This window comes from Thauera sp. ZXT1-4, assembly GCF_052598215.2.
Map to the genome: position 1 here is coordinate 1 of NZ_JBQWSN020000002.1, position 54,744 is coordinate 54,744.

Sequence of the window (54,744 nt, forward strand, 5' to 3'; positions counted from 1 at the left end):
TCTGCGTGGTCATCAACTGGTGGTTCTACCTGCGCAAGGACGCGTATATCAAGAACCCCTGATTCATTCTTCGATTCACGATTTCCGTTTTTCACTTACGGGTTTTACCGATCGCGCTTGACGAACGAAGCGACGACTTGAGAGGAGCAAACCATGAGTCATTTTCTCGATCGCCTGAGGTTTTTCGACAAGGTCAAGGACACCTTCTCGAATGGGCATGGCATCGTCACCAATGAAGACCGCAACTGGGAGGATGCCTACCGCAACCGCTGGCGCCACGACAAGGTGGTGCGCTCCACCCATGGTGTGAACTGCACCGGCGGCTGTTCGTGGAAGATCTTCGTCAAGAACGGCCTGGTTTCGTTCGAGATGCAGCAGACCGACTATCCGCGCACCCGCGAGGATCTGCCTAACCACGAGCCGCGCGGCTGCCAGCGTGGCGCCTCGTTCTCGTGGTACCTGTACTCGCCGCACCGCATCAAGTACCCGATGATCCGCGGTCGCCTGCTCGAGTTGTACCGTGCAGAGCGCAAGGCGGGTCGTGACCCGGTCGAGGCCTGGGAGGCGATCCAGAAGGATCCCGCCAAGCGCGACCGCTACGTCCACGTGCGTGGCCTGGGCGGCTTCGTGCGCACCAACTGGGACGAGGTCACCGAGATCGTGGCGGCAGCCAACGTCTACACCATCAAGAAGTGGGGTCCGGACCGCATCTATGGTTTCTCGCCGATTCCCGCGATGTCGATGATCTCGTACGCCGCCGGCGCGCGTTACCTGTCGCTGATCGGCGCCGCTTGCGGCTCGTTCTACGACTGGTACTGTGACCTGCCTGCAGCCTCGCCGCAGACCTGGGGCGAGCAGACCGACGTGCCCGAGGCCGCCGACTGGTACAACTCGACCTACCTGATCATCACCGGCGCCAACCTGCCGATGACCCGTACCCCTGACGCGCACTTCGCCACCGAAGTGCGCTACAAGGGCGCCAAGATCGTCTCGATGGCGCCGGACTACGCGGAATACGTCAAGTTTGCCGACCTGTGGATGCCGGTCAAGCAGGGCACCGACGCCGCAGCCTTCCTCGCCATGGGGCATGTCGCACTGAAGGAGTTCCTGGTCGAGAAGCAGGACCCGTACTTCACCGAATACGCGCGCAAGTACACCGACCTGCCGATGCAGGTGGTGCTGCGCAAGCACGGCGAAGGCTATGTTTCGGACCGCAACCTGCGTGCCTCCGACTTCGACAACAACCTCGGCGAGTCGAACAACCCCGAGTGGAAGACCATCGTCTTCGACAAGAAGGGCGGCCGCTTCATTGCGCCGAACGGTTCGATCGGCTTCCGCTGGGGTGAAGAAGGCAAGTGGAACCTGCTGGAGAAGGCCGGTGCAGACCAGGCCGAGACCGAGGCCGAGCTCACCTGCATCGACAGCCGTGACGATGTCGTTTCCGTGGGCTTCCCGCACTTCGTGCCGGGCGAGAACGAGCTGCTGTACCGCAACGTACCCGTGCGTCGCCTGACGCTTGCAAGCGGCGAGGAAGTGTTCGTCACCTCCGTGTTCGATATGCAGGTCGCGCAGTACGGCATCGATCGCGGTCTGGGCGGTGGCAACGTGGCCTCGTCCTACGACGACGCCTCGGTGGCGTACACCCCGGCCTGGGCTGCCAAGCAGACCGGCGTCAAGGCGGCCGATCTGGAGCGTACCGGTCGCGAGTTCGCCGACAACGCCTCCAAGACCAAGGGCCGCTCCATGGTCATCATGGGTGCCGCGATCAACCACTGGTACCACAACGACCTCGCCTACCGCTCGATCATGAACCTGCTGCACATGTGCGGCTGCGTGGGTCAGACCGGTGGTGGCTGGGCGCACTACGTGGGGCAGGAGAAGCTGCGTCCGCAGGCCGGCTGGGCGCCGATCGCGTTCGCGCTCGACTGGCAGCGTCCGCCGCGCCACATGAACTCGACCTCGTACTGGTACTTCCACACCGACCAGTGGCGCTACGAGACGATCGATGCCGACGCCTTGCTGTCGCCCGCCGGTCCTTGCCGCAACAAGGGCCTGGCGCTCGCCGACTACAACGTCAAAGCGGTGCGCATGGGCTGGCTGCCGTCGGCGCCGCACTTCAACCGCAACCCGATCGAGCTCGCCGCCGAAGCCGCCAAGGCGGGTGCCAGCGACGAGGCGAGCGTGTCGAAGTACGTGGTCGACCAGCTCAAGTCGGGTGCGCTCGACGTGTCCTTCGCCGATCCGGACGCCGAGGAGAACTGGCCGCGCAACCTGATCGTGTGGCGCGCCAACCTGATCGGTTCCTCGGCCAAGGGCCACGAGTACTTCCTCAAGCACCTGCTGGGCGCGCAGAACGGAGTGATGCAGGAAGGCGGCGCGGGTAACAACTGCAAGGAAGTGAAGTGGCACGAGCACGGCCCGACCGGCAAGCTCGACCTGATGGTGGACATCAACTTCCGTCTCAACTCGACCGGCGCCTACTCGGACATCATCCTGCCGACCGCGACCTGGTACGAGAAGAACGACCTCAACACCACCGACATGCACCCGTTCATCCACCCGCTGGGTGAGGCGGTGACCCCGGGCTGGGAGTCGAAGTCCGACTGGCAGATCTTCCGCACGCTGGCCAAGACCTTCAGCGCCCTGGGCGCCAAGCACCTCGGTACCCTGAAGGACGTTGTGGCGCTGCCGATGCAGCACGACTCGCCGATGGAACTGGCAACCCCGATGGGTGTGGGCAAGGACTGGAAGTACGGCGAGTGCGAGCCCATCCCGGGCAAGACCATGCCGATGCTCAAGCTTGTCGAGCGTGACTACGCGCAGATCTACAACAAGTACATCGCGCTCGGCCCGCTGATGGTCAAGCTGGGTAACAACGTCAAAGGCCTCGACTGGGATACCACCCAGGAATACGAAGAGCTCAAGAAGTGCAACTACCCGGTGCAGGTCGAGGGTGTCTCGAAGGGCATGCCTTCGCTCGAGGAAGACATCTACGTCTGTGACTCGGTCATGCGCATGGCGCCCGAGACCAACGGCGAAGTGGCGCACAAGTCGTGGAGCGCGCTGTCGAAGAAGACCGGCATCGACCACCACCACCTGTACGCCGGCCGTCACGAGGACAAGATCACCTTCCGCGACATCGTCGCCCAGCCGCGCAAGATCATCACTGCGCCGACCTGGTCGGGCATCGAGTCGGAGACCGTGTCCTACACCGCGGGCTACACCAACATCCACGAGCACATCCCGTTCCGCACCCTGACCGGCCGTGCGCATTTCTACCAGGATCACGAGTGGTTCCTCGACTTCGGCGAAGGCTTCTGCGCCTACAAGCCGCCGGTCGACCTGAAGGCGCACGAGAACGTGCCCGACAGCGTGCGTCGCAAGCCGCACCTGACGCTGTCGTGGATCACCCCGCACTCCAAGTGGGGCATCCACTCCAGCTACCAGGACAACCTGCGCATGCTGAACCTGTTCCGTGGCGGCCCGTACGTCTGGCTGTCGGAGGAAGAGGCTGCCAGCATCGGCATCAAGGACAACGACTGGGTCGAGGCGATCAACGCCAACGGCGCGACCGTTGCCCGTGCGGTGGTCTCGCAGCGCATCCCGCGCGGCATGGCGATCATGTACCACGCGCAGGAAAAGAACGTGAACGTGCCCGGCTCGAACACCACCGGTAAGCGTGGCGGCATCCTGAACTCGGTCACCCGCGTCATCGTCAAGCCCACCAACATGGTCGGCGGCTATGCGCAACTGGCCTACAGCTTCAACTACTACGGCACCGTCGGTTGCCAGCGTGACGAGGTTGTGGTGATCCACAAGATCGAGGACCAGGACATCGACTGGCTGGAGCGCCCGCTCACGCCCGAACGCGAAGCCCAGCGCAACCCCGTGGGCATCGGCAAGAAGTAAGCGCCGACTCGAGACCAGAGATTCAGGAGATACACATGAAAATCCGCGCGCAATTCGCGATGGTGTTCAACCTCGACAAGTGCATCGGTTGCCATACCTGCTCGGTGACCTGCAAGAACGTGTGGACCAACCGCAAGGGCGTCGAGTACGCATGGTTCAACAACGTCGAGTCCAAGCCCGGAATCGGTTACCCGAAGGAATGGGAGAACCAGGAGAAGTGGAAGGGCGGCTGGACCAAGCTCAATGGCAAGCTCGAGCTCAAGGCCGGCGGTCGCCTGAAGAAGATCGTGCAGATCTTCTCCAACCCGAACCTGCCCGAGATCGACGACTACTACGAGCCCTTCACCTACGACTACGCCCGTCTGCAGAACGCGCCGCTGTCCGAAGCCGCGCCGACTGCGCGTCCGGTTTCGCAGATCACCGGCGAGAAGATGGACAAGATCACCTGGGGCCCGAACTGGGAAGACGACCTCGCCGGCGAGTTCGCCTCCCGTGCTCGTGACAAGAACTTCTCCAACATGGAGAAGGAAATGTACAAGCAGTTCGAGAACACCTTCCACATGTACCTGCCGCGTATCTGCAACCACTGCATCAACCCGGCATGTGTGGCGTCCTGCCCGTCCGGCGCGCTGTACAAGCGCGAGGAAGACGGCATCGTGCTTGCCGACCAGGACCGCTGCCGCGGCTGGCGGATGTGCATCTCGGGCTGCCCGTACAAGAAGGTGTTCTTCAACTGGGAGTCGTCCAAGGCCGAGAAGTGCGTCGGCTGCTACCCGCGCGTCGAGAACGGCCTGCCGACCGTCTGTTCCGAGTCCTGCGTGGGCCGCATCCGCTACAACGGCATCATCCTGTACGACGCCGACAAGATCCTGGACGCCGCCAGCACCGACAACGAGCAAGACCTGTACAAGGCCCACCTCGACATGTTCGTCGATCCGTTCGATCCGGCCGTGATCGCCCAGGCCAAGAAGGACGGCATCACCGACGACTGGATCCTTGCCGCGCAGAAGTCGCCGATCTACAAGATGGCGGTGCAGTGGAAGATCGCCTTCCCGCTGCACCCCGAGTACCGCACGCTGCCGATGATCTGGTACGTGCCGCCGCTCTCGCCGGTGCAGTCGCAGATCGACCAGAAGGCGCTGCCGACCGAGGCCGACGGCGTGATCCCGAAGGCTTCTGCCATGCGCCTGCCGGTCAAGTACCTCGCCAACCTGATGACCGCAGGCAAGGAGCAGCCGATCATCGACGCGCTCAACCGCATGATTGCGATGCGCTCGTATCAGCGTTCGGTGCACGTCGAGGGCACGCCGGATACGCGTGGTCTCGAGGCCGTCGGCATGACCGAGGACATGGCCAAGGAGATGTATCGCTACCTGGCGATCGCGAACTACGAAGACCGCTTCGTGATTCCGACCTCAAAGGAAGAGATGCGCCTCGAGGACTACCACGGCTTCCAGGGCCAGGCCGGCTTCAGCTTCGGCAGCGCCTCGTCGGTCGGTATTTCGCCGAACTCGCTGTTCCCCGAACGCCGCAGGGAGTCGATGGAGCCGCGCACGCCGGCACCGCACGCCGACGAGATGCACGACGTCACCGGCGAGCGTTACTGAGGAGACAGGAATCATGCAGACCTACAAGCTGCTTGCCGTGCTGCTCGACTATCCGGGCGGTGAGATCGTCGGCGACTTGCGCGCCGCGGTCTCCGGGCAGGGCGGTGCGCTGGGTCTGGTCCGCTCGGTGGACACCGATGAGGTGTTCACCGGGTCCGAACATGCCAGCATCGCCGGTTTCATTGACTGGATGCTGGCGCAGGACCAGACCGAGCTCGAGGGGCGTTACGTCAAGACCTTCGACCTCACCCCGGAGCACAGCCTTCACCTGACGCACCACGTTTTCGGTGACGACAAGAACCGTGGCCCCGCGCTGATCGACCTGTCGGAGTTCTACAAGTCCTATGGACTGCAGCACGACGAACACGAGATCCCGGACTACCTGCCGATGATGCTGGAGTTCGTGTCGCAACTCGAGGAGACCGAGGCGCGCGTGTTCCTGACTGACGCGGTGAAGGTATTCAACGTGCTCGCGACCAACCTGGAAAAGGCGGAGAGCCCCTATGCAGTGCTCGTCCGCGTGATCGAAAACCACAGCTCGCTGGCCCGCCAGGCCGCCTGAGGAGAAGAAGATGTCTCTGTGCAATCTGCTATTCGGGGTCTACCCGTACATCGCGCTGACCGTGTTCGTGATCGGTAGCTGGATCCGCTACGATAACGAGCAGTACACCTGGAAAACCGACTCGTCGCAGTTGCTCTCCAAGCAGGGGATGATGCTCGCGAGCAATCTGTTCCACGTCGGCATCATCATGCTGTTCCTGGGCCACTTCGCTGGCCTGGTACTGCCGCATGGATTGTGGCTGGCGCTCGGGATCTCCGACCTTGCGCACCAGTGGATTGCGCTCACCGCGGGTGCGATCTTCGGCATCACCTGCCTGATCGGCGGCGCCATGCTGTGGTATCGCCGCATGTACAATCCGCGCGTTCGCATCAACAGCCGTCGTGCCGACGTGTTCATCATCACCTGGTTGATGATCACGCTGATCCTGGGCCTGCTGACCGTGCCGTTCTCGATCGGCCACGCCAACAAGGGTGACCCTGCAGTGATGCTGGCCCTGGCCGAGTGGGTGAAGAGCATCCTTCTGCTGAACCCGCAGCCGCAGCTGATGGAGCAGGTCGACCCGATCTTCCGTCTCCACATCTTCTTCGGCCTGACGGTGTTCCTGGTGTTCCCCTTCACCCGCCTGGTGCACATCCTGACCGCGCCGTTCAACTACCTGACGCGCGCCTACCAGATCGTTCGCACCAAGCGCGCCTGAGGCTGGCGACAGGAGGCAAGGCACACGGCCGCAAGGCCGGATGCCTTGCCTTTTTCGCTTCTTGCCCCTAGCGTGCGCCCATGCACGAGAAGAGTCTCCTTCAAACCATGCTCGGCCGTAACGCGGGGCTTTCGACCAAGATCACCGCCATCCTGCTCGCGTTCTTCCTGGCAGCGCTGGCGGCGATCACCCTGACCCTGTTCATCTCCTGGCACCTCGAGGGGGCGGCGGCGGCGATCAACGATGCCGGCAGCCTGCGCATGCGGGTGTACCGGTTCGCCCACTTCGTCGCCCGGGCAGGAAGCGGGGCCACGCCCGACGCACAGTTTGCGGCCGATCTGCACGCACGCATCGACGAGTTCGAGCGCGTCCTGAATGGACTGCGCACCGGCGACCCGACGCGTCCGCTGTTCGTGCCGAAGCGAGACGATATCCCTGCCGCCCTGGAGGACATGACCTCCCAGTGGCATGACCAGGTTCGCCCCTTGCTCGCGCGCATCGGCGCCGCACCGACGCCTGGCGCACGGAGCGCGCTGGCTGCCGAGTTCGATGAGTTGGCGCCGCAGTTCGTCTCCATCATCAATGAGCTGGTGTTGCGCATGGAGCACAACTACGCGCGCAACACCAACATCCTGCGCTCTTCGCAGGTCGCGCTGATCGCGCTCGCGGTGATCGGCACCATTCTGCTGCTTCGCTTCTTCTTCGTCACTGTGATCCGCCCGCTGCATGATCTCCACGAGGGCGTTCAGAGCATGAGCGAGGAGGACTTCGATGCGCGTGTTCCCGTGCTCTCGAATGACGAGTTCGGTGAGCTTTCTGATGGCTTCAACCGCATGGCGGCGCATTTGCAGCATGTATACGACACGCTCGAGGAGCGCGTCGCTTCCAAGACGCGGAGCCTCGAGCAGAAAAACCGCGAGCTGGAGATCCTCTACGACGTGGTTGCGTTCCTGCGTGAACCGGCCGATGTCGATACCCTGTGCAAGGGTTTTCTCGAGCGCGTGCAGAAGGCGATGGGCGCGGTGGCGAGTTCGGCGCGGCTGCTCGATCTTGATTCGCGCAACCTGTGCATGATCGTACATGACGGCCTGGGCGAAGAATTCCTCGATCGCGAGGAGGTGCTCGCCTGTGGCGAATGTGTTTGTGGCGAGGCTGCACAAAGCGGCGGACGCTCGCTGACCCTCGACGTGCTGGCGGCCAATCTGGATGTCACCCGGGACGCCTGTGCGCGTGCCGGCTTCCGCACCGTCTCGGCAACCTCGATCACGGCCAACAAGCGCTCGCTGGGCGTCTTCAACCTTTTCTACGGCCATTCGCAACCGATCAGTGATACGGATCGCCAGCTTCTCGAGACACTTGGGCAGCAACTCGGCACGGCCATCGAGAACCAGCGCCTGCATGCGCGTGAGCGCGAGCTGGCGGTGTCCGAAGAGCGCAACCTGCTGGCGCGCGAGCTGCACGATTCGATCGCCCAGGGCTTGGCATTCCTCAACTTGCAGGTGCAGATGCTGGAACGCGCCCTCGCGGAACATCGCGAGAAGGACGTTGCCGCGACGGTGGAAATGCTCCGTCGCGGTATCCAGGAGAGCTATGAGGATGTGCGCGAACTGCTCGTGCACTTCCGCACCCGGGTGGAGATGCAGGACCTCGATGCGGCGATTGCATCCGCACTGCGCCGCCTGGCCGAGCAGACCGGCGTGGCGACAGATCTGGATGTACAGGGCGATGGTGCGCCGCTTGACCCGGAAGCCGAGACGCAGGTGCTCTACATCGTCCAGGAGGCGCTCTCCAACGTGCGCAAGCATGCGGGCGCAAAAGCGGTTTCGGTAGGCCTGCGGCGCGGGCGCGACGGGCTGGCGGTGACCGTCCGTGATGACGGGGTCGGCTTCGTCGAGGATGACGAGAGTCTCGACACCGAGGCGCACATCGGCCTGCACATCATGCGTGAACGCGCACTGCGCATCGGCGGACAGTTTGCGGTTCGCTCCTCGCCCGGGCGCGGCACCGAGATACGCCTTCAACTGCCCAGATCGAACAAGGTGGAAGCCTGATGACCGAATCCGTGATACGCGTCCTGCTCGTGGATGACCACACGCTCTTTCGCAGTGGTATCCGCTCGCTGCTGCAGAGCTACCCCTGCTTCGACGTCGTCGGCGAGGCTGGCGACGGGCGGGAGGGCATCCGCCTCGCCGGACAGCTGAAACCCGATGTCGTGCTGCTCGACAACAACATGCCCGGACTCTCCGGTCGCGAGGCGGCGCGCCTGCTGCTCGAGGAGGTGCCAGACACGCGGGTGCTGATGCTGACGGTGTCCGAAGACTCGGACGACCTGATCGAGACCTTGCGTGCCGGTGCCTGCGGCTACCTACTGAAGAACATCCAGGCTGAGACCCTGGTTTCTGCGATCAAGACCGCGGCCCAGGGCGAATCAGTCGTGTCGCCACAGATGATGGGCAAGCTGCTCAATGGCGTGCGCGCTGAATCCGGCCGCTCGGTGCCCGAGCCAGCCCGCAGCTCCCCGCTGCGGACGACGGGTGAGCCGCGCAGCGCGCCCGAGGGGGGGGAACTGGACCGGCTTTCTCCGCGCGAGCGGGAAATCCTGCAACTCATCGCGCGCGGACAGAGCAACAAGGAGATCGCACGCGCGCTGGACCTGGCCGAGAGCACGGTCAAGATTCATGTGCAGAACATGTTGCGCAAGCTCAACCTGAGCAGCCGCGTTCAGGCCGCCGTGTATGCGGTGGAGAACGGGCTGGAGTCTGCGCCCGACGCTTGAGCCGTGCCGGGCCGGCGCGTGCGAGGGCCCTCGATCAAAGAAGATGCCTGGCCGCCGGCGCAGCGCAGTGGTCCGCAATGAAGGCGTCCGCGCAATGAAGGCATCGGCCCGGTGCAGCCTTCAGTTCAGTGCAGCCTTCCGAACACGCCGCCCAGCAGTTCCTGCAGGGAGCGGAGCTCGTCGCGGTGACGTGCAGCGATGCGGGCCACCAGCGCTTCCCCGGCGGCGGTCAGGTGTACCTCGACTGCGCGGCGGTCGTCGCGTCCGGGGCGTCGCTCCACCAGGCCGAGCTTTTCGCAGCGCGAAACAAGGGAGACGGCCCCGTGCTGGTGCGCTTGAAGGCGCTCCGCGAGCTCGCCCACGTTTGCCCACTCTCGTCCGGGGAAGCCCTTGATCTGCAGCAGCAACAGGTATTGTAGGTTGGTGATGCCGTGGCGTCGCGTGAGCACTTCGGAGAAGCGGAGGAAGCGTCTCAACTGATAGCGGAAATCGGCCAGGGCCTCGAATTCGGACTTGTCTAGTGGCGTGCTCATGATGCCGCGATTCTATCGCCAACCGAGCATGGTTCGGTATCCGCCGCAGTGGATTCTGTGCACAAGATTGCCCTTGCAATCTGCCGGATCACGATTAATATCAAAGTGTGATGCATTGGCGGGCGTGGCGGGCAATCCTGTCCACCAGAGACCTGCCTTGATCCGGCAGAGGAGGAAAGATCATGGAAGTGATGCAGTTTCCCCGCATGGTGATCTCCAGTCGGGAGGGCTGGGACCTGGTGGCGCGCCTGCGCCCGTCGATGGATGTGATGTTCCTTCGCGTCGTGTTGCCGTTGTCCCTGCTGCCGCCGCTGATGATTCTGGTCGCCTCGGGCGGTATGGCGGCCGAGATGTTCCCCGGCGTGACGTTTGGCAATGGCCTGATTGCCGCGGTGATCTTCTTCGTGGCGGAGCACTTCAGCGTTCCGATCATGGCGAATTCGATCCGCCTGGCGTCCATGGCCAAGGAGGGCAGCAATAACCTGCACGACGCGTATGCGGTTGCCGCCATCGCGCCGATTCCGCTGTGGCTGTCGTCACTCGCCGTGCTGTTCGGGAGCGTCTGGTTCATGGGCATCATCGGCCTGCTCTCGCTGGGCGCGTCGGCGATGCTGGTGCGCCATGGCGTCGATCGCCTGCTGGGCGTTCACGAGCCGGTCTACGCGAGTGAGGTGGCGGTGCAGGTGATGAGCTTCGGGGCGCTCGTCTGGCTCGCACTCCTCGGCGTGGCAGCTGGAGCGCTGATTCTGCTCTGAGGGGTTCTCAGGATGGGGGCGCTCAGGCTTTCACGCGCATCAGGCGCTGCTTCTCGCGCTCCCAGTCCCTTTTCTTCTCATCCTCACGCTTGTCGTGCAGCTTCTTGCCCTTGGCGAGCCCGATCTCGATCTTGATGAGGCCTTTCTTGTAGTGCATGTCGATCGGCACCAACGTGTAGCCTGCGCGCTCGACCTTGCCGATCAGGCGCGCGATTTCCTTCTTGTGCAGCAACAGCTTGCGCGTGCGCGTGGGGTCGTGGTGCACGTGACTCGAGGCGGTGGTGAGCGGTGCGATGTGCATGCCGAAAAGAAAGATTTCCTCGCCGCGGATGACCACGTAGGATTCCTTGATGTTGGCGCGCCCGGCGCGGATGGCCTTCACCTCCCAGCCCTCGAGGACCATGCCGGCCTCGTGCTTTTCCTCGATGAAGTATTCGTGAAAGGCCTTGCGATTTTCGATGATGCTCATGGTGGTGCTGTCCCGGAGGGCGGCGCAGCGCGGAAAACCGAGTTGCGCATGCGGTAGAATTGCGCATTTTAACAGTTCGGTCGCGTGCCCGTTCCGGTCACGGTGCCGATTCACCGCTCGCCCATGGCCGAAGTCAACAAGCTCGTACTGATCGAATTCACCCCGGCGCAGATGTTCGAACTCGTGGACCGGTGCGAGGACTACCAGCACTTCCTTCCCTGGTGCGGCGGCGCAGTGGTCCATGCGCGTACCGACACGGTTACGGCGGCAACGCTCTACATCAACTATCACGGCATCAAGGCGCATTTCAGCACCGAGAACGAAAAACGATATCCGGTCGAGATGAAGCTGCGCCTGACCGATGGTCCCTTCACCCATCTCGACGGCCACTGGCAGTTCACTGCGCTTGGCGACACTGCGTGCAAGGTGGAATTCCAGCTGCGTTACCAGTTTGCGAGCAAGCTGTTGGAAAAGGTGCTGGGGCCTGTGTTCAATCACATCGCCAATACCTTCGTCGATTCCTTCGTCAAGCGTGCGGGCGAGATCTACAAACCGGCTGGCTCGGCAGGAGTTCGATGATGGGCGAGATGATCCATGTGGAAGTGGTGTATGCCTTGCCCGAACGGGCAGAGCTCGTGCCGCTGAGCCTGGCGGAGGGTGCGACCGCTGGGGATGCGGTGCAGGCGTCGGGTCTGCTCGAGAAGTACCCGGAAATCGATCTCGCCCGTAACAACAAGCTGGGGATTTTCGCCAAGCTGGTGAAGCCCGATACCGCGCTGCGCGACCGTGACCGTGTGGAGATCTACCGGCCGCTCATCGCCGACCCGAAGGCCGTGCGCAAGAAGCGCGCCGACGAAGGCAAGGTGATGAAGAAAGGGGGCGGGTCCGCCGACGAGGAGGCTTGAGCCGCCCAGCGCGCGAGTGGGGGCGCGCACTCTTTGGCTCGCTCGTTCTGGCTCAAGGCCTGGCGTTCTGGTTCAAGGCCTGGGTTAGTTACAGTGTTCGGAGATCTGCTGCTGCAGGCGCTGCGCTTCTGCGTTGCGCGCAGCATCGTCCAGGTATTCGCGCTCGCCCGTTGCATTGAAGCGGCTGACACGCTGCCCCGACTGCAGGGCCGTGAGTTGGTTGCGTGCCTGTTCGCAGAAGCGGGCGCGCTCGGCATCGCGCGCTGCAGCTTCTTCCGCTTTCGCCGCTGCCTCTGCCTCGGCCGCGCGCCGTTCGCGGAAGGCCTGCTCGCGTTCAGCGAGCGTCGGCGGCCCCTTCGGCGCCCCGGCTGTTTCGCTCGCGCCATCGGCGGCGGGGCTATCTGCCGCTGTCGCGGCAGCAGGACGCGGAGCGCGTGTCCCCTGTACGACACTGACTTCGCCGGTGAGCGGCGGGGTGTCGGAATAGTGCACGCGCCCGTCCTTGTCCTTCCAACTGTAGATCTGCGCAGCGGCAGGCAGGGAGAGGAGCAGGGCGACGAGCAACAGGGGGCGACGAATCATCGAGAAAATCTCCGGAGGGCGCTGCTTACACCACGCTCTGACGCTCTGTATAATACGGATTTGGTCGAAAGGAAAAAAGCCATGCGAGTGATTCAGAAGGCGCTGACCTTCGATGACGTCCTTCTCGTTCCAGCCCACTCCACGGTTCTTCCGCGCGATGTGAGCCTGCAAAGCCAGGTCACTCGCCGCATCCGTCTCAATATCCCGCTCGTTTCGGCCGCGATGGACACGGTGACCGAAAGCCGCCTCGCGATCGCGCTGGCGCAGGAAGGTGGCATCGGCGTCGTGCACAAGAACCTCAGCCCGGCGGAGCAGGCTGCCGAGGTGCACAAGGTCAAGCGCCACGAATCGGGCATCCTCAAGGACCCGATCACCATCCCGCCGACGATGACGGTGCGCGAAGTGATCGCGCTCCAGCGTCAGCACCGCTTCTCTGGCGTGCCGGTGGTGCAGGGCCGCAAGGTCGTGGGGATCGTGACCAACCGCGACACCCGCTTCGAGACCAAGCTCGATGCGCTGGTCTCGGAGATCATGACGCCGCAGGAGCGGCTGGTTACCGTGCGTGAAGGCGCCAGCCTCGATGAGGCGCGTGAGCTGCTGCGCGTGCATCGCCTCGAGCGCGTGCTGGTGCTCAACGATGCCGGCGAGCTGTGCGGGCTGATCACCGTGAAGGACATGATGAAGTCCACCGAGCACCCCAGCGCCGCCAAGGATGAGCAGGGGCGGCTGCGCGTGGCGGCGGCGATCGGCGTGGGGGCTGGCACCGAGGAGCGTGCCGAGCTGCTCGCGGAGGCCGGCGTGGACATGATCGTGGTCGATACTGCCCATGGTCACTCCCAAGGCGTGCTCGACCGCGTGAACTGGGTCAAGAAACGCTTCCCTCAGATCGAGGTGGTGGGGGGCAATATCGCCACCGCCGATGCCGCGCGCGCGCTGGTCGATGCCGGCGCCGATGGTGTCAAGGTGGGTATCGGCCCGGGGTCGATCTGCACCACGCGCATCGTTGCGGGTGTGGGCGTGCCGCAGATCACGGCCATCGACAACGTTGCCAACGCGCTTGCCGGATCCGGCGTGCCGATGATCGCCGACGGCGGCATCCGCTTTTCCGGCGATATCGCAAAGGCGATCGCTGCGGGCGCCAACGTGGTGATGCTCGGTGGCCTGTTCGCCGGCACCGAGGAAGCGCCGGGTGAAACCGTCCTGTATCAAGGTCGCACCTACAAGGCATATCGCGGCATGGGCTCGCTGGGTGCGATGGAGAAGGGCGCCGCCGACCGTTATTTCCAGGACGAGAACACCGGCAACATCGACAAGCTCGTCCCCGAGGGCATCGAGGGCCGTGTGCCCTACAAGGGGCCGGTCGGAGTCGTGATTCACCAGCTCGTCGGTGGCCTGAGGGCTTCCATGGGGTATCTCGGCTGCCCGGACATTCCGGCCGTCCATGAGCGGGCGCAGTTCGTGCAGATCAGCTCGGCAGGCATGCGTGAGTCGCATGTCCATGACGTGCAGATCACCAAGGAAGCGCCCAACTACCAGATCAGCTGATCGGGCTGGTTCGTATTACCGGGCGGCTGCGAAGCCGCCTTTCCTTTTTCAAGACGCTAGAGACGTTCGCGCCCATGGCTCACCAGAAGATCCTCATTCTCGATTTCGGCTCCCAGGTTTCGCAGCTCATCGCACGTCGCGTGCGCGAGCAGCAGGTGTATTGCGAGCTGCATCCCTTCGACGTGTCCGACGAATTCGTGCGCAGTTTCGGTGCTCAGGGCGTGATCCTGTCGGGCGGTCCGAACTCGGTGTACGAAGCGGAGGAGTGGCGTGCGCCGCAGGCGGTGTTCGAGCTAGGTGTGCCGGTGCTGGGCATCTGTTACGGCATGCAGACCATGGCCAGCCAACTCGGCGGCAAGGTCGAGAGCTCGGCCAAGCGCGAGTTCGGCTATGCGGAGATGCGTGCGCATGGGCACTCGAAGCTGTTCGAAGGCATCCAGGATCGGACCAACGCCGAGGGTCATGGCCTGCTCGACGTGTGGATGAGCCATGGCGACAAGGTCACGGGACTGCCGCCGGGCTTCAAGATCATCGGCAGCAACGAGGCGACGCCGATCGCGGCCATGGCCGACGAGGTGCGTGGGTTCTACGGCGTGCAGTTTCACCCCGAGGTCACGCACACGATCAAAGGCAAGGAGATGATCGGGCGCTTCGTGCACGACATCTGCGGTTGCGGCCACGACTGGAACATGCCCGACTACATCGCCGAGGCGGTGCAGAGGATCCGCGAGCAGGTCGGTGACGAGGAGGTCATCCTTGGTCTGTCGGGCGGCGTCGACTCCTCGGTAGCGGCGGCGCTGATCCATCGCGCAATCGGGGACCAGCTCACCTGCGTGTTCGTCGACCACGGTCTGCTGCGTCTCAACGAAGGCAAGCTGGTGATGGAGATGTTTGCCGGCCGACTGCACGCCAAGGTCGTGCATGTGGATGCCACCGAACAGTTCATGGGCCACCTCAAGGGGGTCACCGACCCCGAGCAGAAGCGCAAGATCATCGGCCGCGAATTCGTCGAGGTTTTCCAGGCCGAGGCGAAGAAGCTCCCGAACGCCAGGTGGTTGGCGCAGGGCACCATTTACCCCGACGTGATCGAGTCGGGTGGCGCAAAGAGCAAGAAGGCGCACACCATCAAGAGCCACCACAATGTCGGTGGTCTGCCCGAAACCCTGGGCCTGAAGCTGCTCGAACCACTGCGCGACCTGTTCAAGGACGAGGTGCGCGAGCTCGGTGTGGCGCTCGGTCTGCCACACGACATGGTCTATCGCCACCCCTTCCCCGGGCCTGGCCTGGGGGTGCGCATTCTCGGCGAGGTCAAGCACGAATACGCCGATCTGCTGCGCCAGGCCGACGCGATCTTCATCGACGAGTTGCGTGCCGCCGACTGGTACGACAAGACCAGCCAGGCCTTCGCCGTCTTCCTGCCGGTGAAGAGCGTTGGCGTGATGGGTGACGGCCGCACCTACGAGTACGTTGTCGCGCTGCGTGCGGTGCAAACGCAGGACTTCATGACCGCACACTGGGCGGAACTTCCGCACAGCCTGCTCGGCAAGGTCAGCAACCGCATCATCAACGAGGTGCGCGGCATCAACCGTGTGGTGTACGACATCTCGGGCAAGCCGCCTGCGACCATCGAGTGGGAATGATTCCGCGTCTGGCACAGCCAGGCACCTGATGGCATGAAATGCCGCTAAGCCCGCGTAATTGCGGGCTTTTTTTTGTTTGTGTTTGGCACGATCTGGCAACGGGAGGAAGCGCCAAGCACCGTTTGAGCATGGCATTAAAGCTGGTATTATGGTTTGGCGATGCCATGATTGATGCCGATACCATGCTGCGTTCTTTTGTGTGTTCATGGTATTAATATTCTATAAGTTACTGTTTCGTAAGAAAAAATACGATAAATTCGAGATTTTTTCAGCATGGTATCGGAGACGAAGAAGGACAAGGTACATGCTGACCGATACCAAGCTGCGCAATCTCAAGCCCAGGGACAAACTCTACAAAGTGAATGACCGGGAAGGTCTCTATGTGGCAGTGACTCCAGCCGGCTCCATCTCGTTCCGTTACAACTACTCAATCAACGGTCGGCAGGAGACCATCACCTTTGGGCGTTATGGTGTCGGTGGCATCACCCTGGCCGAAGCCCGCGAGCTGTTGGGTGACGCCAAGAAGATGGTTGCGGCGGGCAAGTCGCCGGCCAAGGAGAAAGCCCGAGACAAGGCGCGGGTGAAAGATGCAGAGACGTTCGGTGCCTGGGCGGAGAAGTGGCTGCGTGGCTACCAGATGGCCGACTCCACCCGCGATATGCGCCGCTCGGTTTATGAGCGTGAGCTGAAGCCGAAATTCAGCAATCAGAAGCTGGTGGAGATCACCCACGAAGACTTGCGGGCGCTGGCTGATGCCATTGTTGAGCGAGGCGCACCGGCCACCGCCGTTCATGTGCGTGAAATCGTGTTGCAGGTATTTCGCTGGGCCATCGAGCGTGGGCAGAAGGTCGAAAACCCGGCAGAACTGGTGCGCCCAACAAGCATCGCTCGATTCGAGCCACGTGACCGAGCGTTGACGCCAGAAGAAATTGGGCTGATGTACCAGTACATGGAGCGAGTGGGCACAAGCCCAACAAACCGTGCGGCGGCCAAGCTGTTATTGCTGACGATGGTGCGCAAGAGCGAGCTGACCAATGCGACCTGGAGCGAGATCAATTTCAGCGAAGCGTTGTGGACGATTCCAAAGGAGCGGATGAAACGCCGTAACCCGCACCTGGTATTTCTGTCCCAGCAGGCTCTGGATATTTTCATTGCCATGAAAACCTTTGCCGGTGGTTCCGACTTCGTTTTGCCATCACGGTACGACTCGGATGCGCCGATGAGCGCTGCCACACTTAACCAGGTGCTGACGCTGACTTACAAGGCGGCGCAGAAAGATGGGAAGTCACTTACCAAGTTCGGACCGCATGATTTGCGGCGCACAGCCAGCACGCTGTTGCATGAGGCCGGCTACAACACCGACTGGATCGAGAAGTGCCTGGCGCACGAGCAGAAGGGCGTGAGGGCTGTCTACAACAAGGCTGAGTACCGCGAGCAGCGGGCGGCGATGTTGCAGGATTGGGCCGATATGATTGATGAGTGGACTTCGGGAGGCAGTAAGGGTTGATGTTTTTGCTATCTTTGATAGCATTGAAGTTGATGCCGTGAATTTATAAATAAGGCCGCCATTGGCATCGGGCAGGTCAATTACCGATTAGCTGCTTCGCGCAGCTACTCGATGAATAGCAACTATTCATTTGAGAGGTATTGACCCATGCAAAATATAAAGACCCTCATCAACAGGAAGAAGCTCCTGGAGATGATCCCGCTTTCGACACGAACAATTTATAACCTGGAGCAGCGAGGGGATTTTCCACGCCGTATCGCGTTAACCAGTAGAAATGTCGCCTGGGATTTGTCAGAGGTCGAAGAGTGGATTGAGGCACGTAAATCATCGGGTGATCAAGCTGCGCGACCTGGCCCTATAGAGGGCTAGTTATATGGCTCTTGATCTTATGGCGGCTTTCACGGAATTGCCGCCACCCATTGATTATGTTCTGCCTAATATGGTTGCTGGCACTGTTGGTGCTCTTGTGTCGCCTGGTGGGGCTGGTAAATCCATGTTGGCCCTTCAATTGGCTGCACAGATTGCAGGCGGGCCTGATTTACTTGAAATAGGCGAGTTTCCCACCGGGCAAGTGGTCTATCTGCCTGCTGAAGATCCACCGGCCGCTATTCACCATCGTCTGCACGCCCTTGGGGCACACCTCAGCGCAGCGGAACGGCAAGCCGTGGCTGATGGTTTGCTCATTGAACCCTTGATCGGTAAATGCCCAAACATCATGGCTGCTAGCTGGTTCGATGCTCTCAAACGAGCCGCTGAAGGTCGTCGCTTGATGATCTTGGACACTTTGCGGCGCTTCCACATTGAGGAGGAGAACGCTAGCGGGCCGATGGCGCAGGTTGTTGGGCACATGGAGGCCATAGCCGCTGATACAGGCTGCTCCATTGTGTTTCTGCACCACGCGAGTAAAAGCGCAGCCATGATGGGGTCGGGCGATCAACAGCAGGCCAGTCGTGGATCGTCCGTACTGGTTGATAACATCCGTTGGCAATCGTACCTATCCGGCATGACGCAAGGCGAGGCCGAGATACTGGGGGTCGATGATTGTCAGCGTGGGTATTTTGTCCGCTTTGGCGTCAGCAAGGCCAACTATGGCGCACCTTTTCAAGAACTCTGGTTTAGACGGCACGACGGCGGCGTGTTGAAGCCTGCTGTACTGGAGCGGCAGTGCAAGGTGAAAAGGAGACAGCGTGAAGAAGCCTAAGCATGACCTGACCCACGTCCGACATGATCCCGCGCACTGTTTGGCACCTGGCCTGTTCCGCAGCCTCAAGCGTGGCGATCGCAAACGCTGCAAGCTGGACGTGACCTACACCTTTGGCGAGGACGAATCCATGCGTTTCGTCGGATTCGAACCTCTCGGGGCCGATGATATGCGTCTTTTGCAAGGCATCGTGGCCCTTGGCGGCCCGAACGGCATCTTGCTAACCCCGGAACCGACCAGTGAGACGGGGCGACAGCTACGGCTATTCCTTGAACCCCGTTTCGAAGCCATTGAGCAAGACGGCTTGGTGGTTCGTGAGAGCCTGACCAAACTGCTCTCAGAAACGGGCATGACGGATAGCGGCGACAACATCAAGGCGCTCAAAGCCAGCCTGCTGCGCATGTCGAACGTCACCATCCTTGTGACGAAGGGACGGCGGCAAGCCGCGTTCCACCTGATGAGTCATGCTTTTGACGAGACGGACGGCAGGCTATGGGTTGCCCTGAATCCGCGTATTGCCGAAGCGATCCTGGGGCATCGTCCATATGCCCGTATCGACATGGCGGAAGTGCGGGTGCTACAGACTGATCCGGCACGGCTGATGCACCAACGGCTATGCGGCTGGATCGACCCCGGCAAATCCGGGCGCGTGGAACTGGACACGCTTTGCGGCTATGTCTGGCCAGATGAAGCCAATGCCGAAGCTATGAAAAAACGCCGTCAGACTGCCCGGAAGGCACTGGCCGAACTTGCCGCCGTGGGTTGGGTAGTGAACGAATACGCCAAGGGAAAATGGGAGATCAAGAGGCCTGGCCCCACGGCAACTGCACCCGTTTACCGTCGTAACGTTCCCTTGTTACCGTCGTAACGCTCCCCTTCTGCCGTCGTAACGTTCCCCGTCCCAATTTGGAAAACCCAGACGGTGCGCTGCTTTGCGGGCAGTTTGGGAAATCCATCCAAGATTATCTAAAGATAATCCATCATGCGCGGTGCAGCTCGCGCCTTGAGGGCGCGTTCTGACCTTGCCAATAAAGCCCTGGCGGGCTTTATCAATCGGCCATAGGCCGATGGTTTAACGCCAAGAAGAGAAGGCGGCTTCAGTGGCCGCTGAAACGCCTTGTGAGAGGGGAAAACAACCCGGAGTCCCTTATTCCATGAGCTGAAGCAGAATCTGCGTCTAACGGTGCTGGAGGGCCGCTGTGTGCACTTGTAGTTATCTGTACTGAAACCTTGGCTCGAAACGTGAAATGGCTAAGCAGTGCCCATTCGTTCGGTAAGAATAATAAGAAGATTATTATTCTTATTATTACCAAGCAGGAATGAGCCGTGTGTGTTGGACGCCCATAACCAGTAACCTGCGTGAAGGTGTCAACATCAGGAAAGGTTGCCCCTCAAGTATCAATACGTCGCCTTAGTGGTATGACGGGAGGGGAGGCAAATTTCTTGTGTTCATTGACACTTGAGGGGCGGGTTGAACGAAGCCGCTACGCGGAGAGGTCGCCCGCCCAGACCCCACGAACTATTCTGCATGACGGCTCCATCGCGGTGATGGCGCCGATTCTGCACGACTTCGTGAGGAGCGACCAGCATGACGACGAGCTTTCCAGCGCACTTTGCCCGGCAGTACGACAGCCATCTCAAGCACCTGAAGTTGAAAGGTCTGCAGCCCAAGACCATCGACGCCTACGCCCGCGCCATCCGGCGCCTGGGCGCGTATTTCGACTACCGCATCGAGGCGCTCACCGAGGCGCAACTCACGGAGTATTTCAGCGACCTCATCGGCACTCACTCGTGGAGCGCGGTCAAGCTCGATCTGTACGGTCTGAAGTTCTTCACCACGCATGTGCTCAAGAAGCCGTGGGCGATGCCCGACCTGATCAAGCCGCCCAAGACGCAGCGCTTGCCCGACATCGTCACGGTCGATGAGGCGCAGCGGCTGTTCCTGGCCACTCGGGTGCTGAGCTATCGGGTGTTCTACTTCACCCTTTACAGTCTCGGCCTGCGGCTGGGCGAGGGCCTTGCGCTCACGGTGGCCGACATCGACGCCGAGCGCATGCGCGTGCAGGTGCGCGATGCCAAGGGTAACCGCGACCGCTTGGTGCCGCTGCCGCAGGCCACGCTCGCGGTGCTGCGCCGGTTCTGGCTGACGCACCGTCACCCCGAACTGCTCTTCCCCAATCGCAGCGCGGGCCTCAAGGGCGCGCAGCGGGCGAGCTCGCCGCTTGATCGCGGCGGCGTCCAGCTCACCTTGCGCAAGGTCGCCACTGCGTGCGGGCTAAAAAAAAGATCACCCCTCACAGTTTGCGCCACAGCTATGCCACGCACCTGATCGAGCAGGGCGTCGATCTGCTGGAAGTCCAGAAGATCCTCGGCCACCATTCCATCCTCACCACCGCCCGCTACACCCACCTCACCAGCCACACCACCGAATCGGCACGAACCCGCATCGATGCCCTGATGCAGCACTTCACCCTGGACTGGGGGACGGTCCGGTGATCACGCTCGCGCAGGTCATCGAGCGCTTCGAGCCCGACTACCGCGCCCGCTACGGCCACACCCTGGGCCCAGAACGCGCCCAAGCGCTGCGGGCAATGCTGTGTTGCCGCAGCCGCATGGCCCCGCAACTGCTCGCGGCTTGCCCCGAGTGCGCCGAGCAACGGCTCGTCCCGCACTCGTGCGGGCACCGGCTCTGTCCGCACTGCCAGCATCACGAGGGCGAACAATGGCTCGAGCGCCAACGGCGCCTGCAGGTACCCGCCGAGTATTTCCTGCTCACCTTCACCTTGCCCGCTGAGCTGCGTGCACTGGCCGCACGGCACGCGAAGTGCGTCTACGGCGCTCTCTTCTCCGCCGCCTGGAGCACGGTGCAGACCTTCTGCCGCAACGACCGCCAGCTCAAGGGCGAGGCCGGGGCGGTGGCGGTGCTGCACACCCACTCGCGCCGGCTCGACCTGCATCCACACGTGCATCTGGTCATGCCCGGCGCGAGCCTGGATGCGCGGAGCCGACGCTGGCGCACGAAGAGCGGCTATCTCTTCAGCCACACGGCGCTCGCGAAGGTGTTTCGCGCCAAGTTGCTGGCGGCGCTCGCGCAGGCTGGCCTCCATCCGGCCGAGCCGTTGCCGGGGAAATGGGTGGTCGACTGCAAGCGTGTCGGCAACGGCGAGAAGGCCCTCGTTTATCTGGGTCGTTACCTCTATCGCGGCGTGATCCGCGAGGCCGACCTCCTCGCCTGCGATCACGACGGCAGCGGCCAGGTCAGCTTCCGCTACCGCGACAGCCAGAGCGGGGAAAGCAAGGTCCGCACGCTGCCCGGTGCCGAGTTCCTCCACCTGCTGCTGCAGCACGTCCTGCCCAAGGGCTTCCGGCGGGCGAGGAACTACGGCTTCCTGCATCCGAACAAGAAGGGCCTGATCGCCCTGCTGCATCTCGTGCTCAGGATCGTGCCGCGCCCGCCAACGCCGCACAAACCCCGACCGGCGTTTGCCTGCCCTTGCTGCGGCAAGCCGATGCGGATCCTGCGGCGGCGACTTCCGCCGATGGCGGTCAGCCGAGCAGATTCGATGCACGCAATGGAGACGGCCGTGTAGGCCTGCGCCTTCGCCACGACGGTGCGCCTCACCTGCGCCACGGCCGCGCTCGGCCCGAAAATGCCGAAAAACGGGCCGATGAACCCGAAATCGGCTGGCTCGGCCAGTTTCAGGTGCTGATTCCAGCGTCGCCTGCTCGTTGAGCGGACCTACCGGCCCGATTCCGGGCTCGGGAACAGAAAGCTATTTCCAGGGAGACGGACCGGGCTTGTTCAACAACCGGTTCAGATCGTGGCTCGCTTCGCGATCACGATCTAACCTTAATCGTTATGCCCTTCTTTTTTGGCGTCCAACTCGCCCCATCGGGGCGAATGGTTTGTGTCGATTGTTGGCATTTTAGGTTCCGATTTAAAGCCGATTGAGCAGCGATTTTGAAGCGACTATGTCGATTGCAGGCCGATTTGGTGACGATTACGGTTATGTTGCCAAGAATCGGTGTTTGTTTGACGATAAAACGCTTTACGTTCGATATGCGCTAGATTTTCAATAGTGGGTGAAATGCGGGCAGGATGGGTGAAGTTAGCTAACCGGCAAGCCGGTTATCTATCTTCACTGTCCCTTATTCGCGCCGGGGGCACTCAACGGGAATCCTGCCCTGCGGGGCTGATCGGCTACCGCCGGTTGCAAGAGTATAGGTCTTGCTATTTTTAATATCTTTGATAGCATGGTTGTCGGGTACACCAAAAGGGTATTGATATGGCAAATGTGCTTATCAGGAATTTACCCGCCGAGGTGCACCGTGCGTTGAAAGTTCGAGCAGCGCTCAACGATAGGAGCACCGACGCGGAAATACGCGAAATACTGACGGCGGCAGTACAGCCGCTAGAGCTTGAAGAGATTGGCCGGGAAGTTGGCTTGTCCGAAAGCGATAAAAAAACAGAGTAGTTTTACGTTTGTAAGTCCGGGCCTCAGCGCCAAGGGCAATACCGATCAGCTAGTGGCGTAGCTCTTCGATGAAACGTTGCCGAGAACAAGCACAACGCTTGGTCAAGGCAATGCCTTCTTTTCATCGACGGAGTACGACCATGAAGTCCAAAATTTTAGCGGCTAAAAAAACCGCTCTAGCCGTTGCACTCGCAACCGGCTTTATCACCACTACCACCGCCCCTGTGCAAGCTGGTATCCCCGTCATCGACGGCGGCAACCTGGCCCAGAACATCATGACGGCCATCGAGTCGGTGGCGCAGACGCTCAAGCAGATTGAGCAGTACCAGACCCAGTTGCAGCAGTACGAAAATCAGCTCCAGAACACGATGGCCCCAGCCGCGTATATCTGGGATCAGGCGCAGACTACGATCAACCGGCTGATTGCCGCGCAAAACACGCTGGCCTATTACGAGAACCAGCTAGGCAGCCTGGATCGTTACCTGGCCAAGTTTCAGGACGTGGCCTATTACCGCAGCTCGCCATGCTTCAACGGCAGCGGCGGATGCACGCCGGCCGAAAAGGCAGCGATGGAAGAGAACCGCCGCCTGGCGTCAGAGTCGCAAAAGAAGGCCAACGATGCCCTGTTCCAGACCGTTGCCGACCAGCAAAAGGCTTTGAAGGATGACGCCCGTACCCTGGAGCGGCTGCAAGGCGCGGCCCAGGGTGCAACTGGCCAGCTACAGGCCATCGGCTACGCCAACCAGCTCGCCAGCCAGCAGGCCAATCAGCTCTTGCAGATTCGCACCATGTTGACCGCCCAACACAACGCGGAGGCAGCCCGGATTGCAGCAGAACTCGATGCCGAGGCGCGAGGTGATGCCAGGGCCGAGCAAATGCGTACCTGGACGTTTCGCCCGAGTCCGGCAGACAACTACTAGGGAGGCGGTGAGATGAAAAAAATCTTTTTTACTACCGCGGCTACGTTGCTGTTGTTGGCTGGATGTGAACAGGAAAGGATGCCCGAACCAAATGCGGCGACGTGTGCCCCCGATGCGTTCCAGGCAGCACTGAATGAAATGCGCAGCGAAGCGAACCGAGAGGCCTTTACCGAGGAATGCAGAGCATTCCAGAAGGCCAAGCAGATGCGTCAGTGGGAGTTCAAGCCCAGCCCTAAAGATGATTATTGAGGTGGTCGCCATGAGAAAGAAAATTGCTCTAGGTGGCTTGATGATGGTCGCCACAATGGTGCTGGCTGAACCTGCAATGGCGCAGGAGCTAAGTAGCAGCGGTGTTATGAATGATGTGCTCAAGCGTTTTCATGATGCTGCCGCAACATGGGGGCCAGCTATTGAGTCCGCTGCATCGCGTTTGTTCTGGACGCTGGTTGTGATTTCGATGGTCTGGACATTCGGCATGATGGCTTTGCGCAAGGCCGACATTGGCGAGTTCTTCGCGGAGTTCGTTCGCTTCACGATCTTCACCGGCTTTTTCTGGTGGTTGCTGACGAATGCGAACCAGGGCATGAATATCGCCGGTACGATTGTTCAGTCATTGCAAACTCTGGGCGCGCAGGCGGGGGGACTTTCCAATAGCAATCTTGGGCCCTCCAGCATCCTTGATCTTGGTTTCGAGTTATACAACCGCACAGTACAGGCCACCTCGGAGCTGGGATGGCGGCAGATGGCAACTGCTCTGGTCATGGAGCTAATGGCCCTGGCTGTTTTGTTTGTCCTGGCGTTGATTGCGGTCAACCTGTTGCTGTTGCTCGCATCAGCCTGGATTCTGTTGTATGCCGGTGTGTTCTTCCTTGGCTTTGGTGGAAGTCGTTGGACTTCCGACATGGCGATCAATTACTACAAGACCGTGCTGGGCCTGGCCGCACAGCTTATGGCAATGGTGCTTCTGGTTGCGATTGGCAAAGAGTTCATCAATCACTACTACACGCAAATCAGCGAGAACATGGCATCCCAGGAACTGGCCGTGATGTTGGTTATATCGGTCATCTTGCTTTTCTTGGTCAACAAAGTTCCGCCGATGATTTCTGGTCTTGTGTCTGGTGGTGGTATTGGCGCAGCCGGTGGAATTGGAAACTTCGGTGCGGGTGCGGCAGTTGGGGCGGCGGTGACGGCGGCCAGTATGGCAACTGGCGGCGCTGCCCTGGCAGGTAAAGCGGTTATGGGTGCCGCAGCCGGTGCAGCCGGAGGTGCAAGTGCACTCCAAGCGGCTTTTCAGAAAGCATCAGCGAGTATGGAAACCGGCGGTGACATGTCCAGCATGGGGTCAGTTGTCAGCAGTGGCGGAAACGGTGGTGGTGAAGCGGGTACTGCTGGCAGTAGCCCATTCGCCCAAGCGGCTGGCTTTGGTGACAGCGGCAGTAGCTCAAGCGGTGGCGGCTTTGCCAAGGCCGCGAAGCTGGCCACAGGCACGGCCTCCGAGTTAGCCAAGGGTGTCGGCTCTCAAGTGAAGCAGGGATTCCAGGAGCGAGTGAGCGAAACCACAGGCGGAAAACTGGCTGCTTCGATACGCGAAAGCATGGAGCCGAAAGAAGCAAGCCAATCTGGCCAGTTCGAGGGCAATAGCTTGGGCGCCGATTCTGGCCCAGATAGTAACGAAGTCAGGAGTTAGCACGATGACGACATCAACATACATGGCCGCATTGGCGGCCCTGGATGAAGCGCCAAGGGAAGAAGTCAGCCAGGTATTTATTTCGCCGCTGGGTGATCAATCGACCGAGGTCGATGCAGAGACAGAAACAGCCGCTTTTGTATCACGGCCAGACCCTATGAGAGAGAGCGAAACTAAGCCGATAAGTATTGAGGTTAATGGCGGCAGGAATGAGCGGTCAGCATTCGCGGAGGCGGCGGGGCTGTACCTGTAGGCGCACCGGGCTGGCCACAACCAGCCCGGCACTTTCAATCAACACCTACTGGAGAGGTGAATTATGACAACACAACATATTATCGAACCAGGGCAAGCAGTGCATCAAGCAGCGGCTATTCTTTCTTCTTTGGAGTACATCAACCAAGCGGAAGCGCGGAGCCTTGGGCCATTGGCCGAAGCCGTCGCTAATGCTTTTATGGTGGTGTACTACCAAGCTGAAACGGGCCGGGCGACACAGGCTGATTTTCAAGAAGCAATGAACGCCTTGCGCCAAGCGTGCAGCTAATGACGAAAGGGCGGCCACTCGAACTGGCCGCCTTTTTCAATCTTCACTGTTTGGCCATTCCCGACCCACAGACGGCGCATCCATCCATTCGCGTTCCTCCGGCGGCAGCGGGTAAGCCCCGGATGCTTCCGCGTCGGCCAGTAGTTCGGCCAGTGTGTAGCGCACCCGACCAGTGGAAACGGCGCGGGCCGGGTCGGCCTTCTCATGCAGCCTGTTCTCTAGGTTCTTTGGGTCTGTCATCGGGCGACCTCAGCAAGCATGGATACTAGGTGTTCCAGGTCAGTGATCGAATGCGCCAGGAAGCGGCCGGCGCGGCAATCTGCAATCATTTCCTCAGTTTTTTCCTACTCATGTTCAACCTCGTTCGTACCAGCTCTTCGAGCGATTCACCACGCGCACGACCAGCAGCATCACCGGCACTTCGACCAGGACGCCGACCACGGTTGCCAATGCAGCGCCGGAGTGCAGACCGAACAAGCTGATGGCGGCCGCCACGGCCAGCTCGAAGAAGTTGCTGGCACCGATCAGGGCCGAAGGACAGGCGACAGAGTGCTTTTCCCCCGCCCGCTTGTTCAGCCAGTAGGCTAACCCGGAATTGAAGAACACTTGAATCAAGATCGGCACGGCTAGCATGGCGATCACTAACGGCTGCCGGATGATGGCCTCGCCCTGGAAGGCGAACAGTAGAACCAACGTCAGCAGCAGCGCGGCCATCGACCACGGCCCGATCTTCTGCATGGCCCGTTCAAAGGCGGCCTGTCCTTGCTTGAGCAGATGCCGCCGCAAGAGCTGCGCCAGGATCACCGGCACGATGATGTAGAGCACGACCGAAATCAGCAGCGTGTCCCAAGGCACCGAGATCGAGGACATGCCCAGCAGCAGGCCGACGATGGGCGCGAAGGCCACGATCATGATGGCGTCGTTCAGAGCCACTTGCGAGAGCGTGAAAAGCGGGTCGCCGTTGGTAAGGCGGCTCCACACGAACACCATTGCCGTGCAGGGCGCGGCGGCCAGCAAGATCAAGCCCGCGATGTAGCTGTCCAGTTGATCGGCCGGCAGGAACGGAGCGAACACTTGTCGGATGAACAGCCACCCCAGCAGGGCCATCGAGAATGGCTTGACGGCCCAATTCACGAACAGCGTGACGCCGATGCCGCGCCAATGCTCTTTGACCTGGTGCAGCGCCCCGAAGTCGATCTTGACCAGCATCGGGACGATCATTACCCAAATCAGCAGGCCCACCGGCAAATTGACCTGGGCCACTTCCATGCGGCCTATGGCCTGGAACACGTCAGGAAGGCCCTGGCCGAGCGCAACACCGGCGACGATGCACAGGGCCACCCACAGCGTCAGGTAACGCTCGAAGCCGCTCATCGGGGCCTGGCGCGGCTTCGCGGCGATGGCCTGTGCGCCGGCGCTCATGCTTCCTGCTCGGTCTTGCCGATGTTCGCCAGCTCGCGCTTGATGGCCGTCTGGTCAAGCATTTTGAGAGGCAGATTCACGAACAGGCGGACGCGGTTCATCATGTGCCGGAAGGTTTGTTCGAAGGCCCGGCGCTTCTCGGCGTCAGTGCCTTCGACGGCGGCCGGGTCTTCAAATCCCCAATGCGCCGAGATCGGCTGACCAGGCCACACCGGACACATTTCGCCGGCGGCGTTGTCGCAGACGGTGATGATGAAGTCCATCTTCGGTGCGTCGGGCGTGGCGTACTCGTCCCAGCTCTTGCTGCGCAGATTCTCGGTCGGGTAATTCACCGACTCCACCTTTTCGACGGCGAAGGGATTGACCTTGCCGGTTGGGTGACTGCCGGCGCTGTAGGCGCGGAAGCGCCCTTGCCCCATCGTGTTGATGAGAGCTTCGGCCATGATGCTGCGCGCCGAATTGCCGGTGCAGAGGATGAGGACGTTATAGATTCTTTCGGTCATGATGTTTCGCTTTCTGGTAGTGGCTGGGGAGCAATGGCGATGGATGAAAGATCGGTGGCCTCGTCGATGACGTGGCCGGCCGCTTTCCGTTCGGAATAGCGGTCTGTCAGTGCTTCACGGTGCGGCCGTACCAGCGCCGTGAAGCGCACCAGTTCTTCCATCACATCGGCTATTCGGTCGTAGTACGGCGAGGGCTTCATGCGGCCCGCCGCGTCGAACTCTTGGAACGCTTTGGCGATACTCGACTGGTTCGGAATGGTGAACATTCGCATCCAGCGGCCGAGCAGACGCAAGGTGTTCACGGCGTTGAAGCTCTGCGAGCCGCCGGATACCTGCATCACGGCCAGGGTGCGGCCTTGGGTCGGCCGGATGCCGGCCATTTCAAGCGGCAGATGGTCAATCTGCGCCTTCATGACACTGGTAATCTGACCGTGGCGTTCCGGGCTGCACCAGACTTGTCCCTCTGACCACTCGGACAGGGCGCGCAGCTCCTTGACGGCCGGGTGATCGTCGCTTTGCACTTGATCGGGCAACGGCAAATCGGACGGGTCGAAGATGCGTGTTTCTGCGCCAAAGAATTGCAGCAGCCGGGCCGCTTCCTCGACGGCCAGCCGTGAGAACGAGCGGGCGCGCAGCGAGCCATACAGCAGCAGGATACGCACCGGCGGGGCGTCGGGTGCCAGCCCGAGCGCCGGGCGCTCGATGGCAAAGGATTTGTCCAAAGCGGGCAAAGAATCGGGGTCGGAAAGATGGCGAAGTCTCATGCCAACACCTTCCCGGCTTCCGTGGTGCAAGACAGGTTGCACACCTGGCCGCCGCAGCAGTTTTCCGTGAGAAAGGCCACCAGGTTAGTGGCCGTCGAAAAGTTCGCCTCGTAGATCACAAATCGGCCTTCTTGCCGCGACGTGACCATGCCGGCGTGTGCCAGCTCTTTCAGGTGGAAGGATAGCGAAGACGGCGGGATGCCGGCCGCTTCGCTGATTTTTCCGGCGGCCATGCCGGCGGGGCCGGCCTGGACGAGAAGCCGGAACACCGCGAGGCGCGATTCTTGAGCGATGGCCGCCAGGGCGGCTACAGCATTTATCGTTTCCATGTTTCAATAATAGTCGAAATATGGAGTGTGCTCAATAGCTCATTTAAGCTGTAAAAATGAGCTAGGCGCATTTGTCATTTTCAGAAGGCGACTACACCAGTTCACAGGGCTGGCCGCCCGGTGTGCAGCCGACTTCTGAACGGCCAGCGTCAGCAGTCCTATGCACGAAACGCCGGGAGTGGTCGGTATTGCTCGGGAGTCCTATGCACGATGCCGCCTTGTCTTGTGGTCGCATTGTGACTACAATATGGGCTTCTGAACCGCTCCCGGAGAATTGCCATGAGCACCGCCGATACCTACGTCCGTGCCCGCATTGACACCAACACCAAGGAGCGCGCCGCTGATGCGCTCGAAGCGATGGGCCTGTCAATCTCTGACGCCATCCGCTTGCTGATGCTGCGCATTGCCGATGAGCGCCGGATGCCCTTTGACGTGAAGGCTCCCAACGCAACCACACGCAAGGCCATTGCCGAGCTTGAGGCCGGGAAAGGCAAGCGCTTCGCCAGCGTCGATGACCTGATGGCGGACTTGCATGCGGACGATTGATCGTTCCTCCGCGTTCAAGCGCGACTACAAGCGGGAGGCCAAGGGCCGACACCGTGCCACGCTCGATGATGATCTTAAGCCGGTTCTGGTCGCGCTGGCGACCGATCAGCCCTTGGATGTGCGCTACCGCGACCACGATCTTTCCGGCGATTGGGCGGGCTACCGCGAATGCCATATCAAGCCCGATCTGCTGCTGATCTACCGCAAGTCCGACTCTGACACCCTGCGATTGGCGCGGCTTGGCTCGCACAGTGAGCTGTTCGGCTGACGCCTGCCGTCTTGTCCGTCAAACGATCATTAGACGGCCAAACCGGACACCTGTCCGAAAACGGCTTTTTTAATGAGTTATCGGACACTAAGATAGGTGGACGGAATGGCGGACAAAAGGGGCGGAAATGGCACTGATCGGCTACGCGCGGGTATCGACGGCGGAACAGGACTCCGCCTTGCAAACGGATGCGCTGCACAAGGCGGGCTGCGAACGGGTTTTCGAGGACACGGCATCCGGGGCCAAGGCCGACCGCCCCGGCTTGGCCGATGCGCTGGCCTATCTGCGCAATGGCGATGTGCTGGTCGTCTGGCGGCTGGATCGGCTTGGCCGCTCCCTGCCGCACCTGATTGAGACGGTCGGCAAGCTGGAAGCACGGGGCGTCGGCTTCCGCTCGTTGACTGAAAACATCGACACCACCACGCCGGGCGGACGGCTCATCTTCCATGTGTTCGGTGCGCTGGGCCAGTTCGAGCGCGACTTGATCCGCGAGCGCACCAAGGCCGGGCTGACTGCTGCTGCGGCACGAGGACGCAAGGGCGGACGCAAGCCGGTCATCACCGCCGACAAGTTGCAACGGGCGCGGGAATTCCTTGCCAACGGGCTGAATGTCCGTGAGGCCGCCGCACGCCTCAAGGTCGGGAAAACCGCCCTCTATGCCGCCTTGCAGGCGGCCAATTCCGGCAGTGCAGCCGACTCCTGATATTCCGTGCTATCGCCTTCTGAAAATGACATTTAGATCGATATGTGATAAATTGGCCTGCCAGTTTAAGATGGGTGCATTTGAGTATGCCCAAAGGAGCCCGCAAGTATGCGCAGGACGAAGCCAGTAGCCGCGCCGATGGTGGCGCGGGTCTATCTGCGCGTCAGCACCGACGCGCAGGACTTGGAACGCCAAGAGGCGATCACTACGGCCGCGAAGGCCGCCGGCTACTACGTCGCCGGCATCTACCGTGAGAAGGCATCCGGCGCACGCGCCGACCGGCCTGAGCTGCTGCGCATGATCGGCGACCTACAGCCCGGCGAGGTGGTCATTGCCGAGAAGATCGACCGCATCAGCCGCCTACCTTTGCCCGAGGCCGAGCGCCTGGTGGCCTCGATACAGGCCAAAGGCGCACGCCTGGCCGTCCCTGGCGTGGTCGATCTATCCGACCTGGCGGCCGAGGCCCAGGGCGTCGCCAAGATCGTGCTGGAAGCCGTGCAGATCATGCTTTTTCGCCTGGCCTTGCAGATGGCCCGCGACGACTACGAGGACAGGCGCGAACGCCAGCGCCAAGGCATTGAGTTGGCCCGCCAGGCCGGGCGGTACAAGGGCCGCCGTGCTGATCCGAAGCGCCGCGCCCAAGTTGTCGCGCTGCGCAAGTCCGGCTACAGCATCAACAAGACCGCCGAGCTGGCCGGGTACAGTGCGGCCCAGGTGAAACGGATATGGGCCGAGGTCAGCCAGGCCGAAGCGAAGCAGCACGGCGCGTTCGTGGAGGACGCATTGACGGAAGCCGATGCCCTGGCCGCTGTCGGCCAGGATGAGCGCCAGGAGGAAAGGGCATGAAGAAGCCGAACCAAGACGACGAGCCGTTTTTCATCACCGAGGAGATTGCGGCCGAAATGATCGCCGGCGGCTATGAGTTCGAGCTGCCGCCCATTCCTTGCACCATCCGCCTACGCGACGTGCTGGAGCGCATGACCGATGCTGAGCTAGCATTGCAGCCGGGCGAGATCGCCGACCAGGAGCGTGAACGCTGCCGGCGCAAGCCGTGTTCAACCTCATGATCTGGTCATGGTATTTTTCATGGCACTGAGCCTGATAGTTCTTGCAAATTGTTGTCACTAAAGGGTTTTGTGTGCTTGTTTACAATCGAGTGGGAGTGACGGGCACTGGCTGGCAATGTCTAGCAACGGCAGGCATTTCGGCTGAGGGTAAAAGAACTTTCCGCTAAGCGATAGACTGTATGTAAACACAGTATTGCAAGGACGCGGAACATGCCTCATGTGGCGGCCAGGACGGCCAGCCGGGATCGGGATACTGGTCGTTACCAGAGCCACCGACCCGAGCAAACCCTTCTCTATCAGATCGTTGACGAGTATTACCCGGCATTCGCTGCGCTTATGGCAGAGCAGGGAAAGGAATTGCCGGGCTATGTGCAACGGGAATTTGAAGAATTTCTCCAATGCGGGCGGCTGGAGCATGGCTTTCTACGGGTTCGCTGCGAGTCTTGCCACGCCGAGCACCTGGTCGCTTTCAGCTGTAAGCGTCGCGGTTTCTGCCCGAGCTGTGGGGCGCGGCGGATGGCCGAAAGTGCCGCCTTGCTGGTTGATGAAGTACTGCCTGAACAACCCATGCGTCAGTGGGTGTTGAGCTTCCCGTTTCAGCTGCGTTTCCTGTTTGCCAGCCGGCCCGAGATCATGGGGTGGGTGCTGGGCATCGTTTACCGCGTCATTGCCACGCACCTGGTCAAGAAAGCGGGCCATACCCACCAAGTGGCCAAGACGGGCGCGGTCACCCTGATCCAGCGTTTTGGATCGGCGCTCAATCTGAATGTTCACTTCCACATGCTGTTTCTCGACGGTGTGTATGTCGAGCAATCCCACGGCTCAGCGCGTTTCCGCTGGGTCAAGGCGCCGACCAGCCCAGAGCTCACCCAGCTGACGCACACCATCGCCCACCGGGTGGGTCGCTATCTGGAACGGCAAGGCCTGCTGGAACGGGATGTCGAAAACAGCTATCTGGCCTCGGATGCGGTGGATGACGACCCGATGACACCCCTGCTGGGGCACTCGATCACTTACCGTATCGCTGTCGGTTCACAGGCGGGGCGAAAGGTGTTCACTTTGCAAACTCTGCCGACCAGTGGTGATCCGTTCGGTGACGGGATTGGCAAGGTAGCCGGGTCCAGCCTGCACGCCGGCGTGGCGGCCAGGGCCGATGAACGCAAGAAGCTCGAACGGCTGTGCCGGTACATCAGCCGCCCGGCGGTATCCGAGAAGCGGCTGTCGTTAACACGAGGCGGCAACGTGCGCTACCAGCTCAAGACGCCGTACCGGGACGGCACCACGCACGTCATTTTCGAACCATTGGATTTCATTGCAAGGCTGGCCGCCCTGGTACCGAAGCCCAGAGTCAACCTAACCCGCTTCCACGGGGTGTTCGCACCCAACAGTCGGCACCGGGCGTTGGTCACGCCGGCAAAACGGGGCAGGGGCAACAAGGTCAGGGTGGCTGATGAACCGGCAACACCAGCACAACGGCGAGCGTCGATGACATGGGCGCAACGGCTCAAGCGTGTTTTCAATATCGACATCGAGACCTGCAGCGGCTGCGGCGGCGCCATGAAAGTCATCGCCTGCATTGAAGACCCTATAGTGATCAAGCAGATCCTTGATCACCTGAAGCACAAAGCCGAAACCAGCGGGACCAGGGCGTTACCCGAAAGCCGGGCGCCACCGGCTGAGCTGCTCCTGGGTCTGTTTGACTGACGAGCCTGAAGGCCAACGATACCAATCAAAATGCTGCGTTCACAGCGCCGCGGCAGGGATCCGCCGTGCTGGTTGTCGGAAAAGGAGCCGCTAGTGGGAAAGAGGAGGGTAAATTTTCAGCGTTGCTGGCTCCCCGTCAGCCGGATTGGGTTGCATCGCAGGGGTGTCGAAAGAGTCAACTGCGGTCCAAAGCTGTTGGACTTGGGTGAAAAGGGCGTTTATTCTTCCTATACGTTGTCGGCAGCGGGCCAAAAAGGAATACGTCCATGCCCATCGAGGTGAAACCGGCTGTGAGCGCGGGTTCAAGCATATAGCCCGACAGGCGCGTATCCTTGCCGATCACGACACGATGGCGGTGGTCACCGCGACGAAAGACACGGCCAGCCGCCATGCCGACGCGCAAGGCGGTTTCCGCCGTCATCGCGCCTTCGTTGGCTTTGCCACGAATACCGTCTGTGCCGAAATATTTGCGCACCATAAGGTCGATTATCCTGTCGTCGGGTCGCCCTCAAAGGGGACATGCCTGCTGAACCGCGAATATAGAGAAATATCCCGAATGTGCAGTTAACGAATTCTTGCGGTTTCTTTCAGCGCCGCCAATACCGCCAGCCCGTCGCGCAAGGGGCGCGGCTCGTGTGTGCGGATGAAGTCAGCTCCACCTGCGGCGGCGGCAAGCTCTGCAGCGAGTGTCGCGGCCCCGACATCCCCCGGACCACGGCCTGTGAGCGCGCGCAGAAAGGATTTGCGCGAAACAGACAGAAGCACCGGCAAATCGAAGCGCAGCCGCAATTCATCGAACCGCGCCAGCACCGAGAGCGAGGTTTCGGGAGCAGCCCCCAGAAAAAACCCCATGCCGGGATCAAGGACAAGGCGGTTGCGTTTGATACCGGCACCCGTCAGCGCCGCGATGCGCGCGTCAAAGAACGCCGCAATGTGATCCATGATGTCGCCAGCGGGTGCCTCGCGCCGATCTGCCTGCCCGTCTTGCACCGAATGCATAACGACGAGTTTGGCAGATGATTTCGCCAATTGCGGATAGAACGCAGCGTCTGGAAAACCGCGAATATCATTGAGATAGGCCACACCACGCGACAAGGCATAGGCTTGCGTCGCGGGTTGATAACTGTCGAGCGAGACGGGAATGCCATCTGCCTTGAGCGCGTCCAGCACCGGCGCGATACGCGCGATTTCTGTGTCGGACGAAACAGGCGCGGCGTCGGGATTGCTGGATGCCGGACCGAGGTCGATCACATCTGCCCCCTCGGCCATCAGCTTACGCGCCTGCGCAATGGCTGCGTCTGGCGCCAGATACCGGCCTCCATCGGAGAAACTGTCCGAGGTTATGTTGACGATGCCGAAAATGATGAGCGATTTATTCATGGGGGCTTCTATAATAATAATAATCGAGCATGAGTCTCATACGGATGCTCGGGTCGAAAGGGAATCCCCAGGCGAGTAACCTGTTTGCGGTGATCCATTAGCTGCAGGAGCAGAAGAGCATACATCTGGAAGCAAAGCCAGGAAAGCGGCCTATGGAGCTGTGCGGCAGCGCTCAGTAGGCAATTTTTCAAAATATTGTTAAGCCTTTTCTGAGCATGGTATTTTTCATGGTATTACCAATTAGCAGGAAAATAAGCCATTGAATATAAAAGATAAAAATGTCTTGTTTACAATAGAGTGGGAGTGAACGGAAAATAATATTAGCTTATAAAACAGTAAGTTGCGTTTGATTTGGAATGATTTTGCGCAAATCATCAACAAGCAAGTTTGTAGGGCCAGTCATTGAAATGTAACGGTGCATCAGCTTCAGCAATGTCGCAGGTCGTCGAGCAGCATGTCGGCAAGCCCTTCCTCGTCGATCGCCAGTCGTTCGGTGAGCATCGCGCCAGCGAGTGTATCGTCCCACAGCGCGCTGACGGCGGCATCGTCGAGGGGGCGACCGGGGCGCGGTGCGCCGATGACGGCCGCGCGATAGTCGGCTGTCGAGAAGCGCCACGGCCGGGCGTCGTGCTCACGGACCATCTGGTTGCCGATGCGCAGGCCCGGCCAGTCGAAGTCGCCGTGGTAATGCAGCTCTGCTCCGGCGGCGCGCAATTGCGTGAGCAGGACGCGCTGGGCCGCGGCCGGCATGCCGTCGGTGCACACCAGCGGTGCACAGCTCGGCCCCAGTTGATCGGCGGCGATCGCGAGCAGGTTCGGGTTCTCGCAGACGAAGACCGGGCGGCCCGTGACGGTCCAGGCCGGTGGCGAACGCAGCAGGCGGCGTAGTGAGAGATAGGCCGGTTCGCCCGGTTCGGCGCCTGTCGGCCCGGGAAGGTTGAGCGCCAGGGCCGGTCGTGCGAGTTCATTGACCAGCACGCCGGCCGCGGCCCACAGTTCGCGCGCGCGTTCGCCGTCGAGCTCGGCGGTGCCGTCATGGCGTAGCGCCGTGAGGATCAGAGTGGCGACCGGGCTGCCGGCGTCGAGCGCGTGCGCATCTCCGAGCGCGGCAACGGCCAGTTGCGCACGGGGGATGCCCGCTGCGGGTAGCCGTTGCAACACCCGATCAGCATGGCGGACGAGGAGGGTACCTGCCTCGGGGCGGCTGCCACACAGCCGCTTCAGCAGCCCGAGCCCGACGGAGGTCTGCAGGGCCGAACGCAGCCCGGGGTGTTCGCAGTCTTCGACCAGCTGTTGCCATTGCGAGCGCACCTGCAGGCGTTGGGCCGTCAGGTCGATGATCGGCCCGTCGATTTGCTCGAGCGCATCGCGCAAGGAGGTGGCCAGCCCCGCCCGCGCGAGCGTGGTGTCGATCTCTGCGACCTCGATCTGCATCGATCGCACATGGCGTGCAGGGCGGCCGGTGAGTGCGGCAAGCGCTGCGTGTTCGGCTTCGTTCAGCGCGCCGAGACGCAGCATGCCGGCCGGTGCGCCGCGCTGATAGCGTTGGCGAAGCCGCTTGCGCAGCGCCGCCAAGGCTTCGCCGCCCAGCAGTCGTTGCAACCGGGGATCCATGATCATTCTTGGGGAAAGCGCCGATCCGGATCGTCTTCGCGCTGCCGCGCCCGGCCATCCCAGATCCATCGCGATACATGCACCGCATCAATACCCTCGCGCCGCTGCAACTGGCAGATCGCCACCCCAGGCAGCTCAGCGTAGCAGGCCCATTCGCGCTCGCTGGTGATGACGAAATCAAGGTCGAACTCGCGGATCAGGCCCATGCAATGGGCGCGGGCGGCATCGTCGATGCCGGCAAAGGCTTCGTCGAGCAGCACCAGGCGGGGCGCGAAGGCGTAGCTGGCCTGGCTGTAGAAGCTCGACACGGCGGCGAACAGCGGTACCGTAAGGCCGAGCGCGCGTTCGCCGCTGGAGGCCGGGCCGGAGAGCGGACGCCACTGCCCGTCCTGCCAGCGCTGGACGCGGAAGCGGTGCCAGCGCCGGTAGTCGAGCGCCTGGGCGAGTTGCTCGAGCAGGCTGCCGCCGACCGCGTCGGCCTTCAGGCGCTCGGCGGTGATGCGCTGGTGCAGCATCTCGCCGACCACCCGCCGGTCCTCGGCCGACCATAGGTCGGTGCTGGTATTGAGCAGGCGCTTGCGGGCGGCCTCCAGGCCCACCGGTGCGCCTTCGCCGCCTTCGGGAAGCGGTTGCCACAAGAGGCGGAACTTGACGCCGGTGGAGGTCGGGCGCTTGGAGAGCTCCTTGTTGATCGCATCGACTTGGCGCTCGGCCGCCTGCAGGAGCCGCTGCACCTCTGCGGCGATCTCGGCCTGCAGGTGGTTTTCGAGCAGGGTGCGCTCGCGCGCCGTCAACAGCTCGCGGCGCTGGGCGATCTCGGCGGCCAGTCGGGCGGCGAGCTGGTCGGGGCGCTCCGGACGGTTCTGGTAGATGACGCTGACGACCATGCCGTAGTCGCTGGTGTCGGCCTGGGCCTGTTGGCCGAGCGCAGTGAGGGCACGTCCGAGCTCGCCGTAGTCGTGCGAGATCTGGCTCTGGATGCGCGTCCAGGCCTCGTCATCGTCCGCCACCTGGGCAAGGGCCTGCTCGGTGCGGCGGGCCAGCGCGAGCGCCGGCTCGATCGTCCACGGTGCGCGCAGGTCGGGCAGTTCGGCCTCGGGCAGCGCGGCGGACAGCAGGCCGGTGGCGGCAAAGCCCTGCAGCTGGATGATGGCGTGTTGGCGGGTAGCGGCGCGTTCCTGCAGGGTGGTGTCGGCGTCCTGTACCTTCTGCTCGCCGCGGGCGCGTGCCTCGCCGGCGTTGCGCAGGGCTTCGCCTTCGGCCTTCAAGTGGCGCTCACCGTCGCTCACAGCAGTGCGCGCCTCGCGCAGCCGCGCCTGAAGCTCATCGACCCGGGCGCCGATCGATTCGCGCAAGGTGGCGAGGCGCACCCGCGCCTCCTCGGCCTGCCGGCGGCGCTCGGCGAGCTGTTCGGCACGCTGGCGCGCGTCGGCCTCGGCTTCGCGTGTCCGCTCTTGCTGGCGGGTCAGTTCGGCCGCCGCCAGGCGAAGTTCGTGCACCAGCTGGAAGAGCCCGTGCAGGGTCTCACCGAAGTGCAGCAGTGCGGCGCCGACGGCTTCCAGCGCCGCGGCATCGGTGGGCAGGTGCAGGTCGGCTGCGTCGGCTGTCAGCACATCGCGGCGGCTCTGCATAGCGTCGTTGGCTGCGCGCTGCTGCCGCTCGGCTTCGTCGAGGCGGCTTCGCGCAGTCTGGAATTCGCGCTCGCCGGCCGCGGCGTCGGCGTGGGCGGCGCGCAAACCGTCGTCGGATGGTGCGCCCTGCCATTCGGCGGCCGCCCGCGCCTGCTGCCGGGCGAGCTCGGCCAGCGCGGCGTCGATCCGGCGCGATGCGTCGGCAACATCGCGCAGCCGAAGGTCGATCTCGGCGAGCCGTCGCGCACGCGCGGCGGCGCGGGCCGCGTAGCCGATGTAGGTGGCCTGTGGCTTGTGCCAGCTTCCTGCCAAGGCACCGAGGCGAAAACGGCCGTCGGGGGCAATCCAGCCTTCAGCTTGGCCGTCGTCATGCGCGGAACAAACGATACCTTCGAGCAGGCGCGTCAGCAGCGCGGCATCGAAGCCGGGCGTGGCGGCGTCGGATGTGGGGGTGAGCCAGGCGGCGAGCGAAGCGTCACAGCGTGGCCGCTCCAGCCACTGGGTGTCGTGCAGGGGCGGCGCGCCGTCGGCCGCCTGCAGCCGGCCATCGGGGGTGACCCAGGCGTCGAGGAGTCCCGCCGCCTCAAGCGCGGCTTCGAGGCCGGCACGCTGGGCGGCGTCGACGTGGTCGCGAAAATCGACCAGCTGCCACAGCGGCGCACCGGCACGTTGCCGTCTGGTCTCGGTGCCGCGTGTATAAGGCGGCGGCGGGGTGGCGTCTTCGCCCTGTGTGAGTCGCTCGTGCTCGGCGCGCAGCGTCGCCTGCTCGTCGTGCAGGGCTTTCTGTGCAGCGAGGTGCCCGGCGCGCTGCTGCGCCAGGTCGTCGGCAGCGCGCTGCTGGGCCGACGACAAGGCGGCACGGGCCGGGTTGTCACCTTGCAGGTTGGCGACCCACGCGTCCAGCGCGGGCAGCGGCGGTTCGTCCACCTGCAGCACCTGCAGGTTCGCGAAGTGCTCCTGCCAAGCCTCGACGACGCGGCTGCCTTCGGTCTCTACCGCGGTGTCGGCCGCGCTGCGGCGGGCGGCGGCCGCTTCGACTTCGTCCTGTCGTTCGTCACGGGCCTGTTGCCGGCTGGTGTGGGTGGCCTCAGCCTGCGCCACCTCGCTGACGCGCCGCTGCACGAGGGCGAGCTGTTCGCGGCGAACGAGCATTGCCTGGCGCAGCTCATTGCGGGCGGTGTCGAGGGACAGGTCGCCGAGTGTTGCCAATTCGGCGGCCGGAAGCTCCGCCAGCGCGTTGGCTCGCCACGGCTCGCCAATGCCGCTGGCCAGTGCCGCCGCGTCGACGCCCTCGCGCGCGGTGGCGAGGGCCTCTTCGGCCTGTGTCCGGCGCGTGCCGCGTTCCTTAAGCGCCCGCTGCTCGCGCTCGAGGCGGACGGCCGCCTCAGCGTTCATGCGCGTCGCATCGGTGAGGTCTGCGGCCCGCGCCTCGGCGTCGCGTTCGGCCTGGTTCAGGCGATTCGCGTCCTTCATTGCCGGGTCGGACTGCAACTGGTCGAGCCGCGTGCGGCCGGCGAGCAATGCGGCTTCGGCGGCATCGAGGCGGCCTTTCGCCTGCGCCTCGGCGTGCTGCGCAGTTTGCAACTCGGTGCGGGCCTCGTTGAGGTTGCGGCTGGCGGTGTCATAGCCGCTCTGTGCGCTGCGCAGGCCGCGGGCCTGGCGCCGCGCGTTGATCGCGGCGTAACGCTGGTAGCGCTGGTTGAACTGGCCGACGGCCTTCGCCAGCGCTTCGTAATCGTGCAGCTCGCGGCGGTATTCCTCGAGCTGGTTGAGCGCGTCGGCGACGTCGGTCAGTAGCTCGGCCGACAGCGGTGGCAGTGCCTCGGTCAGCGCGTCCGAGAGATTGCCTTCGTCGGGTTTCTTGGACAGTTGCGGCTGGCGCAACTGGACCAGCGTGTCCATCAGGGCCGCATAACGGACGGCGCCGAGCTGGAACAGGCGCTCGTCGACTGCGCGGCGGTATGCGGCGGCGTTGTCGAAGACCTGGCCGTGATCGTTCAAGGCTTCCTTCAGCCGCTCGCGGGTGAGGACGTTGCGCGCCGGGCTGGTGAGCCACAGGTCTTCGCCGATGCGGCGCTTTTCGAGGACGAAGTACCACGGATCAACCTGTGCCCGCGCGGCGACCGCCGAGAGTCCGCAGCCCAGCGTCAGATAGTCGGGCGCACCATCGTCGGCGATGCGGCCGAACTCGATCCAGGCATAGCCGATGCGGCGGTCGAGCTTGCCGAGCAGCAGGTTCCAGGCCATCTTCTTGCCGGCGTCGCCATCGGGCTCGATGCGTGAGGGTTTGAGTTGGGCATCGAACAGGAAGGGCAGGGTGAGCGACAGCACCTTGGACTTGCCGGTGCCGTTGTTGCCACGCAGCAGCAGGTGGCCATCACGGAACCAGAATTCCTCGCTGTCGTAGTGGAACAGCTCGACGAGGCCGAGGCGCAGGGGTTGCCAGCGGGCCAGTGTCGGCTGCGGCAGTGCAGGGCGAGCGTCGGCTGTCGGGAGATCGGACGGCATGTCGAGCAGGGTATCGAGCGTGTCCATGGAGCTGGGTCTCAGTGCGGTGCCGGGCCGCCCCAAGCCGGACTGCGCCCCCTCGGGGGGCAGCGCAGACGTGAAGCGGCAAGCGTGGGGGTCGTCATCTCAGTCGAAAAGGGTGCTGGAAGTGACGGTCGGCGCGGGCCTGAGCTCGGCCTCGCCGACGGCAAAACGTGCCAGCGCCGGCAGTGGTCGTACGTCGGTGCCCTCGCGTTCGAGCAGTTGAAGGCGCTGCAGGCGATCCAGCGCGACCGCAGCCAATTCGTGCTCCGAGCCGGCTTCGCGCGCGGACTTGCGCCAGAACTTGCCGAAACGCTGGCGTGCGCCGGCGATGAATGCGGCGACATCGTCGGTGTTTGTGCCGCCGTTCGTGGGCGCCGTCAGGAATTCGGCCACCAGCAGGGTGACATGCGCTTCGGTGCCTTCGGCCGGCATCGCCACGTCGGTCAGCTCGCCGTCCTCGTCGGTCAGCGCCAGACCCTCGGCGCGCTGTTCGGCGACCAGCCCGGTGGCGTCGCACAGCCGGGTGGCCATGGTGCCGCGCTGGTTCATGAAATAGGCGCGCTGGTCGGCGTCGAGGCGGTCGAGGTAGATCACCGGGTCGTCGAGCAGGCGGCGCGCCAGATGGTGGCGTAGCGCCGTGCGCCGGCCCTCGTCGCTGTCCGGCACCGGCTCCGCCCCCAGCGCGGCGAGCCGCGCCTCGAGCGTGGCCGGAGCTTCGTCCGCGGGCCACGTGGACGGCCCGCGCGACGCCGCGAGTACGCCGGCGAGGACCCGCCGCTGCACGTCGTAGAGCGCGTCATGGAGTCCGTCCGAGCCTTCGCCGCCGCCGTGTACGAAGCCCTCCTCGTCGCCGGCCACGCGATGCAGGACGCCGAGTTCGAGCAGCGTGCGGCACACTGCGACCAGCTCCCGCCGCTCGTGCTGCGCCTGGAGCGTGAAGCTGAAGCCGAGGGCGGCCAGCGCCGGGTCCGCAGCGAGGGTGAGCAGCCGGTCGCCGAGCACGCGTAGCGTGATCTGCGGGTCGGCACGCTCCAGCACCGCGCAGGCCAAGCAAAGCAACACATAGCGGCGGCGCTCGTAGCTGGGCAGCCCGCGGCTGGCGTCGCTCACATCGGCCGGACGTTTGTACAGGCGCGCCGCATCGCGTTCGATGTGCAGGGGCCAACCGGTCTCGCGGACGAACCATTCGCGCAATGCATCGGCGTGGCGGCGCACGGTAGCGAACTCCGCGTGTGCCGGCGTCATCAGTGGAGCCATCAACAGGGCGCGCAGCGCGGTGGTGAACTCCTCGCGTTGGTGGAGGGCCTGCTGCAGGCCGATCGCGGTGCTGTCGGTTGTCATCAGGGCGCTTGTGTGGCGGTAATCGTGATGCGGTGGTCGCGGCCGGCAAAGACGCCGGCATCGGTGATGACTTCGGCCCGCGTGTGCGCTTCCAGCGGCTCGAGGCGAATGCGTAGCAGGCCGTCGCCGGTCTGACGTTCAACCACGTCTTCGGGCGAGGATTGCGCGGTCAGCGCCTCACCGAGCAGCGACAGGAATAGCGCGAAGGCGTGCGGATCGAGGTGGCCGAGCTCCGACAGGCGCGTCGTTCGACCGGTCGCCAGGCGCGCCCGCGCGGCTTCGACTTGCAGGTGTTCCTCATGCAGCTGGCGCGCGAGCAGGGCGCGTTCCTCGCTGCGCTCGCGTACCTTGGGCAAAGGGCCCCGCGGGGCGGCTTCGCCGTACTCGCGCAGGCGCGGATGGATGCGTAGCGGTGGCGCCTCGGCCCACGGCGTGGTGGCCGGCAGCTCATGGCCGGTGCCCGGGTTCAGCGAGAAGTGACGGGCCGGATTGAGGGCGAAGGCGGCGCGCCCCAGGCGGTGCGCGTCGTCGTCGCTGCCACAGCTCGCGAACCAGCCGGCGAGCACGCGGAAGTCGGCAGAGCGATCGCTGCGCCCGCTGCGCCGCTCATTGAGCGCCGCGACCGCGGCCAGCAGCTGTGGAATCGCCGCGCGCGCCTTCGAGCGCAGCACCTCGGCCTGCGGCGGTTCATGATGGGTGCTGACGAACCAGCCGCGCAGACCGCCCCAGCGTTCGCGCCAGGCCTGCTGGCGCTGCGCCAGCGCGTCGGCCTGCGCTTGGTTGTCGCCGGGCGCGGCGTCGCGTACTTCGCGCTGTGCGGCCGCCCACAGCAGCGGATCGATGCGCGGATGCAGCGAGGCGATGTGCTGCGCGATCACGCCGGAGCGTCCGACGAGGTCGCCGATGAAGCGTTCGAGGTAGTCGATCAGCCGTTGCTTGTAGGCCAGCACCGCGGCGGCATCTGCCTGTTGCAGCTCGATGCTGCGCGCCATGCCGGCCATGAAGGCCTGGGCGTTGTCGGCCAGGCCCTCGAATACGCGCACCAGATCGCGCAGGGTTTCGTGCAGTTTTGCAGCATCGGGCGTGGGCGCATCGGCCAGCGCGAGCAGGGTCTTGAGCCGGCTGGCGATGTCTTCGAGCGCGACCGTCTGCAACTCGGCACGCCGACCGAGCGCTTCGGCGAAGGCAGTGAGAGCCGTCTCGACGGCTTCGCCGCCATGGGACAGGCGGTAGAGGAAGCGGGCGCGGTAGAAGTCGCTGATGCTCGCCACACGCGCGGTATCGGGTTGCGCCTCGAGGTTGCCCCACTCGGCGAGTTGGGCGAGTGCGGTGTGGACCTCCTCGAGCTTCGGTACGCCGTTGATCCAGCGGGCTTCGGCCAGCACCTCGTCGGGACGCATGTGGAGCTTGAACTGGCGCTTTGCCGCGGCGAAGCTCGCCATGATGCTTCGGTAGATGCCGGCCTTGTCCGCGCTGACGTGTCGGAACAGGTCGGCCGATGTGTCCGAAAATGGCATGGGTTGGATTCTGGGGGTTTTCTTCGTCCGACGTTGGCAACAATGCGAGCGGTTGTCGAGTATATGCGTTTGCGTTACAGGACTAAAACCTGGAAGCCCCTTGCGAAAGTCCCAAAATGGGACTAAAGTGCTGCCGATGCGAGTGATAGCCGTCTCCACCCTTCGAGACTTCTGGAAACTTCATCCGGACGCCGAGCAGCCTTTGAAGGCTTGGTTTGAGGAAGTGACCAAAGCGTCCTGGACTCAGCCATCAGACATCAAGGCGCAGTACGGCAGCGCCAGCATCCTCAAGAACCGGCGTGTCGTTTTCAACATCAAGGGCAACGACTACCGGTTGATCGTGGCCATCGCCTACAGGCTGCAGATCGTCTACGTGAAATTCGTCGGTACCCACAAGGAATACGACGAAGTGGACGCAGAAACCGTTGAAATGATCTGAGTGACCATGGAGAACCACATGGACATCCGCCCTATTCACACCGAAACCGATTACAAGGCTACGCTGAATGAAATTTCGGCCTTGATGGAGTTCGACCCCGATCCGGGTACCCCAAAAGGGGACCGCCTGGATATTCTGACCACCCTGGTGCAGGCCTATGAAGCCAAACACTGCCCCATTGGCGCGCCGGATCCGGTCGAAGCGATCAAATTCCGGATGGAGCAACGTGGCCTGTCGGTGAAGGATCTGGAGCCGTTCATTGGCCGGAGCAACCGTGTCTACGAAGTCCTGAACCACAAGCGCCCCTTGACACTGGGCATGATCCGTAGATTGCACCAAGGCCTGGGTATTCCGGCGGAGGTTCTGATTGCCGAGACCGTTGCGGGCTGACTTGATGGTGCTGGCGAGAGATGCACTTGTTTCGACTTCCGTTCCAATCCTAATGGCATATTGACGGTATCGCCTACGGTATCAGCGGAATGTCCAAGAAGTACGGCCGTTGATACCGTCAGATCAGGGTCATTGAACAACCTGCCGGGTAAAGATGGGTGGCGCCCGGTTCGAGCGATGGCCACGAAATCGCTGCTGATCGTCTGTCCGCTTCGCGATTCCGCGGGACAGTCCCTTTCGTGGGACGGCATGGGGCGCGCTCGGCGTGGGCAGGCGCTAAGATTACGGTATGCGCTTACTCGAACTGCCGATTTTCCGTTACCTCGCTGCGGTCTCGAAAACCACGGTGCGGCTGTGGCTGGAAGCTCAGGTCTTCATCCATGCAGCAGCCCTGGCCTTCTTTACCGTGTTTTCCGTTGCACCGGTGATGATCGTCGCGGTGACTGTCGTGGGGCTCGTGCTCGGCGAGAATGCGGCGCAGGGGCAGATCGCCGAGCAGTTGCAGGCCGCGATTGGTGCCGAGGCTGCGGCCGCGGTGCAGACCGCCGTGCAGAACAGCAGAATCGAACACAGCGGCCTGCTACCGGCCGTGGCAGGTTTCGGTGCCGTACTGTTCGGCGCCACCACAGTGTTCTCGCAGATGCAGGCCGCGCTTAATGCGATCTGGGGGGTCGCTCCGCGCCCCACCCGCAGCAGCGTCTTCATCTACCTGAAGTCGCGTGTGCTTTCGCTCGCCGTGGTCATCGGCATCGGCTTCGTGCTGCTCGTGTCGCTGATGCTGAGCGTGTTCGTGCGTGCCCTGGTGGCCTTTGCGCAGGATTGGCTGCCGGTGCCCGCCGGGCTCATCCTGGGGCTGGACTGGGCGGTGTCCCTACTGGTCGTTACCTTGCTGTTCGCCACCATATTCCGTCTGCTCCCGGACGTCGAGCTGGGCTGGCGCGATGTGCTGCTCGGTGGTTTCGTGACGGCGCTGCTGTTCGTCTCGGGCAGGGCGCTGATCGCAATATACCTGTCCACCACGGCCACGGCCTCGACCTATGGTGCGGCGGGTTCGCTTGTCCTGCTGCTGTTGTGGGTGAATTATTCGTCGCTGATCCTGCTGTTCGGTGCGGCATTCACCCGGGCGCACGTCGAAGCCTGCGGGCGCACGGTGAGGCCGCGCGCTGCGGCCGTATGCGTGCATCGGCAACTGCTCGAAGAGCAGGCCTGAACGCAAGCTTCAGTTGCGCATCAGATGCAGCTTGAAGTGGTGGTGCATGAAACGCTGGAAGTGGCCGACCCCCTGCAGCGCGAGACGGAGTTCGCCCTGTTCCATGGCGTTGAGCTGGTCGAGCGCGACATAGTTGTTCGGTGCCGCTCCGGCGCGCAAGGCGGCTACCTGCCCCTGCAGGCGCTTTAGCACGAGGAAGTCGAAGGCAGCGCGCAGGTCGGCCATCTGGTCCGCCATGAGCACGCCCTTCTCGACCAGGGCCTCCATGCGGTCGTGCGTGCTGCCATCCAGGCAGCGGGACTCCATCGCCAGCGCCTTGATGCCGTCGGTGATCGCGAAGATGCCCGCCTTCTTCACGTCGACCATGCCGCGATAGGGTCCCGATTTTTCGGTGCGGATGCGTCCGAACCAGCCCAGCGGTGGCGCGAATCGGGTCATGTTCTGCACCATCCGCACCAGGAATACGGGCTCCTGGCTCATGTAGTGCAGCGCATGGTCGCGCAGCGTGTCAGCGAGTTCTCGTCGCCCGTATAGTGGACGCAGGTCCATGAACATGCTGCCGGTCATGACGTTCTCGGGCGAGGGGGTGGACAGCCAGCGCGTGAGCTCCATCTTCCACGCCGAGGCGCTGCGCCGCCACGGGGGATTCTTCGCCATGATGCCGCCGGGGCAGGCCGGTATCCCGATGGAGATGAGCGCGTCGATCAGGTCAACGGAGAAGGCCTCGAGTTGCTGCAGCGCGCCGCCTTCGACGCTGTCTGCGTGGATGATCGCGTTGTCCTGGTCGGTGGATAGGGTCTGCTCGCCACGTCCCTCGCTGCCCATGACGACGAAGGCGAAGTCGTTGGTGAGTCCTGGGTATTTCTCCCGACGCAACAGCTCGATCAGGCGGATCAGGATCTGATCGTTCAGGTTCGCGATCAGCTTGACCATATCCCGAATCGCGATCCCGGTGCCCGACAGGTGGACGATGAGGCGCTGGACCCGCCGATGGAGGTCACGCAGGGTATCAACCGAGTCCGCCTTCTCGATGTCGACGACCAACTGGTGCGGGGAGTGTGCCTGCAGGCGCAGGATGTCCGTGACGGTGATGATGCCGGCAAGCGCGCCAGCCTGGTCTGTGACGACCAGACGGTGGATGTTGTGTCGCGAGATCCGGTAGAGCGCCTCGTAGAGCACGTCGTGTTCACTCACCGTGACGACGGGCGAGGTCATGACGTCTCCAACGGTCAGCGAGGAGGGAGACGTCCCGGTCGCAACGACCTTGTTGCGCAGGTCGCGGTCGGTGAGGATGCCCTTCGGGTGGCCGGCCTCGAGGACAACGACGCATGAAATGCCGTGCTCGCGCATGCGCGCGACGATGTCCACGAGCGCGTCGCCCTCTGCACAGCTGACGACTTTGCGCTGGCAGAACTCCCGGATCGGGCGAAAGAACTGGTTTTCCTCGGCCATGCCATCCCCTGCCCGACTGGTTGAATCACGATTCTACCCCGCGCAATCCAGGGGCAAGTCTTCATGTTGCGCATCGGGCGCGCGACCCTACCGCTTCTGCGCGCAGGGTGCGACCGGCCGTGCGTGGGGTGCGCCTGCTCAGGCCGTCGCGGTGCCGGCCTTCGCCAGCAGCAGGCCTGGATCCAGTGAAACGACTTCGCCGATCATGATCAGGGCTGGCGTCTTCATGCCGGCTTCGCGCACTGCAGCGGGCAGGCCGGCAAGTGTGCTGTGTACGCCGCACTGGCGCGCTGTGGTTGCGGCGTGAATGACGGCAGCCGGGGTTTCGCCAGGCAGGCCGTGCGCGACCATCTGCGCGCAGATCTGCTCGAGGGCGCCCAGTCCCATGTAGATGACGACCGTCTGACAGGGGCGTGCGAGGGCTTCCCAGTCCAGGTCGACGGTATCGTCCTTCAGGTGCCCGGTGGCGAACACGAGGGTCTGTGCGTGCGCCCGATGGGTGAGCGGGATTCCCGTACAGGCCGCAGCGCCAGCTGCTGCGGTGATGCCCGGCACGATCTCGCAGGCGAAGCCAGCATCGAGCACGGACTGCATTTCCTCCCCTCCGCGCCCGAAGATGAAGGGGTCGCCACCTTTGAGCCGCACCACGGTCAGGCCCTCGCGTGCGAGGGATACCAGCAACGCGTTGATTTGATCTTGAGGTAGGGCGTGGTTGCCTGCCTCCTTTCCTGCGTAGACCCTGCGCGCGCCTGGCGGAATCAGAGCGATGACTTCGTCGCCCACCAGGTGGTCATAGACCACCGCCTGCGCCGAACTGATCAGCCGTAGCGCTTTGACCGTGAGCAACTCGGGGTCGCCGGGACCCGCGCCTACAAGAAAGACCTTGCCCGTTCCCTGTCGGTTGCGCATGGCGTCATCACTCTCGACCCCGTCTCCTCTGCCGCGTTCCGGAAGCGAATATCTGCTGGCGGATCGGTTGCGCGAGAGGCGTGCGCCCGGTTTCGGTGTGTCCGATGCGTGACTGGCTGCGTACATGTTCATTGCTCCGGGCTGTAGCGGGGATAAGTGTCTGATAACGGTCGACGGTGTTGATTTGCATGCTGCAAGGCAATCTCCGCGGGGGAGAACGGGCTGTGCGCAGGGCCGTGATCCTGCTTCGGAAACCGCCGCATGGCGCCGTTTGCGTGTGATGAACTTTATCCCTAGCGATCGTGGGGAAAATTAATTCACATCAAGGATGGGCAGTAGCGGGAAAAACCATACTGCGCCTGCACTGTTTGTTTTACTTCCCGTGTCGAGTAAGGAGAGGGCTATGCAAAAGAAGGGGTTTTTCGGTACGGCGCTTGCCATGGCGGTATTGCCGCTGGCCATGAGCAGCGCATGGGCGCAGGAAGCGCCGAAGCTGACCGCTGAGGAGATGGAGCAGGGCAAGCTGATCTATTTCGAGCGCTGTGCAGGCTGCCACGGCGTGCTGCGCAAGGGCGCAACCGGCAAGAACCTTGAGCCGCACTGGACCAAGACGCTCGAGGACGGCACCAAGATGGAAGGCGGTACCCTCAAGCTGGGCACCGACCGTCTAGAAAAGATCATCGCCTACGGCACCGAAGGCGGGATGGTCAACTACGACGACATCCTGACCGACGCAGAAATCAACCTGATGGCGCGTTACATACAGGTCGAGCCGCCGATTCCGCCCGAGTTCTCGCTCAAGGACATGAAGGACAGCTGGAAGCTGCTCGTTCCGGTTGACAAGCGTCCGACCAAGCAGATGAACAAGGTCAACCTGAAGAACGTGTTTGCGATCACCCTGCGCGATGCGGGCAAGCTCGCGCTCGTCGATGGCGACACCCACAAGATCTGGAAGATCCTCGACACCGGTTACGCGGTGCACATCTCCCGCCTGTCGGCTTCGGGGCGCTATGTCTACACCGTCGGTCGTGACGGCCTGACCACCATCATCGACATGTGGTTCGAAGAGCCGACCACGGTTGCGACCGTGCGTCTGGGTTCGGATGCCCGTTCGGTCGATACCTCGAAGTTCAAGGGCTATGAGGACAAGTACCTGATCGGTGGCACCTACTGGCCGCCCCAGTACTCGATCATGGACGGTGAGACGCTCGAGCCGATCAAGGTCGTCTCGACCCGCGGCCAGACGGTGGATGGCGAGTACCACCCGGAGCCGCGTGTGGCCTCCATCGTGGCCTCGCTCCAGAAGCCTGAGTGGGTGGTGAACGTCAAGGAAACCGGCATGATCCTGCTGGTGGACTACAGCGACATCAAGAACCTGAAGACCACCACCATCGAATCGGCCAAGTTCCTGCATGACGGCGGTTGGGATGCCTCGGGCCGCTACTTCATGGTTGCCGCGAACGCGTCCAACAAGGTTGCAGCGGTCGACACCAAGACCGGCAAGCTCGCCGCTCTGGTCGATACCGCCAAGATCCCGCACCCGGGCCGTGGTGCCAACTTCGTCCATCCGGAGTTTGGTCCCGTGTGGTCGACTGGTCACCTGGGTGACGATGTCGTGTCGCTGATCTCCACGGCTTCCGACGATCCCAAGTTCGCCAAGCACAAGGATCACAACTGGAAGGTCGTTCAGGAGCTGAAGATGCCGGGTGCCGGCAACCTGTTCGTGAAGACCCATCCGAAGTCCAAGAACTTCTGGGCTGACGCGCCGATGAACCCCGAGCGTGAGATTGCCGAAGCTGTCTTCGTGTTCGACAAGGCCGACCTGAAGAAGGAGCCGGTGCGTCTCGACGTCGCCAAGGATTCGGGTCTGCCCGAAAGCAAGGCGATCCGTCGTGCCGTGCAGCCTGAGTACAACGAGGCAGGCGACGAAGTCTGGATCTCGCTGTGGGGCGGCAAGACCGACCAGTCGGCCATCGTGATCTACGACGACAAGACGCTCAAGGTGAAGAAGGTCATCACCGACCCGGCCGTTGTTACGCCGACCGGCAAGTTCAACGTGTGGAACACGATGCACGACGTCTATTGATCGGCTGAAGCGATCATAGTGTGAACCTCCCCCGCGCTTCGGTGCGGGGGACTCGAGGGGAGTTTTATGTCTGACCGAAACGACGACAACCTCAAACAAGAAGATTCGGGCGGCCTGCTGGCACGCCTGCGCCGTCCTTCGAGGAAATCGCTGGGCGGGCTGTTGTCCGTGGGTTTCATCGTGGGTGTGCTGTTCTGGGGCGGTTTCAATACCGCGATGGAAGCCACCAATACCGAGAAATTCTGTATCTCCTGTCACGAGATGTACGACAACGTGTATCAGGAGTACAAGGAAACGATTCATTACACCAATCGCACGGGGGTGCGCGCGGTGTGTTCCGATTGTCATGTGCCGAAGGACTGGACGCACAAGATGATCCGCAAGATCCAGGCATCGCGGGAAGTCTGGGGCAAGATCACCGGAACCATCGATACCCGGGAGAAGTTCGAGGCCAAGCGGCTGGAGCTTGCTCGCCGCGAGTGGAAGCGCATGAAGGCGAGCGATTCGCGTGAATGCCGGAACTGCCACAGCCTCGAGAGCATGAACACCGAGTCGCAGAAGCAGCGCGCACGCAAGCAGCACGAGATGGCGATCGAAGACAACATGACCTGCATTGATTGCCACAAGGGCATTGCCCACCACAAGCCGGAAGGCATGACCGAGGAAGACGAGGAGTAAGATCCCTCGTGCATTACAGGCCAACCCAAGCAACGTGAGGAAATGACGATGAAAAAAACCATGATCGCTGGCGCCATGGGCGCGCTCTTCGCCCTCGGTGCGGGGAATGCGCTTGCCGCCGCGCCCGACTGGAGCAAGGTCGAAGCCGCCAATATCACCATCTTCTATCCCGGCGCTTCGCCGATGGAATGGATCATGAAGGGCACCGAGCATGGTGGTGCCCGGGCGCTCAAGAAAGGCGAGACCTGTGCCGATTGCCACAGCGAAGAGACCGCCGACATGGGGCCGCGCATGGCCACCGGTCAGAAGATCGAGCCCACGCCGATTGCCGGCAAGGCCGCGTTCATCCCGGTGAAGGTGCAGGCTGCGCATGATGGCGAGAACCTCTACATGCGCTTCAGCTGGAAGCAGCCGGCTGCTTCCGGTGCGCCGGCGCCCGCCAAGGATGACGCCAATCCGGTCAAGATCGCGTTCATGCTTGAGTCCGGTGGCAAGGTTGAGATGGCCGACCAGTCGGGTTGCTGGGCGACCTGCCATACCGATTCGCGGACTATGCCGGGCGCGGCTGAAACCAAGACGAAGTATGTCAAGGGTGGCTCGCTGGCGGATGGCAAGTTCTTTGACCTCTACCAGTGGCGTAGCGGCGAGAACAAGGCCTACAACGGCTACATTGCCGAGGAGCGCGTCATGGAAGGCGGCGACGCGCTGGTCAGCGCCGAAGGCAAGCAGGAAGGTGGCGAGTGGTCGGTGGTCTTCACCCGCAAGCTGGCCGGTGGCCAGGGTGACGTGAGTCTCGAGTCCGGCAAGAGCTACAACTTTGGCTTCGCCATTCACGACGATAGCTCGGCAGGGCGTTTCCACCACGTTTCGCTCGGCTACAAGCTGGGTCTTGATGCCGAAGGCGACGTGAAGGCTGCCAAGCAGTAAGGCCTTGCGCGATATTGGGCCGCCCGTTCGCGGCGGCCTTGGATGAGCGGGAGTCGGGGGTGTAGCCCCTTGCTCCCGCTTTGCCATTTCAGAGACAGGTAGAGGAGGACGACCGATGAGAGCAAGCATGCGACGGAGGGCTGGAATGCAATTTGGCAAACTGCTTTGCGCGAGCGCGCTGGCGTGCCTGCAGGGCGTGGCGATGGCGGCCGAACATGAGGTGCGCATCTCCGATTACCGCTTCGAGCCAACAGAGTTGCGGGTGCGGGTGGGGGACACGGTCACGTGGATCAACGAGGAGAAGCGGACCAGTCATTCGGTGCTCTTCATCGCGCGGGGAGAGGAGTCGGAGCGTTTCTTCCCCGGTGAGCGGTGGTCGCGCGCCTTTCCTGAGACGGGACGGTTCGAGTACCGCTGTGGTCCGCATCCCGAGATGCTCGGTGTGGTGATTGTCGAGGACTGAATCCGGTCCTGCCCGGCGGGCGCGTTACGCCCATTCGGAGCTTCGTCGCGCGGGCTTTCAACCACGCAGGCAAGAGGGTTGATTCGAGTCAAGGTTTCACCGGCTTCCAGGCGCCATCCTAGGCTCCGATTCAATCGCACAATGCTGGAAAACGCATGAAACTTCCGCCCCTTGCCGCTCATGTAGCCGTCCTCATCGGGGCTGCGCTCGTTTCCGCGCTGGCTTCCGCTGCGGACGCGCTGCAGCCGCCCGCACCCGCGCCCGAGCGCGCCCGCGAGCTCGTGCACATCGTGCGTCAGGACTGCGGCTCCTGCCATGGGCTCACATTCAAGGGCGGGCTGGGTCCCGCCCTGACCCCTGAGGCGCTCGCTGACAAGCCTGCCGAGGGATTGGTCGCCACCATCGTGGGCGGCCGCCCGGGCACACCGATGCCGCCTTTCCACACCATCCTCAGCGAGGCGGAGGCAGAGTGGATCGTGGATCAGCTGATGCGCGGCTTCCCGCCCGACAAGGGGCTACCGCCCGCCGCCGATGCCCGCTGAGCGCATCCGCCCCATCGAGCTTTTCCTTGCCGGGGGTGTTCCCCTGGCCTGCAAACCGGAGATTCCATGTCAGTCAAGAAAGTCCGTCTCGCGCCCCCTGTCGTTTGGGGCTTGGTGCTGTCCGGAATGGTCATGCTGCTCTCAGCCTGTTCCACAACGCCGCCCGCCGCGCTGCGTGGGACCGGCGACCTCGGCGTCGTCATCGAGCGCGCGGACGGCAATCTCAAGGTAATCGAGACCACGGGGCGGAGCGTGCTCGCCACGGTGGGCGGGCTGGGCGACCTGTCGCATGCCTCGGTAGTGTTCTCCCGCGATGGCCGCTACGCCTTCGTCTTCGGTCGTGACGGCGGGCTCACCAAGGTGGATCTGCTCGAGGCGAAGATCGTCGGGCGGGTGGTGCAGGCGGGCAATGCGATCGGCGGATCGATCTCGCACGACGGCTCGATGGTGGTGGTGCAGAACTACGAGCCGGGCGGCATCAAGGCCTTCGACGCGAACACGCTGGAATTGCTCGCCGACGTGCCGGCAAGCATCGAAGATGGCTCGCGCTCCAAGGTCGTCGGCTTGGCCGACCTTTCGGGCAAGCGCTTCATCTATTCGCTGTTCGAGGCGGGTGAGATCCGCATCACCGACTTCAGCGATCCGAGGAACCCGGTCACGCAGCGCTTCGAAGGTGGCAAGCAGCCGTATGATGCACTCGTCAGCCCTAACGGTCGCCACTACATCGCAGGCCTGTTCGGCGAGGATGGCCTGGCTATGCTCGATCTGTGGAACCTGGACAAGGGCAGCCGCAAGATCCTCTCCGGCTACGGCCGCGGCGAGCAACCGCTGCCGGTGTTCAAGATGCCCCACCTGCGCGGCTGGTCGATCGCCGGCGGACGTGCATACCTGCCCGCCATTGGTCGTCATGAGGTGCTCGTGGTCGATACCGGCACCTGGCAGGAGGTCGGTCGCATCCCGGTGAAGAGCCAGCCGGTGTTCGCCATGGCGCGCCCCGACGGTCGCGAGATCTGGGTCAACTTTGCCTTCCCGGACAACGGCTGGGTGCAGGTCATCGATACCGTGAGCGGCAAGGTGACGGACACCCTCCAGCCCGGGCGCGGCATCCTGCACATGGAGTTCCTGTCCAAGGGACATGAGGTGTGGATGTCGGCGCGCGACGACAACAAGGTCGTGATTTACGACACCGCTACGAAGGAACAGATTGGCAGCTTCGACTCGGCCAGCCCCAGTGGCATCTTCTTCACTACGCGCGCAGCGCGCACCGGGTTCTGATGCCGCGCCAGGTCGCCATCCCGGATGCCGTCGACGCGATCGACTTCCGCCTCCTCAACGAATGGCAGCGCGACTTCCCGCTGGAGGCGCGGCCTTTTGCGCGCATCGCACAGGCAGTGGGCTGCAGTGAGGACGAGGTTGTCGGCGCCTACACGCGGCTGAAAAGCCAGGGGCTGGTGAGCCGGGTTGGTGCGGTGTTTGCGCCGCGGCGCCTGGGGGCGAGCGCCCTGGCAGCACTGGCTGCGCCGCCCGATCGACTCGAAGCCGTCGCGGCGCGGGTCAGCCGCGAGCCGGCGATCAACCACAATTATCAGCGCGAGCACGTGTTTAACCTCTGGTTCGTCGTGACCGCGGCCTCTGAGGTCCAGTTGCGCGAGGTGGTTGCCGGTATCGAGTGCGATACCGGCTGTGCAGTGATCGTGCTCCCGCTGGAGGAGGAGTTCCACATCGATCTGGGCTTCGACCTGCGGGAGAACGGCCAGCGTAGCGCGCACGCGCCGCTCCGCCGAGCCAGCGCGGTGCGGCGCGGCGAGCCGATCGCCTTGCCGGACCAGGGCGATGCTGCGTGCCTGAGCGCGGACGAGCGGCGGCTGGTCGCTGCGCTGCAAGGCGGGCTTGCGCTCGAAACCGAACCCTTTGCGCGTCTGGGCCTGGAGGCTGGACTGGATCAGGCCGAGGTCATCGCGACGGTTGCGCGCTGGGTGGAGACCGGCCTGATCCGGCGATTCGGCGTGGTCGTCC

Annotated in this window: 54 protein-coding genes and 1 pseudogene (1 of these 55 only partly in view); 39 read left to right on the top strand and 16 right to left on the bottom strand. The window is 62.8% G+C overall.

What is annotated here, in order from left to right; translation table 11 throughout:
- Positions 1-153: 153 nt before the first annotated feature.
- The 6 genes from ACUH78_RS02075 to ACUH78_RS02100 all read left to right on the top strand — a co-directional run bounded on the left by ACUH78_RS02075 (position 154) and on the right by ACUH78_RS02100 (position 9,551).
- A complete protein-coding gene (locus ACUH78_RS02075; protein ID WP_418365477.1) occupies positions 154-3,909 on the top strand; it encodes a nitrate reductase subunit alpha in 3,756 nt (1,251 codons plus the stop codon).
- Between the two features lie 35 nt (positions 3,910-3,944).
- Positions 3,945-5,516 (top strand): nitrate reductase subunit beta, encoded by a 1,572-nt coding sequence (narH, locus tag ACUH78_RS02080; RefSeq protein WP_418365478.1) that lies wholly within the window; start codon positions 3,945-3,947, stop codon positions 5,514-5,516.
- A gap of 13 nt (positions 5,517-5,529) precedes the next feature.
- A complete protein-coding gene (gene narJ, locus ACUH78_RS02085; protein ID WP_435750124.1) occupies positions 5,530-6,078 on the top strand; it encodes a nitrate reductase molybdenum cofactor assembly chaperone in 549 nt (182 codons plus the stop codon).
- 10 nt (positions 6,079-6,088) lie between these two features.
- Entirely contained in the window at positions 6,089-6,775 is a 687-nt protein-coding gene (gene narI / locus ACUH78_RS02090; protein WP_418365480.1) for a respiratory nitrate reductase subunit gamma, read from the top strand.
- An 80-nt stretch (positions 6,776-6,855) separates the two neighbouring features.
- The gene (locus ACUH78_RS02095; protein ID WP_418365481.1) at positions 6,856-8,826 is read left to right on the top strand and encodes a type IV pili methyl-accepting chemotaxis transducer N-terminal domain-containing protein; all 1,971 of its coding nucleotides are present in this window, start codon (positions 6,856-6,858) and stop codon (positions 8,824-8,826) included.
- Entirely contained in the window at positions 8,826-9,551 is a 726-nt protein-coding gene (locus ACUH78_RS02100) for a response regulator (RefSeq protein WP_445332702.1), read from the top strand. The genes ACUH78_RS02095 and ACUH78_RS02100 overlap by 1 nt, the downstream gene beginning before the upstream one ends.
- A 125-nt stretch (positions 9,552-9,676) precedes the next feature.
- Here the strand turns inward: ACUH78_RS02100 and ACUH78_RS02105 are convergent, their stop codons facing one another.
- The gene (locus ACUH78_RS02105; RefSeq protein WP_418365483.1) at positions 9,677-10,084 is read right to left on the bottom strand and encodes a MarR family winged helix-turn-helix transcriptional regulator; all 408 of its coding nucleotides are present in this window, start codon (positions 10,082-10,084) and stop codon (positions 9,677-9,679) included.
- A gap of 182 nt (positions 10,085-10,266) precedes the next feature.
- Between ACUH78_RS02105 and ACUH78_RS02110 the strand changes: the two genes are divergently transcribed.
- On the top strand, positions 10,267-10,839 hold the full coding sequence (locus ACUH78_RS02110) for a YIP1 family protein (protein ID WP_418365484.1): 573 nt from the start codon (positions 10,267-10,269) through the stop codon (positions 10,837-10,839).
- 22 nt (positions 10,840-10,861) lie between these two features.
- On the opposite strand, the gene smpB is transcribed toward ACUH78_RS02110, so the two are convergent.
- Positions 10,862-11,308 carry an SsrA-binding protein SmpB gene (smpB, locus tag ACUH78_RS02115; RefSeq protein ID WP_418365485.1) on the bottom strand — a complete coding sequence of 149 codons (447 nt, stop codon included), beginning with the start codon at positions 11,306-11,308 and terminating at the stop codon, positions 10,862-10,864.
- Between the two features lie 123 nt (positions 11,309-11,431).
- Between smpB and ACUH78_RS02120 the strand changes: the two genes are divergently transcribed.
- Both ACUH78_RS02120 and ACUH78_RS02125 read left to right on the top strand, forming a co-directional pair.
- The gene (locus ACUH78_RS02120) at positions 11,432-11,887 is read left to right on the top strand and encodes a type II toxin-antitoxin system RatA family toxin (protein WP_418365489.1); all 456 of its coding nucleotides are present in this window, start codon (positions 11,432-11,434) and stop codon (positions 11,885-11,887) included.
- The gene (locus ACUH78_RS02125) at positions 11,887-12,213 is read left to right on the top strand and encodes an RnfH family protein (RefSeq protein WP_418365490.1); all 327 of its coding nucleotides are present in this window, start codon (positions 11,887-11,889) and stop codon (positions 12,211-12,213) included. Before ACUH78_RS02120 ends, ACUH78_RS02125 begins: the two co-directional genes overlap by 1 nt.
- 84 nt (positions 12,214-12,297) lie before the next feature.
- On the opposite strand, the gene ACUH78_RS02130 is transcribed toward ACUH78_RS02125, so the two are convergent.
- A complete protein-coding gene (locus ACUH78_RS02130; RefSeq protein ID WP_445332701.1) occupies positions 12,298-12,795 on the bottom strand; it encodes a DUF4124 domain-containing protein in 498 nt (165 codons plus the stop codon).
- An 81-nt stretch (positions 12,796-12,876) separates the two neighbouring features.
- On the opposite strand from ACUH78_RS02130, the gene guaB reads away from it, so the two are divergent.
- From guaB to ACUH78_RS02200, 14 genes and pseudogenes are all read left to right on the top strand, one after another.
- Positions 12,877-14,340: an IMP dehydrogenase gene (gene guaB, locus ACUH78_RS02135; RefSeq protein ID WP_418365487.1), complete on the top strand. Its 1,464-nt coding sequence runs from the start codon at positions 12,877-12,879 to the stop codon at positions 14,338-14,340.
- Positions 14,341-14,414: 74 nt separating this feature from the next.
- Positions 14,415-15,980, top strand: a complete 1,566-nt coding sequence (gene guaA / locus ACUH78_RS02140; RefSeq protein WP_445332700.1) for a glutamine-hydrolyzing GMP synthase — start codon at positions 14,415-14,417, stop codon at positions 15,978-15,980.
- 304 nt (positions 15,981-16,284) lie between these two features.
- Entirely contained in the window at positions 16,285-17,487 is a 1,203-nt protein-coding gene (locus ACUH78_RS02145) for a tyrosine-type recombinase/integrase (protein ID WP_000954590.1), read from the top strand.
- A gap of 147 nt (positions 17,488-17,634) precedes the next feature.
- On the top strand, positions 17,635-17,856 hold the full coding sequence (locus ACUH78_RS02150) for a helix-turn-helix transcriptional regulator (protein ID WP_001179606.1): 222 nt from the start codon (positions 17,635-17,637) through the stop codon (positions 17,854-17,856).
- 4 nt (positions 17,857-17,860) lie between these two features.
- A complete protein-coding gene (locus ACUH78_RS02155) occupies positions 17,861-18,688 on the top strand; it encodes a helicase RepA family protein (protein ID WP_001162384.1) in 828 nt (275 codons plus the stop codon).
- Positions 18,675-19,556 carry a replication protein C, IncQ-type gene (repC, locus tag ACUH78_RS02160; RefSeq protein WP_000743064.1) on the top strand — a complete coding sequence of 294 codons (882 nt, stop codon included), beginning with the start codon at positions 18,675-18,677 and terminating at the stop codon, positions 19,554-19,556. The genes ACUH78_RS02155 and repC overlap by 14 nt, the downstream gene beginning before the upstream one ends.
- A 720-nt stretch (positions 19,557-20,276) precedes the next feature.
- A pseudogene (locus tag ACUH78_RS02165) lies at positions 20,277-21,184 on the top strand (tyrosine-type recombinase/integrase).
- Positions 21,181-22,278, top strand: a complete 1,098-nt coding sequence (locus ACUH78_RS02170; RefSeq protein WP_445332699.1) for an IS91 family transposase — start codon at positions 21,181-21,183, stop codon at positions 22,276-22,278. Before ACUH78_RS02165 ends, ACUH78_RS02170 begins: the two are co-directional and overlap by 4 nt.
- A 696-nt stretch (positions 22,279-22,974) precedes the next feature.
- Positions 22,975-23,163: a FitA-like ribbon-helix-helix domain-containing protein gene (locus ACUH78_RS02175; RefSeq protein ID WP_000024442.1), complete on the top strand. Its 189-nt coding sequence runs from the start codon at positions 22,975-22,977 to the stop codon at positions 23,161-23,163.
- Between the two features lie 140 nt (positions 23,164-23,303).
- Positions 23,304-24,083 carry a P-type conjugative transfer protein TrbJ gene (trbJ, locus tag ACUH78_RS02180; protein ID WP_000836966.1) on the top strand — a complete coding sequence of 260 codons (780 nt, stop codon included), beginning with the start codon at positions 23,304-23,306 and terminating at the stop codon, positions 24,081-24,083.
- A gap of 12 nt (positions 24,084-24,095) precedes the next feature.
- Entirely contained in the window at positions 24,096-24,332 is a 237-nt protein-coding gene (gene trbK, locus ACUH78_RS02185) for an entry exclusion lipoprotein TrbK (protein WP_000718002.1), read from the top strand.
- A gap of 10 nt (positions 24,333-24,342) precedes the next feature.
- Positions 24,343-25,770, top strand: coding sequence for a P-type conjugative transfer protein TrbL (gene trbL, locus ACUH78_RS02190; RefSeq protein WP_001405816.1), 1,428 nt, complete (start codon positions 24,343-24,345; stop codon positions 25,768-25,770).
- 4 nt (positions 25,771-25,774) lie between these two features.
- Positions 25,775-26,023: a hypothetical protein gene (locus tag ACUH78_RS02195; RefSeq protein WP_000213809.1), complete on the top strand. Its 249-nt coding sequence runs from the start codon at positions 25,775-25,777 to the stop codon at positions 26,021-26,023.
- Between the two features lie 63 nt (positions 26,024-26,086).
- A complete protein-coding gene (locus ACUH78_RS02200) occupies positions 26,087-26,311 on the top strand; it encodes a type I toxin-antitoxin system ptaRNA1 family toxin (RefSeq protein WP_000211355.1) in 225 nt (74 codons plus the stop codon).
- A gap of 36 nt (positions 26,312-26,347) precedes the next feature.
- On the opposite strand, the gene ACUH78_RS02205 is transcribed toward ACUH78_RS02200, so the two are convergent.
- The 5 genes from ACUH78_RS02205 to ACUH78_RS02225 all read right to left on the bottom strand — a co-directional run bounded on the left by ACUH78_RS02205 (position 26,348) and on the right by ACUH78_RS02225 (position 29,329).
- Positions 26,348-26,551, bottom strand: coding sequence for a hypothetical protein (locus tag ACUH78_RS02205; protein WP_000131871.1), 204 nt, complete (start codon positions 26,549-26,551; stop codon positions 26,348-26,350).
- Positions 26,552-26,665: 114 nt separating this feature from the next.
- Positions 26,666-27,733, bottom strand: a complete 1,068-nt coding sequence (gene arsB, locus ACUH78_RS02210; protein ID WP_001272375.1) for an ACR3 family arsenite efflux transporter — start codon at positions 27,731-27,733, stop codon at positions 26,666-26,668.
- Complete coding sequence (locus ACUH78_RS02215; RefSeq protein WP_000140066.1) at positions 27,730-28,236, bottom strand: arsenate reductase ArsC; 507 nt, start codon at positions 28,234-28,236, stop codon at positions 27,730-27,732. Before ACUH78_RS02215 ends, arsB begins: the two co-directional genes overlap by 4 nt.
- Positions 28,233-29,000, bottom strand: coding sequence for an arsenical resistance protein ArsH (arsH, locus tag ACUH78_RS02220; protein WP_001239389.1), 768 nt, complete (start codon positions 28,998-29,000; stop codon positions 28,233-28,235). Before arsH ends, ACUH78_RS02215 begins: the two co-directional genes overlap by 4 nt.
- A complete protein-coding gene (locus ACUH78_RS02225; protein WP_000447876.1) occupies positions 28,997-29,329 on the bottom strand; it encodes an ArsR/SmtB family transcription factor in 333 nt (110 codons plus the stop codon). Before ACUH78_RS02225 ends, arsH begins: the two co-directional genes overlap by 4 nt.
- Before the next feature lie 279 nt (positions 29,330-29,608).
- On the opposite strand from ACUH78_RS02225, the gene ACUH78_RS02230 reads away from it, so the two are divergent.
- The 6 genes from ACUH78_RS02230 (at position 29,609) to ACUH78_RS02255 (ending at position 33,617) form a co-directional block, all read left to right on the top strand.
- Positions 29,609-29,875, top strand: coding sequence for a type II toxin-antitoxin system RelB/DinJ family antitoxin (locus ACUH78_RS02230; RefSeq protein WP_445332698.1), 267 nt, complete (start codon positions 29,609-29,611; stop codon positions 29,873-29,875).
- Complete coding sequence (locus ACUH78_RS02235) at positions 29,862-30,143, top strand: type II toxin-antitoxin system YafQ family toxin (RefSeq protein ID WP_445332697.1); 282 nt, start codon at positions 29,862-29,864, stop codon at positions 30,141-30,143. Before ACUH78_RS02230 ends, ACUH78_RS02235 begins: the two co-directional genes overlap by 14 nt.
- A gap of 127 nt (positions 30,144-30,270) precedes the next feature.
- Positions 30,271-30,846: a recombinase family protein gene (locus tag ACUH78_RS02240; protein ID WP_510497546.1), complete on the top strand. Its 576-nt coding sequence runs from the start codon at positions 30,271-30,273 to the stop codon at positions 30,844-30,846.
- Positions 30,847-30,954: 108 nt separating this feature from the next.
- Positions 30,955-31,692 carry a recombinase family protein gene (locus ACUH78_RS02245; RefSeq protein ID WP_001366550.1) on the top strand — a complete coding sequence of 246 codons (738 nt, stop codon included), beginning with the start codon at positions 30,955-30,957 and terminating at the stop codon, positions 31,690-31,692.
- A complete protein-coding gene (locus ACUH78_RS02250) occupies positions 31,689-31,913 on the top strand; it encodes a hypothetical protein (protein WP_000743213.1) in 225 nt (74 codons plus the stop codon). Before ACUH78_RS02245 ends, ACUH78_RS02250 begins: the two co-directional genes overlap by 4 nt.
- Positions 31,914-32,123: 210 nt before the next feature.
- Positions 32,124-33,617: an IS91-like element ISCR2 family transposase gene (locus ACUH78_RS02255; RefSeq protein ID WP_001120888.1), complete on the top strand. Its 1,494-nt coding sequence runs from the start codon at positions 32,124-32,126 to the stop codon at positions 33,615-33,617.
- Positions 33,618-33,792: 175 nt separating this feature from the next.
- On the opposite strand, the gene ACUH78_RS02260 is transcribed toward ACUH78_RS02255, so the two are convergent.
- The 6 genes from ACUH78_RS02260 to ACUH78_RS02285 all read right to left on the bottom strand — a co-directional run bounded on the left by ACUH78_RS02260 (position 33,793) and on the right by ACUH78_RS02285 (position 43,632).
- Positions 33,793-34,095: a phosphoglucosamine mutase gene (locus tag ACUH78_RS02260; protein WP_000251875.1), complete on the bottom strand. Its 303-nt coding sequence runs from the start codon at positions 34,093-34,095 to the stop codon at positions 33,793-33,795.
- 86 nt (positions 34,096-34,181) lie between these two features.
- Positions 34,182-34,997: a sulfonamide-resistant dihydropteroate synthase Sul2 gene (gene sul2 / locus ACUH78_RS02265; RefSeq protein WP_001043260.1), complete on the bottom strand. Its 816-nt coding sequence runs from the start codon at positions 34,995-34,997 to the stop codon at positions 34,182-34,184.
- 426 nt (positions 34,998-35,423) lie between these two features.
- On the bottom strand, positions 35,424-36,611 hold the full coding sequence (locus ACUH78_RS02270; protein WP_445332695.1) for a TIGR02679 family protein: 1,188 nt from the start codon (positions 36,609-36,611) through the stop codon (positions 35,424-35,426).
- A 2-nt stretch (positions 36,612-36,613) separates the two neighbouring features.
- Positions 36,614-40,777 carry a TIGR02680 family protein gene (locus tag ACUH78_RS02275; RefSeq protein ID WP_445332694.1) on the bottom strand — a complete coding sequence of 1,388 codons (4,164 nt, stop codon included), beginning with the start codon at positions 40,775-40,777 and terminating at the stop codon, positions 36,614-36,616.
- Positions 40,778-40,876: 99 nt separating this feature from the next.
- Positions 40,877-42,115, bottom strand: a complete 1,239-nt coding sequence (locus tag ACUH78_RS02280; protein ID WP_445332693.1) for a TIGR02678 family protein — start codon at positions 42,113-42,115, stop codon at positions 40,877-40,879.
- The gene (locus ACUH78_RS02285) at positions 42,115-43,632 is read right to left on the bottom strand and encodes a TIGR02677 family protein (protein WP_418364837.1); all 1,518 of its coding nucleotides are present in this window, start codon (positions 43,630-43,632) and stop codon (positions 42,115-42,117) included. Before ACUH78_RS02285 ends, ACUH78_RS02280 begins: the two co-directional genes overlap by 1 nt.
- Positions 43,633-43,732: 100 nt before the next feature.
- On the opposite strand from ACUH78_RS02285, the gene ACUH78_RS02290 reads away from it, so the two are divergent.
- The 3 genes from ACUH78_RS02290 (at position 43,733) to ACUH78_RS02300 (ending at position 45,671) form a co-directional block, all read left to right on the top strand.
- Complete coding sequence (locus ACUH78_RS02290; RefSeq protein ID WP_418364836.1) at positions 43,733-44,071, top strand: type II toxin-antitoxin system HigB family toxin; 339 nt, start codon at positions 43,733-43,735, stop codon at positions 44,069-44,071.
- A gap of 18 nt (positions 44,072-44,089) precedes the next feature.
- Positions 44,090-44,461 (top strand): helix-turn-helix domain-containing protein, encoded by a 372-nt coding sequence (locus ACUH78_RS02295; protein ID WP_418364835.1) that lies wholly within the window; start codon positions 44,090-44,092, stop codon positions 44,459-44,461.
- 289 nt (positions 44,462-44,750) lie between these two features.
- On the top strand, positions 44,751-45,671 hold the full coding sequence (locus ACUH78_RS02300; protein WP_418364834.1) for a YihY/virulence factor BrkB family protein: 921 nt from the start codon (positions 44,751-44,753) through the stop codon (positions 45,669-45,671).
- Positions 45,672-45,680: 9 nt separating this feature from the next.
- Here ACUH78_RS02300 and ACUH78_RS02305 read toward each other — a convergent pair whose 3' ends face one another.
- Both ACUH78_RS02305 and cobA read right to left on the bottom strand, forming a co-directional pair.
- Complete coding sequence (locus ACUH78_RS02305; protein WP_418364833.1) at positions 45,681-47,123, bottom strand: putative nucleotidyltransferase substrate binding domain-containing protein; 1,443 nt, start codon at positions 47,121-47,123, stop codon at positions 45,681-45,683.
- Between the two features lie 138 nt (positions 47,124-47,261).
- A complete protein-coding gene (gene cobA / locus ACUH78_RS02310; protein WP_435750138.1) occupies positions 47,262-48,032 on the bottom strand; it encodes a uroporphyrinogen-III C-methyltransferase in 771 nt (256 codons plus the stop codon).
- A gap of 403 nt (positions 48,033-48,435) precedes the next feature.
- Here cobA and ACUH78_RS02315 point away from each other — a divergent pair, with 403 nt between their 5' ends.
- From ACUH78_RS02315 to ahbB, 7 genes are all read left to right on the top strand, one after another.
- Complete coding sequence (locus ACUH78_RS02315) at positions 48,436-50,118, top strand: cytochrome D1 domain-containing protein (protein ID WP_418364831.1); 1,683 nt, start codon at positions 48,436-48,438, stop codon at positions 50,116-50,118.
- 66 nt (positions 50,119-50,184) lie between these two features.
- Positions 50,185-50,796, top strand: coding sequence for a NapC/NirT family cytochrome c (locus tag ACUH78_RS02320; RefSeq protein ID WP_418364830.1), 612 nt, complete (start codon positions 50,185-50,187; stop codon positions 50,794-50,796).
- A 48-nt stretch (positions 50,797-50,844) separates the two neighbouring features.
- Positions 50,845-51,723 carry an ethylbenzene dehydrogenase-related protein gene (locus tag ACUH78_RS02325; protein WP_418364829.1) on the top strand — a complete coding sequence of 293 codons (879 nt, stop codon included), beginning with the start codon at positions 50,845-50,847 and terminating at the stop codon, positions 51,721-51,723.
- 145 nt (positions 51,724-51,868) lie between these two features.
- Positions 51,869-52,186 carry a cupredoxin domain-containing protein gene (locus ACUH78_RS02330; RefSeq protein ID WP_418364828.1) on the top strand — a complete coding sequence of 106 codons (318 nt, stop codon included), beginning with the start codon at positions 51,869-51,871 and terminating at the stop codon, positions 52,184-52,186.
- A gap of 155 nt (positions 52,187-52,341) precedes the next feature.
- Complete coding sequence (locus ACUH78_RS02335; RefSeq protein ID WP_418364827.1) at positions 52,342-52,728, top strand: c-type cytochrome; 387 nt, start codon at positions 52,342-52,344, stop codon at positions 52,726-52,728.
- Between the two features lie 66 nt (positions 52,729-52,794).
- A complete protein-coding gene (locus ACUH78_RS02340) occupies positions 52,795-54,003 on the top strand; it encodes a cytochrome D1 domain-containing protein (protein WP_418364826.1) in 1,209 nt (402 codons plus the stop codon).
- Positions 54,003-54,744, top strand: partial view of a siroheme decarboxylase subunit beta gene (gene ahbB / locus ACUH78_RS02345; protein WP_445332692.1) — the 5' portion only. The gene runs 323 nt beyond the window's last position; 742 of the gene's 1,065 nt are visible here — the first part of the coding sequence; its start codon is at positions 54,003-54,005; its stop codon lies beyond the right edge, outside the window. The genes ACUH78_RS02340 and ahbB overlap by 1 nt, the downstream gene beginning before the upstream one ends.

What these genes read in the sequence shown, in the direction of transcription:
- ACUH78_RS02075 (WP_418365477.1), top strand. Translation starts at nt 154, where the DNA reads ATGAGTCATTTTCTCGATCGCCTGAGGTTTTTCGACAAGGTCAAGGAC.
- narH (WP_418365478.1), top strand. Translation starts at nt 3,945, where the DNA reads ATGAAAATCCGCGCGCAATTCGCGATGGTGTTCAACCTCGACAAGTGC.
- narJ (WP_435750124.1), top strand. Translation starts at nt 5,530, where the DNA reads ATGCAGACCTACAAGCTGCTTGCCGTGCTGCTCGACTATCCGGGCGGT.
- narI (WP_418365480.1), top strand. Translation starts at nt 6,089, where the DNA reads ATGTCTCTGTGCAATCTGCTATTCGGGGTCTACCCGTACATCGCGCTG.
- ACUH78_RS02095 (WP_418365481.1), top strand. Translation starts at nt 6,856, where the DNA reads ATGCACGAGAAGAGTCTCCTTCAAACCATGCTCGGCCGTAACGCGGGG.
- ACUH78_RS02100 (WP_445332702.1), top strand. Translation starts at nt 8,826, where the DNA reads ATGACCGAATCCGTGATACGCGTCCTGCTCGTGGATGACCACACGCTC.
- ACUH78_RS02105 (WP_418365483.1), bottom strand. Translation starts at nt 10,084, where the DNA reads ATGAGCACGCCACTAGACAAGTCCGAATTCGAGGCCCTGGCCGATTTC.
- ACUH78_RS02110 (WP_418365484.1), top strand. Translation starts at nt 10,267, where the DNA reads ATGGAAGTGATGCAGTTTCCCCGCATGGTGATCTCCAGTCGGGAGGGC.
- smpB (WP_418365485.1), bottom strand. Translation starts at nt 11,308, where the DNA reads ATGAGCATCATCGAAAATCGCAAGGCCTTTCACGAATACTTCATCGAG.
- ACUH78_RS02120 (WP_418365489.1), top strand. Translation starts at nt 11,432, where the DNA reads ATGGCCGAAGTCAACAAGCTCGTACTGATCGAATTCACCCCGGCGCAG.
- ACUH78_RS02125 (WP_418365490.1), top strand. Translation starts at nt 11,887, where the DNA reads ATGGGCGAGATGATCCATGTGGAAGTGGTGTATGCCTTGCCCGAACGG.
- ACUH78_RS02130 (WP_445332701.1), bottom strand. Translation starts at nt 12,795, where the DNA reads ATGATTCGTCGCCCCCTGTTGCTCGTCGCCCTGCTCCTCTCCCTGCCT.
- guaB (WP_418365487.1), top strand. Translation starts at nt 12,877, where the DNA reads ATGCGAGTGATTCAGAAGGCGCTGACCTTCGATGACGTCCTTCTCGTT.
- guaA (WP_445332700.1), top strand. Translation starts at nt 14,415, where the DNA reads ATGGCTCACCAGAAGATCCTCATTCTCGATTTCGGCTCCCAGGTTTCG.
- ACUH78_RS02145 (WP_000954590.1), top strand. Translation starts at nt 16,285, where the DNA reads ATGCTGACCGATACCAAGCTGCGCAATCTCAAGCCCAGGGACAAACTC.
- ACUH78_RS02150 (WP_001179606.1), top strand. Translation starts at nt 17,635, where the DNA reads ATGCAAAATATAAAGACCCTCATCAACAGGAAGAAGCTCCTGGAGATG.
- ACUH78_RS02155 (WP_001162384.1), top strand. Translation starts at nt 17,861, where the DNA reads ATGGCTCTTGATCTTATGGCGGCTTTCACGGAATTGCCGCCACCCATT.
- ACUH78_RS02175 (WP_000024442.1), top strand. Translation starts at nt 22,975, where the DNA reads ATGGCAAATGTGCTTATCAGGAATTTACCCGCCGAGGTGCACCGTGCG.
- trbJ (WP_000836966.1), top strand. Translation starts at nt 23,304, where the DNA reads ATGAAGTCCAAAATTTTAGCGGCTAAAAAAACCGCTCTAGCCGTTGCA.
- trbK (WP_000718002.1), top strand. Translation starts at nt 24,096, where the DNA reads ATGAAAAAAATCTTTTTTACTACCGCGGCTACGTTGCTGTTGTTGGCT.
- trbL (WP_001405816.1), top strand. Translation starts at nt 24,343, where the DNA reads ATGAGAAAGAAAATTGCTCTAGGTGGCTTGATGATGGTCGCCACAATG.
- ACUH78_RS02195 (WP_000213809.1), top strand. Translation starts at nt 25,775, where the DNA reads ATGACGACATCAACATACATGGCCGCATTGGCGGCCCTGGATGAAGCG.
- ACUH78_RS02200 (WP_000211355.1), top strand. Translation starts at nt 26,087, where the DNA reads ATGACAACACAACATATTATCGAACCAGGGCAAGCAGTGCATCAAGCA.
- ACUH78_RS02205 (WP_000131871.1), bottom strand. Translation starts at nt 26,551, where the DNA reads ATGACAGACCCAAAGAACCTAGAGAACAGGCTGCATGAGAAGGCCGAC.
- arsB (WP_001272375.1), bottom strand. Translation starts at nt 27,733, where the DNA reads ATGAGCGCCGGCGCACAGGCCATCGCCGCGAAGCCGCGCCAGGCCCCG.
- ACUH78_RS02215 (WP_000140066.1), bottom strand. Translation starts at nt 28,236, where the DNA reads ATGACCGAAAGAATCTATAACGTCCTCATCCTCTGCACCGGCAATTCG.
- arsH (WP_001239389.1), bottom strand. Translation starts at nt 29,000, where the DNA reads ATGAGACTTCGCCATCTTTCCGACCCCGATTCTTTGCCCGCTTTGGAC.
- ACUH78_RS02225 (WP_000447876.1), bottom strand. Translation starts at nt 29,329, where the DNA reads ATGGAAACGATAAATGCTGTAGCCGCCCTGGCGGCCATCGCTCAAGAA.
- ACUH78_RS02230 (WP_445332698.1), top strand. Translation starts at nt 29,609, where the DNA reads ATGAGCACCGCCGATACCTACGTCCGTGCCCGCATTGACACCAACACC.
- ACUH78_RS02235 (WP_445332697.1), top strand. Translation starts at nt 29,862, where the DNA reads ATGCGGACGATTGATCGTTCCTCCGCGTTCAAGCGCGACTACAAGCGG.
- ACUH78_RS02240 (WP_510497546.1), top strand. Translation starts at nt 30,271, where the DNA reads ATGGCACTGATCGGCTACGCGCGGGTATCGACGGCGGAACAGGACTCC.
- ACUH78_RS02245 (WP_001366550.1), top strand. Translation starts at nt 30,955, where the DNA reads ATGCGCAGGACGAAGCCAGTAGCCGCGCCGATGGTGGCGCGGGTCTAT.
- ACUH78_RS02250 (WP_000743213.1), top strand. Translation starts at nt 31,689, where the DNA reads ATGAAGAAGCCGAACCAAGACGACGAGCCGTTTTTCATCACCGAGGAG.
- ACUH78_RS02255 (WP_001120888.1), top strand. Translation starts at nt 32,124, where the DNA reads ATGCCTCATGTGGCGGCCAGGACGGCCAGCCGGGATCGGGATACTGGT.
- ACUH78_RS02260 (WP_000251875.1), bottom strand. Translation starts at nt 34,095, where the DNA reads ATGGTGCGCAAATATTTCGGCACAGACGGTATTCGTGGCAAAGCCAAC.
- sul2 (WP_001043260.1), bottom strand. Translation starts at nt 34,997, where the DNA reads ATGAATAAATCGCTCATCATTTTCGGCATCGTCAACATAACCTCGGAC.
- ACUH78_RS02270 (WP_445332695.1), bottom strand. Translation starts at nt 36,611, where the DNA reads ATGGATCCCCGGTTGCAACGACTGCTGGGCGGCGAAGCCTTGGCGGCG.
- ACUH78_RS02275 (WP_445332694.1), bottom strand. Translation starts at nt 40,777, where the DNA reads ATGGACACGCTCGATACCCTGCTCGACATGCCGTCCGATCTCCCGACA.
- ACUH78_RS02280 (WP_445332693.1), bottom strand. Translation starts at nt 42,115, where the DNA reads ATGACAACCGACAGCACCGCGATCGGCCTGCAGCAGGCCCTCCACCAA.
- ACUH78_RS02285 (WP_418364837.1), bottom strand. Translation starts at nt 43,632, where the DNA reads ATGCCATTTTCGGACACATCGGCCGACCTGTTCCGACACGTCAGCGCG.
- ACUH78_RS02295 (WP_418364835.1), top strand. Translation starts at nt 44,090, where the DNA reads ATGGACATCCGCCCTATTCACACCGAAACCGATTACAAGGCTACGCTG.
- ACUH78_RS02300 (WP_418364834.1), top strand. Translation starts at nt 44,751, where the DNA reads ATGCGCTTACTCGAACTGCCGATTTTCCGTTACCTCGCTGCGGTCTCG.
- ACUH78_RS02305 (WP_418364833.1), bottom strand. Translation starts at nt 47,123, where the DNA reads ATGGCCGAGGAAAACCAGTTCTTTCGCCCGATCCGGGAGTTCTGCCAG.
- cobA (WP_435750138.1), bottom strand. Translation starts at nt 48,032, where the DNA reads ATGCGCAACCGACAGGGAACGGGCAAGGTCTTTCTTGTAGGCGCGGGT.
- ACUH78_RS02315 (WP_418364831.1), top strand. Translation starts at nt 48,436, where the DNA reads ATGCAAAAGAAGGGGTTTTTCGGTACGGCGCTTGCCATGGCGGTATTG.
- ACUH78_RS02320 (WP_418364830.1), top strand. Translation starts at nt 50,185, where the DNA reads ATGTCTGACCGAAACGACGACAACCTCAAACAAGAAGATTCGGGCGGC.
- ACUH78_RS02325 (WP_418364829.1), top strand. Translation starts at nt 50,845, where the DNA reads ATGAAAAAAACCATGATCGCTGGCGCCATGGGCGCGCTCTTCGCCCTC.
- ACUH78_RS02330 (WP_418364828.1), top strand. Translation starts at nt 51,869, where the DNA reads ATGCAATTTGGCAAACTGCTTTGCGCGAGCGCGCTGGCGTGCCTGCAG.
- ACUH78_RS02335 (WP_418364827.1), top strand. Translation starts at nt 52,342, where the DNA reads ATGAAACTTCCGCCCCTTGCCGCTCATGTAGCCGTCCTCATCGGGGCT.
- ACUH78_RS02340 (WP_418364826.1), top strand. Translation starts at nt 52,795, where the DNA reads ATGTCAGTCAAGAAAGTCCGTCTCGCGCCCCCTGTCGTTTGGGGCTTG.